At 69.4% G+C, this 56,511-nt stretch carries 50 protein-coding genes, 2 tRNA genes and 1 pseudogene (1 of these 53 only partly in view); 30 read left to right on the top strand and 23 right to left on the bottom strand.

Annotated elements, in window-relative coordinates; genetic code table 11:
- Both ACVFYP_RS23210 and ACVFYP_RS23205 read left to right on the top strand, forming a co-directional pair.
- A protein-coding gene (locus ACVFYP_RS23210) for an ABC transporter ATP-binding protein (RefSeq protein ID WP_499202606.1) crosses the window boundary here: on the top strand, window positions 1-811 show its 3' portion. Its footprint begins 257 nt before the window's first position; only the last 811 of its 1,068 coding nucleotides appear in the window; its start codon lies beyond the left edge, outside the window; its stop codon occupies window positions 809-811.
- Window positions 812-843: 32 nt separating this feature from the next.
- Window positions 844-2,028, top strand: a complete 1,185-nt coding sequence (locus tag ACVFYP_RS23205; RefSeq protein ID WP_499202605.1) for an MFS transporter — start codon at window positions 844-846, stop codon at window positions 2,026-2,028.
- Here ACVFYP_RS23205 and ACVFYP_RS23200 read toward each other — a convergent pair whose 3' ends face one another.
- Genes ACVFYP_RS23200 through ACVFYP_RS23185 form a run of 4 tightly spaced genes read right to left on the bottom strand, consistent with a single transcriptional unit; the run spans window position 2,029 to window position 5,955 of the window.
- A complete protein-coding gene (locus tag ACVFYP_RS23200) occupies window positions 2,029-2,889 on the bottom strand; it encodes an HpcH/HpaI aldolase/citrate lyase family protein (protein WP_499202604.1) in 861 nt (286 codons plus the stop codon).
- Window positions 2,886-4,100, bottom strand: coding sequence for a CaiB/BaiF CoA transferase family protein (locus tag ACVFYP_RS23195; RefSeq protein WP_499202603.1), 1,215 nt, complete (start codon window positions 4,098-4,100; stop codon window positions 2,886-2,888). The genes ACVFYP_RS23200 and ACVFYP_RS23195 overlap by 4 nt, the downstream gene beginning before the upstream one ends.
- Complete coding sequence (locus ACVFYP_RS23190; RefSeq protein WP_499202602.1) at window positions 4,097-4,966, bottom strand: HTD2 family dehydratase; 870 nt, start codon at window positions 4,964-4,966, stop codon at window positions 4,097-4,099. Before ACVFYP_RS23190 ends, ACVFYP_RS23195 begins: the two co-directional genes overlap by 4 nt.
- A 2-nt stretch (window positions 4,967-4,968) precedes the next feature.
- Window positions 4,969-5,955, bottom strand: coding sequence for a Bug family tripartite tricarboxylate transporter substrate binding protein (locus ACVFYP_RS23185; RefSeq protein ID WP_499202601.1), 987 nt, complete (start codon window positions 5,953-5,955; stop codon window positions 4,969-4,971).
- Between the two features lie 88 nt (window positions 5,956-6,043).
- Between ACVFYP_RS23185 and ACVFYP_RS23180 the strand changes: the two genes are divergently transcribed.
- Complete coding sequence (locus ACVFYP_RS23180; protein ID WP_499202600.1) at window positions 6,044-6,820, top strand: IclR family transcriptional regulator; 777 nt, start codon at window positions 6,044-6,046, stop codon at window positions 6,818-6,820.
- Here the strand turns inward: ACVFYP_RS23180 and ACVFYP_RS23175 are convergent.
- Entirely contained in the window at window positions 6,807-7,799 is a 993-nt protein-coding gene (locus ACVFYP_RS23175; protein WP_499202599.1) for a Bug family tripartite tricarboxylate transporter substrate binding protein, read from the bottom strand. The genes ACVFYP_RS23180 and ACVFYP_RS23175 overlap by 14 nt on opposite strands.
- A gap of 149 nt (window positions 7,800-7,948) precedes the next feature.
- Between ACVFYP_RS23175 and ACVFYP_RS23170 the strand changes: the two genes are divergently transcribed.
- Entirely contained in the window at window positions 7,949-9,163 is a 1,215-nt protein-coding gene (locus ACVFYP_RS23170) for an MFS transporter (RefSeq protein WP_499202598.1), read from the top strand.
- Here ACVFYP_RS23170 and ACVFYP_RS23165 read toward each other — a convergent pair.
- Window positions 9,095-10,054: a LysR family transcriptional regulator gene (locus tag ACVFYP_RS23165; RefSeq protein ID WP_499202597.1), complete on the bottom strand. Its 960-nt coding sequence runs from the start codon at window positions 10,052-10,054 to the stop codon at window positions 9,095-9,097. The two genes, ACVFYP_RS23170 and ACVFYP_RS23165, sit on opposite strands and share 69 nt — an antisense overlap.
- A gap of 125 nt (window positions 10,055-10,179) precedes the next feature.
- Between ACVFYP_RS23165 and ACVFYP_RS23160 the strand changes: the two genes are divergently transcribed.
- Window positions 10,180-11,343 (top strand): mandelate racemase/muconate lactonizing enzyme family protein, encoded by a 1,164-nt coding sequence (locus ACVFYP_RS23160; RefSeq protein WP_499202596.1) that lies wholly within the window; start codon window positions 10,180-10,182, stop codon window positions 11,341-11,343.
- Window positions 11,344-11,389: 46 nt separating this feature from the next.
- Here ACVFYP_RS23160 and ACVFYP_RS23155 read toward each other — a convergent pair.
- Together ACVFYP_RS23155 and ACVFYP_RS23150 are read right to left on the bottom strand one after the other, a co-directional pair.
- A tRNA-Arg gene (locus ACVFYP_RS23155) sits at window positions 11,390-11,466 on the bottom strand.
- Window positions 11,467-11,549: 83 nt separating this feature from the next.
- Window positions 11,550-12,638, bottom strand: coding sequence for a DUF2125 domain-containing protein (locus ACVFYP_RS23150; RefSeq protein ID WP_499202595.1), 1,089 nt, complete (start codon window positions 12,636-12,638; stop codon window positions 11,550-11,552).
- A gap of 34 nt (window positions 12,639-12,672) precedes the next feature.
- On the opposite strand from ACVFYP_RS23150, the gene ACVFYP_RS23145 reads away from it, so the two are divergent.
- From ACVFYP_RS23145 to hemN, 3 genes are all read left to right on the top strand, one after another.
- Complete coding sequence (locus ACVFYP_RS23145) at window positions 12,673-13,284, top strand: gamma-glutamylcyclotransferase (protein WP_499202594.1); 612 nt, start codon at window positions 12,673-12,675, stop codon at window positions 13,282-13,284.
- A gap of 517 nt (window positions 13,285-13,801) precedes the next feature.
- A complete protein-coding gene (locus tag ACVFYP_RS23140) occupies window positions 13,802-15,271 on the top strand; it encodes a phospholipase D-like domain-containing protein (protein ID WP_499202593.1) in 1,470 nt (489 codons plus the stop codon).
- 61 nt (window positions 15,272-15,332) lie between these two features.
- Complete coding sequence (gene hemN / locus ACVFYP_RS23135) at window positions 15,333-16,670, top strand: oxygen-independent coproporphyrinogen III oxidase (RefSeq protein WP_499202592.1); 1,338 nt, start codon at window positions 15,333-15,335, stop codon at window positions 16,668-16,670.
- Between the two features lie 166 nt (window positions 16,671-16,836).
- Here hemN and ACVFYP_RS23130 read toward each other — a convergent pair whose 3' ends face one another.
- Window positions 16,837-17,406, bottom strand: coding sequence for a hypothetical protein (locus ACVFYP_RS23130; RefSeq protein ID WP_499202591.1), 570 nt, complete (start codon window positions 17,404-17,406; stop codon window positions 16,837-16,839).
- 308 nt (window positions 17,407-17,714) lie between these two features.
- On the opposite strand from ACVFYP_RS23130, the gene ACVFYP_RS23125 reads away from it, so the two are divergent.
- From ACVFYP_RS23125 to ACVFYP_RS23115, 3 genes and pseudogenes are all read left to right on the top strand, one after another.
- Entirely contained in the window at window positions 17,715-18,479 is a 765-nt protein-coding gene (locus ACVFYP_RS23125) for an SDR family NAD(P)-dependent oxidoreductase (RefSeq protein ID WP_499202590.1), read from the top strand.
- Between the two features lie 10 nt (window positions 18,480-18,489).
- A complete protein-coding gene (locus ACVFYP_RS23120; protein ID WP_499202589.1) occupies window positions 18,490-19,314 on the top strand; it encodes a polysaccharide deacetylase family protein in 825 nt (274 codons plus the stop codon).
- 13 nt (window positions 19,315-19,327) lie between these two features.
- Window positions 19,328-20,602, top strand: a pseudogene (locus ACVFYP_RS23115) (ABC transporter substrate-binding protein); the annotation flags it as partial.
- 371 nt (window positions 20,603-20,973) lie between these two features.
- On the opposite strand, the gene ACVFYP_RS23110 reads toward ACVFYP_RS23115, so the two are convergent.
- The 3 genes from ACVFYP_RS23110 to ACVFYP_RS23100 form a co-directional block, all read right to left on the bottom strand.
- On the bottom strand, window positions 20,974-22,389 hold the full coding sequence (locus tag ACVFYP_RS23110) for an amidohydrolase family protein (protein ID WP_499202588.1): 1,416 nt from the start codon (window positions 22,387-22,389) through the stop codon (window positions 20,974-20,976).
- Window positions 22,390-22,434: 45 nt separating this feature from the next.
- Window positions 22,435-22,767, bottom strand: a complete 333-nt coding sequence (locus tag ACVFYP_RS23105; protein WP_499202587.1) for a hypothetical protein — start codon at window positions 22,765-22,767, stop codon at window positions 22,435-22,437.
- 64 nt (window positions 22,768-22,831) lie between these two features.
- Window positions 22,832-24,403: an ABC transporter substrate-binding protein gene (locus tag ACVFYP_RS23100; RefSeq protein ID WP_499202586.1), complete on the bottom strand. Its 1,572-nt coding sequence runs from the start codon at window positions 24,401-24,403 to the stop codon at window positions 22,832-22,834.
- A 136-nt stretch (window positions 24,404-24,539) separates the two neighbouring features.
- On the opposite strand from ACVFYP_RS23100, the gene ACVFYP_RS23095 reads away from it, so the two are divergent.
- The 3 genes from ACVFYP_RS23095 to ACVFYP_RS23085 all read left to right on the top strand — a co-directional run bounded on the left by ACVFYP_RS23095 (window position 24,540) and on the right by ACVFYP_RS23085 (window position 26,743).
- A complete protein-coding gene (locus ACVFYP_RS23095) occupies window positions 24,540-25,229 on the top strand; it encodes an SIMPL domain-containing protein (protein WP_499202585.1) in 690 nt (229 codons plus the stop codon).
- Window positions 25,230-25,509: 280 nt separating this feature from the next.
- Window positions 25,510-25,821, top strand: a complete 312-nt coding sequence (locus tag ACVFYP_RS23090) for a hypothetical protein (RefSeq protein WP_499202584.1) — start codon at window positions 25,510-25,512, stop codon at window positions 25,819-25,821.
- A 145-nt stretch (window positions 25,822-25,966) separates the two neighbouring features.
- A complete protein-coding gene (locus tag ACVFYP_RS23085; protein ID WP_499202583.1) occupies window positions 25,967-26,743 on the top strand; it encodes a GntR family transcriptional regulator in 777 nt (258 codons plus the stop codon).
- Between the two features lie 266 nt (window positions 26,744-27,009).
- On the opposite strand, the gene ACVFYP_RS23080 is transcribed toward ACVFYP_RS23085, so the two are convergent.
- Together ACVFYP_RS23080 and ACVFYP_RS23075 are read right to left on the bottom strand one after the other, a co-directional pair.
- Window positions 27,010-29,256: an ATP-dependent helicase gene (locus ACVFYP_RS23080; protein WP_499202582.1), complete on the bottom strand. Its 2,247-nt coding sequence runs from the start codon at window positions 29,254-29,256 to the stop codon at window positions 27,010-27,012.
- Window positions 29,253-29,792 (bottom strand): pentapeptide repeat-containing protein, encoded by a 540-nt coding sequence (locus ACVFYP_RS23075; RefSeq protein ID WP_499202581.1) that lies wholly within the window; start codon window positions 29,790-29,792, stop codon window positions 29,253-29,255. Before ACVFYP_RS23075 ends, ACVFYP_RS23080 begins: the two co-directional genes overlap by 4 nt.
- A 61-nt stretch (window positions 29,793-29,853) precedes the next feature.
- On the opposite strand from ACVFYP_RS23075, the gene ACVFYP_RS23070 reads away from it, so the two are divergent.
- Window positions 29,854-30,792 carry a hypothetical protein gene (locus ACVFYP_RS23070; protein ID WP_499202580.1) on the top strand — a complete coding sequence of 313 codons (939 nt, stop codon included), beginning with the start codon at window positions 29,854-29,856 and terminating at the stop codon, window positions 30,790-30,792.
- Window positions 30,793-30,828: 36 nt separating this feature from the next.
- Here ACVFYP_RS23070 and ACVFYP_RS23065 read toward each other — a convergent pair.
- Window positions 30,829-30,903, bottom strand: a tRNA-Gly gene (locus ACVFYP_RS23065).
- A 162-nt stretch (window positions 30,904-31,065) separates the two neighbouring features.
- On the opposite strand from ACVFYP_RS23065, the gene ACVFYP_RS23060 reads away from it, so the two are divergent.
- From ACVFYP_RS23060 to ACVFYP_RS22995, 14 genes are all read left to right on the top strand, one after another.
- Window positions 31,066-32,040, top strand: a complete 975-nt coding sequence (locus tag ACVFYP_RS23060) for a Bug family tripartite tricarboxylate transporter substrate binding protein (protein ID WP_499202579.1) — start codon at window positions 31,066-31,068, stop codon at window positions 32,038-32,040.
- A gap of 2 nt (window positions 32,041-32,042) precedes the next feature.
- Complete coding sequence (locus ACVFYP_RS23055) at window positions 32,043-33,107, top strand: NAD/NADP octopine/nopaline dehydrogenase family protein (protein WP_499202578.1); 1,065 nt, start codon at window positions 32,043-32,045, stop codon at window positions 33,105-33,107.
- A gap of 287 nt (window positions 33,108-33,394) precedes the next feature.
- The gene (metZ, locus tag ACVFYP_RS23050; protein WP_499202577.1) at window positions 33,395-34,762 is read left to right on the top strand and encodes an O-succinylhomoserine sulfhydrylase; all 1,368 of its coding nucleotides are present in this window, start codon (window positions 33,395-33,397) and stop codon (window positions 34,760-34,762) included.
- A 4-nt stretch (window positions 34,763-34,766) separates the two neighbouring features.
- A complete protein-coding gene (locus ACVFYP_RS23045; RefSeq protein ID WP_499202576.1) occupies window positions 34,767-35,375 on the top strand; it encodes a LysE family translocator in 609 nt (202 codons plus the stop codon).
- Window positions 35,376-35,456: 81 nt separating this feature from the next.
- Window positions 35,457-37,025, top strand: coding sequence for an ABC transporter substrate-binding protein (locus ACVFYP_RS23040; protein WP_499202575.1), 1,569 nt, complete (start codon window positions 35,457-35,459; stop codon window positions 37,023-37,025).
- Window positions 37,026-37,030: 5 nt separating this feature from the next.
- Window positions 37,031-38,596: a GMC family oxidoreductase gene (locus ACVFYP_RS23035; RefSeq protein WP_499202574.1), complete on the top strand. Its 1,566-nt coding sequence runs from the start codon at window positions 37,031-37,033 to the stop codon at window positions 38,594-38,596.
- 46 nt (window positions 38,597-38,642) lie between these two features.
- On the top strand, window positions 38,643-39,056 hold the full coding sequence (apaG, locus tag ACVFYP_RS23030) for a Co2+/Mg2+ efflux facilitator ApaG/CorD (protein ID WP_499202573.1): 414 nt from the start codon (window positions 38,643-38,645) through the stop codon (window positions 39,054-39,056).
- The gene (locus ACVFYP_RS23025) at window positions 39,056-39,562 is read left to right on the top strand and encodes a prolyl-tRNA synthetase associated domain-containing protein (RefSeq protein ID WP_499202572.1); all 507 of its coding nucleotides are present in this window, start codon (window positions 39,056-39,058) and stop codon (window positions 39,560-39,562) included. Before apaG ends, ACVFYP_RS23025 begins: the two co-directional genes overlap by 1 nt.
- 82 nt (window positions 39,563-39,644) lie before the next feature.
- Window positions 39,645-40,598, top strand: coding sequence for a tetratricopeptide repeat protein (locus ACVFYP_RS23020; protein ID WP_499202571.1), 954 nt, complete (start codon window positions 39,645-39,647; stop codon window positions 40,596-40,598).
- 78 nt (window positions 40,599-40,676) lie between these two features.
- Complete coding sequence (locus tag ACVFYP_RS23015) at window positions 40,677-41,336, top strand: LON peptidase substrate-binding domain-containing protein (RefSeq protein ID WP_499202570.1); 660 nt, start codon at window positions 40,677-40,679, stop codon at window positions 41,334-41,336.
- 111 nt (window positions 41,337-41,447) lie between these two features.
- Window positions 41,448-41,627: a Trm112 family protein gene (locus ACVFYP_RS23010; RefSeq protein ID WP_457851878.1), complete on the top strand. Its 180-nt coding sequence runs from the start codon at window positions 41,448-41,450 to the stop codon at window positions 41,625-41,627.
- Window positions 41,627-41,992, top strand: a complete 366-nt coding sequence (locus tag ACVFYP_RS23005; protein ID WP_499202569.1) for a gamma-butyrobetaine hydroxylase family protein — start codon at window positions 41,627-41,629, stop codon at window positions 41,990-41,992. The genes ACVFYP_RS23010 and ACVFYP_RS23005 overlap by 1 nt, the downstream gene beginning before the upstream one ends.
- A 131-nt stretch (window positions 41,993-42,123) precedes the next feature.
- The gene (locus ACVFYP_RS23000) at window positions 42,124-43,146 is read left to right on the top strand and encodes an LLM class flavin-dependent oxidoreductase (protein ID WP_499202568.1); all 1,023 of its coding nucleotides are present in this window, start codon (window positions 42,124-42,126) and stop codon (window positions 43,144-43,146) included.
- Window positions 43,147-43,320: 174 nt separating this feature from the next.
- Window positions 43,321-46,122, top strand: a complete 2,802-nt coding sequence (locus ACVFYP_RS22995) for a hybrid sensor histidine kinase/response regulator (protein WP_499202567.1) — start codon at window positions 43,321-43,323, stop codon at window positions 46,120-46,122.
- A 143-nt stretch (window positions 46,123-46,265) separates the two neighbouring features.
- Here the strand turns inward: ACVFYP_RS22995 and folE are convergent, their stop codons facing one another.
- From folE to ACVFYP_RS22960, 7 genes are all read right to left on the bottom strand, one after another.
- The gene (gene folE / locus ACVFYP_RS22990) at window positions 46,266-46,907 is read right to left on the bottom strand and encodes a GTP cyclohydrolase I FolE (protein WP_499202566.1); all 642 of its coding nucleotides are present in this window, start codon (window positions 46,905-46,907) and stop codon (window positions 46,266-46,268) included.
- 190 nt (window positions 46,908-47,097) lie between these two features.
- Window positions 47,098-47,865 (bottom strand): competence/damage-inducible protein A, encoded by a 768-nt coding sequence (locus tag ACVFYP_RS22985; protein WP_499202565.1) that lies wholly within the window; start codon window positions 47,863-47,865, stop codon window positions 47,098-47,100.
- Complete coding sequence (locus ACVFYP_RS22980; protein ID WP_499202564.1) at window positions 47,862-48,281, bottom strand: type II toxin-antitoxin system VapC family toxin; 420 nt, start codon at window positions 48,279-48,281, stop codon at window positions 47,862-47,864. The genes ACVFYP_RS22985 and ACVFYP_RS22980 overlap by 4 nt, the downstream gene beginning before the upstream one ends.
- A complete protein-coding gene (locus ACVFYP_RS22975) occupies window positions 48,278-48,556 on the bottom strand; it encodes a FitA-like ribbon-helix-helix domain-containing protein (RefSeq protein WP_499202563.1) in 279 nt (92 codons plus the stop codon). The genes ACVFYP_RS22980 and ACVFYP_RS22975 overlap by 4 nt, the downstream gene beginning before the upstream one ends.
- Window positions 48,557-48,613: 57 nt before the next feature.
- Window positions 48,614-49,651 carry a bifunctional GNAT family N-acetyltransferase/(deoxy)nucleoside triphosphate pyrophosphohydrolase gene (locus tag ACVFYP_RS22970; RefSeq protein ID WP_499202562.1) on the bottom strand — a complete coding sequence of 346 codons (1,038 nt, stop codon included), beginning with the start codon at window positions 49,649-49,651 and terminating at the stop codon, window positions 48,614-48,616.
- A 7-nt stretch (window positions 49,652-49,658) separates the two neighbouring features.
- Window positions 49,659-50,897 carry a bifunctional glutamate N-acetyltransferase/amino-acid acetyltransferase ArgJ gene (gene argJ, locus ACVFYP_RS22965; protein ID WP_499202561.1) on the bottom strand — a complete coding sequence of 413 codons (1,239 nt, stop codon included), beginning with the start codon at window positions 50,895-50,897 and terminating at the stop codon, window positions 49,659-49,661.
- A 39-nt stretch (window positions 50,898-50,936) separates the two neighbouring features.
- Entirely contained in the window at window positions 50,937-51,848 is a 912-nt protein-coding gene (locus ACVFYP_RS22960) for a peptidylprolyl isomerase (RefSeq protein WP_499202560.1), read from the bottom strand.
- A 267-nt stretch (window positions 51,849-52,115) separates the two neighbouring features.
- Here ACVFYP_RS22960 and secA point away from each other — a divergent pair, with 267 nt between their 5' ends.
- On the top strand, window positions 52,116-54,863 hold the full coding sequence (secA, locus tag ACVFYP_RS22955; protein WP_499202559.1) for a preprotein translocase subunit SecA: 2,748 nt from the start codon (window positions 52,116-52,118) through the stop codon (window positions 54,861-54,863).
- Between the two features lie 88 nt (window positions 54,864-54,951).
- Here secA and ACVFYP_RS22950 read toward each other — a convergent pair whose 3' ends face one another.
- Window positions 54,952-56,148 (bottom strand): M23 family metallopeptidase, encoded by a 1,197-nt coding sequence (locus ACVFYP_RS22950; RefSeq protein WP_499202558.1) that lies wholly within the window; start codon window positions 56,146-56,148, stop codon window positions 54,952-54,954.
- Between the last annotated feature and the right edge of the window lie 363 nt (window positions 56,149-56,511).

The raw sequence follows: 56,511 nt of genomic DNA, 5'->3' as shown, positions 1-56,511 counted from the left end.
GAGCTACGCCATCTGGCCGAACATGACGGTGGCGGAGAATGTGGGCTTCGGCCTGAAGCTGCGGAAACTGCCATCCGAGGAAATCCGCAAGCGCGTGCAGGATATTCTGGAGGTGGTGCAGATGGGCCACCTGGCAGGGCGCTATCCGGCGGAATTGTCGGGTGGCCAGCAGCAGCGTGTGGCCCTGGCGCGCGCCATCGTGGTGAAGCCGGCGGTGCTGCTGCTGGATGAGCCGCTATCGAATCTCGACGCCAACCTCCGTGAGGAGATGCGCTTCGAGATCAGGCGCCTGCATGACGAATTCCGCATCACCACCGTCTACGTCACCCATGATCAGGGGGAGGCGATGGCGACCTCGGACCGGATCGCGGTGATGAATGCCGGGCGGATCGAGCAGGTGGATGCGCCGCATATGCTCTACACCCGTCCGCGTACCCGCTTCGTCGCCGGCTTCATCGGCCGCACCAACCTGCTACCGGCCAAGCTGCGCGATGGCCAGATCGGCTTCGGCGGCATTGCCATGCAGGCGGGGCAGGTGCCGGGGGCGGATACCGCGGCGGGGGGCGACATCCTGGTCTCTGTCCGCCCGCAATCCATCGGGCTGCACCGCGCGCCGCCGATGGGCGGCGGTCCGGTGCTAGAAGGCGTGGTGGCGCAGCGCACCTTCCTGGGCGAGACCTGGGACTATGTGGTGCGTGCCGAGGGCAGCGACCTGCGGCTGCGCGCCACGGCGCCACCCTTGCAGATTCATGATGTCGGCGAGCAGGTCTGGATGGAATTCGATCCGCAGCAGATGGCCATGGTGGTGTAGCGCCCGGCCCGGGGGTCGTTACACTGGCGGGAATGGACACATCCCGCTTCGTCGCCGCCATCGTGGTGGCCCAGGTGCTGGCGCAGATCGGCGCCTTCACCCTGCCGGCGCTGCTGCCGGGCTACATGGCCCGGTGGCAGCTTTCCGCGACCGAGGCGGGCTGGCTCATCGGTGCCTTCTTCGCCGCCTATGTCGCTGCCGTGCCGCTGCTGGTGGCGCTGACGGACAGGTTGCCGGCGCGGCGCATCTACCTGCTCGGCACCGCCTGCACGGCGCTGTCTCATCTCGGTTTCGCCTTGCTGGCGGAAGGCTTCTGGTCGGCCCTGGCCTTGCGGGCGCTGGCCGGCATCGGCTGGGCCGGCTGCTACATGCCGGGGCTGAAGGCGCTGGCGGATCGGCTGGAAGGGGCGGCGCAGTCACGGGCGGTATCCTGGCACGCGGCCGGGGTGGGCATCGCCGGCGCGGCATCGTTCCTCGTCGCGGGGACGCTGGATGCGCTGGCGGGGCCGGAGGCCGCTTTCCTGTTCGGTGGCGTCGCGGCGCTGGCGGCCTTCGGCATCGGCGTGGCCGTTCTGCCGAATGCCCGGCCCGCCCGCCGCCCCGGCGCGTTGCTGGATTTCCGGCCGGTGCTGCGCAATCGCGCGGCCATGGCCTGGATCGCCGGCTACACGGTGCACACCTGGGAACTCGCCGCGCTGCGCGCCTGGGCGGTGACCTTCCTGGCGCTGGTTATCGCCCGGCAAGGCGCGCCGGACTGGCTGCCGGGGCCCAATGTGCTGTTCACGGCGGCCGGTCTGCTCGGCATCGCCGTATCCATCCTCGGCAATGAAACGGCGCAGCGCTTTGGGCGCGGCCGCGTGGTGGCCGCGGCGATGGGCGCGGCGGCGCTGATCTCCCTGCTCACTGGCCTCTCCGCTTTGGTCTCCGCGCCGCTGGCGGTGGCTTGCGTGCTGGCCTGGAACGCCGCGATCTACCTGGACAGCTCGGCGCTGACCGCAGGCACGGTGCAGGCGGCAGCGCTCGGCCTGCGCGGCGCGACGATGGGGCTGCACAGCATGTGCGGCTATGCCGGCGGCTTCCTGGGGCCGCTCGGCGTCGGCCTGGCGCTGGACTGGGTGGGGCCGGAGGCGCCCGGTGCCTGGGCCCTGGCCTTTGGCCATCTGGCCCTGGTCACCCTGGCCGGCTTCGCGCTGCTGCGCTGGCTTTCGCGCGAGTGATTACCGCGCGCGAGCCAGCAGCCGTTTCGCGCGATCCACCACCGGCAGATCGATCATCGCGCCTTCGAAGGCCACCGCGCCCTGGCCGGCGGCCACCGCCGCCTCGAAGGTCGCGATCAGGCAACGGGCACGGTCCACCTCCGCCTCGCTCGGCCCGTAGATCTCGTTGATCACCGGCACCTGCGCGGGGTGGATGCAGGCGGCGCAGCCGAAGCCGAGCGCGCGGGACCGGCGCAGCGCGGTGCGGTAGCCCTCCGGATTGTCGAAGGCCGCGAAGGCGCCCAGCGAGCCCATGGGGATGATCCCCGCCCCCCGCGCCGCGATCAGCGCCATCATCGCCGGCACGTAGAGGCTGTCGGCGGAGGGCACCGCTTCCATCTCCGTCGCCAGATCCTCCCCGCCCACGCCGAGCGCCACCACGCGCCGATCAGCGCGGGCGATGTCGGGCAGGCGGGGCAGGGCCTCGGCCGTCTCGACGATGGCGAGGAAGCGGGTGGGTGCGCGGCCGTGCCGGGCCTCGGCGGCCTCGGCCAGTTCGGCCAGCAGCCGCACATGCTCCGGCCCCATCACCTTGGGCAACATCAGTGCGGTGGCGCCGGCGGCGATGGCGGCCTCGATATCCGGCACCGCCAGTTCCAGCGGCCGGTTGATGCGGACGCAGATGGTGGCGCCCGCCTGGCCCACCTGCGCCGCCACGGCCGCCAGCGCTTCGCGCGCTTCCGCCTTGCGCGCCGGCAGGATCGAATCCTCCAGGTCGAGGATGATGACATCGGCGCCGCGCATATGCGCCTTGGCGACGAAGCGCTCGGCCAGCACGGGCACGAACAGCAGGGAGCGCCAGCGGGCGGGGTGGTCGGTCATGCCGCATCCTCCGGTGTCGTGACGATGCCGGCCGCCACCAGGCGCGTGATCGTGGTGTCGTCGAGGCCAAGCTCGCGCAGCACGGCGCGGGAATCCCCGCCGAGGCGCGGCGCCGGCAGCGGATCCTCCCGCATGCCGCCGCCAAAACGGTTCGGCGTGGCGGTGCGGCGGATGCGGCCCTCGCTCGGGTGATCCTCCGGCGCAAAGAAGCCGGTGGCGGTCAGATGCGGGTCGGTCAGCAGGTCGTCCAGGCTGTTATAGGCCGCCGCCGGCACATCCGCCGCGCCCAGGATCGCCAGCCATTCGGCGGTGGTCCTTTGGGCCATCGCGCCGGCGCGGACCTTCAGATATTCGGCGGCATTGGCCGTGCGCGCGGCGGCGGAGAGAAACCGTGGATCGGCCTTCAGCTCCGGCCGGCCGATGGCGTCGAAGAATGCGAAGGCCTGGGCATTGGTGTTCGGACCCACCGTGATGTAGCCGTCCTTCGTGGCCACGGGCCGGTAATCGGGGCTCAGCAGCCGTGCATCGCCCAGCGGCCCCACCGGCGGGTCGAAGGTGCCAGCGCCGAGATGCTCGCTCATGACGAAGGAGGCCATGTTCTCGAACATCGGCACTTCCACCGCCTCCCCCACCCCGCTGCGTTCGCGGCGGTACAGGGCGAAGCCGATGCATTGCGCGGCGATCAGCCCGGTGATGTGGTCCGTCATCACCATCGGCACGAAGCGCGGCTCGCCATTGGCGCGGTGGAAGGTGCCGGCGACGCCGGACAGGCTCTGGATGATCGGGTCGTAGGCCGGGCGGTTGAAATAGGGGCCGCCACGGCCGAAGGCGAGGATGGAGCAATGGATCAAACGCGGGTTCTCGGCCCGCAGCGCCTCCCACCCCAGCCCTGCGCGGTCTAGCGCGTTGGGGCGGATATTGCTGACGAAGACATCTGCGGTGCGGATCAGCGCCAGCAACGCCGCCTGGCCTTCGGGATGCTTGATATCCAGCGCCAGGGACCGCTTGTTGCGGTTGAACTGCATGAACTTGCCGGACATGCCGGCATGGCGGCTGCCCTGCGCCATGGTGCGCAGCAGGTCGCCGCCGCCCGGCGCCTCAACCTTGATGACCTCCGCCCCCTGGTCGGCCAGTGTGCGGGAGCAGATGGGGCCGACCACGACGGAGGTCAGGTCGACCACGCGGATGCCGGAAAGCGGACCGCCGCTCATGCGCCGAAATCCAGTTCCATCTCCGCCGCCAGCGTGCCGTCCGGCGCCGCGGCCCAGGCCGCCATCTTGCCATTTACCGGCGCCGCGCCGGCTAATGTCACGGTCTGCCCGACAAACAGCGGCCGCCGCAGCCGCGCGGTATAGCCGCGCAGTGGGCCGGGGGCGCGCTTCAGCGCGGCATCGACGATCAGATGCATGGTCAGCCCGCCATTCTGCACCGTGGCGGGATAGCCCTCCGCCTCACGGGCGTAATCCGCGTCGTAATGGATGCGGTGGCTGTTCCAGGTGACGGCGGAGTAGCGGAAGACCAGCACGGGATCGAGCAGCATGGCATCCGACCAGGCCGCGCCCTCCGGCGCCGGCACCGGCGGCGTCACCGTGCTTTTGGCGCCGGGCGGCACCGCTTCCCGATAGACCGCGTCGAACTCGTCCACCGCCAGGGTCTGGCCGCGTGCCTCGATGGTCTGGCGCATGGTCAGCACGACGATCTGGCCGGTGCGCGCCTGTTTCGGTTCGATCGCCGCCACCTCGATGATCTTGCGCGCCGCGTCGCCCACTTGCAGCGCGCCGTGGATGCGGGTGCGGCGACCGGCGCCCATGCGGCGGGGCAGGGGAATGGGTGGCAGGAAGGCACCCTTGCGGGGGTGGCCATCCGGCCCGATCTCGCTCTGCCGCGCGACATCGGCGAAGAACATGCCGAACCAATGCGGCGGCAATTCGCTGCCCTGGCGGAAGCTGTCCGGGTCCAGGTCCAGCATGCCGGCGATGCGCCGCACGGCGGGCAGGGCGATCTCCTCCTCCACCACGCGGGACCGGCCGATCCAGGACCGCAGCTCGGGCATCGCCCGTGTGACGTCGTCGCTCATGCTCACTGGGCCGAGAGGTTCAGGCGGCGGATCATCGGCACCCAGAGATTGGACTGGGCCACCGCCAGATCCTCCGCCTGTTCGGGTGTGTTGGCAGGGGCCGGGTCGGCGCCCACCCGCGCGAAGGCCTCGCGCAGCTCCGGTGTCGCCAGCGCCGCGTTCAGCGACCGGTTCAGCCGCAGCACCACCTCGGGCGGCGTTTGCGCATGGGCCATCAGGCCGAACAGGTTCAGCGCCTCATAGCCCTGCACGACCTCCCCGATCGCGGGCACGTCGGGCCAGTTGGGGGAGCGTTGCGGGCTGGTGACGCCGAGGGCGCGGACCCTGGCATCGTCCTTCACCGGCTCGGCCTCCGGTAGCCCCAGCAGGCGTGCCTGCACGCGGCCGGCCAGCAGATCCGTCATGCCCTGTGTGCTCTGCCGGTAGGGCACGTGGATCATCTCCAGCCCCGCCTTCTCGCAGAGCAGCTCCACCGAGAGATGCGTCGTCGCGCCGATGCCGGAGGAGGCGTAATTCAGCTTGCCCGGATTGGCGCGGGCATAGGCGATGAACTCGGCCAGGTTGGTGGCCGGCACGCCGGAATGGATCAGCAGGATGTTCGGCGTGGTGGCATAGAGGCCGATGGTCACCAGGTCCCGCGCATGGGCAAAGGGCATGGTGGGGCGCAGCGCCTCGTTGATCGCCTGGGTGTTCCGCGTGCCGACCAGGATCGTGTAGCCATCGGCCGGCGACCGCACCACGGCCTCCGCCGCCACCACGCCGGCCGCGCCCGGGCGGTTGTCCGGCGTCACCGGCTGGCCGAGGTTGCGGCTCATCGCATCGGCGACGAGGCGTGCCACCACATCGGTCTGCCCGCCGCCGCCATAGGGGATCATCATGCGGATCGGCCGGTCCGGCCAGGCGGCGAGGGCCGGGCCCGGGGCGACAAAGGGCGCGGCGAGCAGGCCCGTGGTGGCGGCCAGCAGGGCGCGGCGGTGCAGCTTCGGCATCCGATTTCCTCCGGTGTGTTTTGCCGCAGTCTAGACTCCCGTGGCCCTGCGTGGTGCATCGCATATGTGATGTTCGCGGGAGGTGGACGTGCCACGCCAGGGCTTCGTGAAATCCGCGCAGCGGACGCTGGAGGTGCTGGAGCTGTTCGCCGGCACCCATCGCGCGGCCACGGTGGCGGAGGTGGCGCGCGACCTCGGCTATCCGCAATCCAGCACCTCCATCCTGCTCGCTGACCTGGCGCGGCTCGGCTACCTGGAACAGGATTCGGACAGTCGCGCCTATCGCCCCACCTTGCGGGTGATGCTGCTGGGCGGCTGGATGCAGGACCGGCTGCTGGGGGAGGGCAGCCTGCTGCGGCGGATGGAGCGGCTGCGCGCGCGGCATGAGGTGACGGTGCTGATCGGCATGCAGGCCGGCGCCCGCGTGCGCTACATCCTGACCCTGCGCCGCCCCGCCGCCGGCCAGAACATGCGCGCCGGCATGACGCGCGCCATCGGCCGTGCCGCGGTGGGCAAGGCGCTGCTGATGCTGAAGCCGGAGGCCGAGGCCCAACGCATCCTGCGCCGCGCCAATGCGGAGGAGCAGGACCCCGACCGCCGTGTCGATGTGGCAGCCGTGATGGCGGACCTTCGCGCGGCGCGGCAATGCGGCTGGCTGGAAAGCGGCGGTGCCGTGGTGCCCGGCCAGAACGTGCTGGCCATGCCGTTGCCGCCGCTGGCGGACCACCCACCGCTGGCCATCGGCCTGGGCACCACTGCGGCGGAGGTGGAGCGGCGGCGCGACGGCCTGGTGCTGGCCCTGCAGGAGGTTTGCGCGGCGCTGCGGCGGGAAGCCCTGCGCCGCGCCGGACCTATTGCGCGGTGATATTCGCCGCCTGTGCGGCGATGCGGGACCGTTCAAGGTCCTGCGCGATATAGGTCGCGAAGCCTTCCGGCGTGGCCAGGGCGCCGGCCGCGGTCTCGCCGCCCATGCCAGTCATCCGTTCCTGGAAATCGGGCAGGCGCACGATCTCCGCCATCGCGGCGCCGAGCCGATTCATCGCCTCGGCCGGCGTGCCGGCGGTCGCCAGCAGACCGACATAGGAACCGGCGGTGAAATTCGCCACGCCCTGCTCCGCCATGGTCGGCACATCCGGCAGCGCGGCCAGCCGCGCGGTGGAGGCGACGGCGACGATGCGTGCCTGGCCGGCGCGGTGCAGCGGCAGGGCGGTGGAGAATTCCGTGAAGAGCAGCGGGATATTGCCGGCGAGGAAATCCGGCACCGCGGCCCCGCCGCCGCGATAGGGCACATGCAGCAGTCTGGCGCCGCTGGCGGCGATGAAGGCTTCCAGCGACAGATGCGTGGCGCTGGCCACGCCAGCGGTGCCCACCCCCAACGCATCCGGCTGCGCGCGCGAAGCGGCAACCACATCGGCCACGCCGCGATAGGGCGAGGACGGCTGCACGACGAGGCAATGCGGCACCTGCATCGCCATGCCGACCGGCGCGAAATCCTTGGCCGCGTCATAGGGCAGCCGCGCCTGCACGACTGGATTGACGCTCAGCGGGCCGTTGGAGCCGACCAGTAGCGTGTAGCCATCGGCTTGGGCGCGTGCCACCGCCTGGGCGCCGACGCTGCCACCCGCGCCCGGGCGGTTCTCCACCACCACCGGCTGGCCGAGCCGGGCTTGCAGCAGCGGCTGCATGAGTCGGGCGATGGTGTCCGCATTGCCGCCGGCGGCGAAGGGCACGATGACGCGGATCGGCCGATCGGGCCAGGCGGCGAAAGCGGGGAAGGCGCCCAGCGTGGGCAGGCCAGCGGCGACGGCCAGCAGGCTGCGGCGGCCGAACAGGCGGCTTGTCATGACATTTCCTCGGAATTCGTTGTCCGCATCATGCGATCGGGCGTCAGGCGCTTCAAGTCGCCCCGGTGACGGCAAAACATTTCGGATTCAGGCGAACCGCGGCGGTTCGGCGCCGTTGCAAGGCAGCTCGCACAGGATTCCTCCCCTCAATGAACCAGTCCCTGGTCGCGCTTGGCGCGCTGAACTTCTTCATGGCCGATGTACGGGACGGCCTCGGCCCCTTCCTCGGCATCTTCCTTTTGCAGAATGGCTGGGGCCCGGCCGCTATCGGGCTGGTCGCCAGCGTCGCCGGGCTGGTGGCGATGGTGGCGACAACGCCGCTCGGCCTGCTGGCCGATGCGGCGCGGGCGCGCCGGCTGCTGCTGGCCCTGGCCGCCTCCGTCATCACCTTGGCCTGCGCCGCCAACTGGCTGGCGCCGTCCTTTGGCGTCACCGCCGGGGCGCAGGTGCTGACGGCGGTGGCCGGGGCCGCGATCACGCCGCTGATCGCCGCCATCACTCTGGGTCTGGTGGGGCAGGCCGGCTATGCGCGCCAGCTCGGCCGCAATGCCGCTTTCCGCCATACCGGCACGGCAGCCTCCGCGCTGCTGGCCGGGCTGCTGGGCTATCGCTACGGGATTGGCGCGGTGTTCCTGCTGATGGGGTTGATGGCCTTCGGCGCGATCCTGGCCGTCGCCACCATTCGCGGCCGCGACATCGACCATGACGCCGCGCGCGGCGCCGTGGCCGGGGAGGCCCCTCCCAAGGGCCTGCTGGCGGTGCTGCGCGGCTCCCCGCCGCTGCTGGTGCTGGGGGCCACGGTGCTGCTGTTTCACCTGGCCAATGCGGCGATGCTGCCGCTGCTGGGCCAGGCGATGGTGGCGCGTGGCACGGCCGGCGATGGCGCCGCCTATACCGCCGCGACGGTGGTGATCGCCCAGGGCACCATGATCGTCATGGCGCTGTTCGCCGCCTGGCTGGCGCAGCGACGCGGCTACTGGATCGTCTTCGTCATCGCTTTGGCGGCGCTGCCGCTGCGCGGGCTGATCGCCGGGCTGGTCACCGACCCTGCTGTGCTGGTGCCGGTGCAGATCCTGGATGGCGTCGGCGCCGGCATGATGGGCGTTGCCGTGCCGGGGCTGGTGGCGCGGCTGCTGGACGGCACGGGCCGCGCCAATGCCGGTCTGGCCGCGGTGCTGACGGCGCAGGCCATCGGCGCCTCGCTGAGCAACGGCCTGGGCGGTTATGTGGCGCAGCATATGGGCTTCGGCTTCGCCTTCCTGGCGCTGGGCGCCATCGCCACGGCCGCGCTGGTGCTATGGCTGGTCGCCGGGGTCTGGCTGCGCGGCACGGCGGCGGGCCAGCGCCCGGCTTTGGCCCAATGAAACCCCGGCGGCGGCACGCAGGCTGTTGACCAGCAGGCTTGCCGGGCGCGAAAGCCCCCGCTTGCGGGTGCTGATGACGAATTGCCGCTGCGCCCAGGTGTCGCTCAGCGGAATCACCGTCAGACCCAGCGCCTGTCGCACCGCCCGCGCTTCCTCCCCCGGCACGATGGCCAAGGCGAGGCCAGCGGCGACGATGCGATAGGCTGCATCCACGGTGGAGACCTGGATGCGGTGGCGGATCGGCCTGCCGGCCGCGGCCGCCGCGCCGCGCTGCATCTGCTGCATGATGCTGCGGGCCAGGATGTCCACCTGCTCATGCTCCAGCGTTTCGGCGAAGGACACGGTTTTGCGTCCCGCCAGCGGATGGCCGTGGGGCACGACGCAGGCCAGGTGGTCGCGGTGGTAGGGGTGGCTTTGCAGGTCGCGCAGCCCCACCGCATCCCAGCAGATGCCGATATCCGCGCGTCCTTCCTCCACGCCGCGGATCACCTCCCAGATCTCGCGCTCCTCCAGGCTGACGCGCACGTCGCGATACGCCTTAGCGAAGTGCGCGATATCGACGGGCAGGAACTGCGCCACCGCCGATTTGCTGCCGAAGACCCGGACCTGGCCCTGCACGCCCTGGGCGAAGGCGCCGAGCTCCGACCGGATGCGGTCGAGCATCTGCAGGGATTCCCGGGCGTAGCGCCACAGCGCCTCCCCCGCCGCGGTCACCGTCACGCCGCGCCGCCCGCGGTCCAGCAGCCGGACGCCGGCCTCCTCCTCCATCTGCGCGATGCGCTTGCTGACGGCGGAGGGCACGATGGCCTCGCGCTGCGCGGCGGCGGCGATGTTGCCCTCCTCACAGACGGCGACGAAGAGGCGGAGCGAGACCGGGTCGAAATGGCGCATGCGGGGGGCCTACGGGCGGTGGATAAGCCATCTCTAGATGGAACGGCTTGCGAGAAAAATGGCCATTCCAGAGATGTCTGCCGCCGGGCCTATCACCTCCCTAACCCCGCCATGCAGGAGTGCCCATGCGCATCGTCGAAATCCGCGAACGGACCGCTCCGATCGCCTCGCCCATCGCCAATGCCTTCATCGACTTCTCGAAGATGACGCTGAGCCTGGTGGCGGTGGTGACGGATGTCATCCGGGATGGCCGGCCGGTGATCGGCTACGGCTTCAATTCCAACGGCCGCTACGGCCAGGGCGGGCTGATTCGCGAACGCTTCGCGCCACGGGTGCTGGCCGCCGATCCGGACAGCCTTCTCGATGCGGCGGGCACCAATATCGACCCGCACAAGGTCTGGGCGGCGATGTTCACCAACGAAAAGCCGGGCGGGCATGGCGAACGCTCCGTCGCCATGGGCACCATCGACATGGCGGTCTGGGACGCGGTCGCCAAGATCGCCGGCAAGCCGCTGTTCCGCCTGCTGGCGGAGCGTGCCGGGGTGCAGGCCGATCCGACGGTCTTCGTCTATGCCGCGGGCGGCTACTACTACCCCGGCAAGGGCTTGCAGGGCCTGGCGGATGAGATGCGCAGCTACCTCGACCGCGGCTACACCGTGGTGAAGATGAAGATCGGCGGCGCGCCGCTGGACCAGGACCTGACCCGCATCGAGACCGTGCTGCGCCTGCTGCCCGCCGGCTGCCGGCTGGCGGTGGATGCGAATGGGCGCTTCGACCTGGAGACCGCCATCGCCTATGCCAAGGCGCTGCGCGCCTATGACCTGTTCTGGTACGAGGAAGCCGGCGATCCGCTGGACTACGAGTTGCAGGCCCGGCTGGCCGAGCATTATCCCGGCCCGATGGCGACGGGCGAGAACCTGTTCTCCATGCAGGATGCGCGCAACCTGATCCGCTATGGCGGTATGCGGCCCGATCGCGACTGGCTGCAATTCGACTGCGCGCTGAGCTACGGCCTGGTGGAGTATCTGCGCACGCTGGAGATGCTGAAGGCCCATGGCTGGTCCTGGCGCCGCTGCATCCCGCATGGCGGCCATCAGATGTCGCTGAACATCGCGGCGGGGCTGGGACTGGGGGGCAATGAATCCTACCCCGACCTGTTCCAACCCTATGGCGGCTTCCCCGATGGCGTGCGGGTTGAAGCTGGGCACATCACCATGCCGGAGCTGCCGGGAATCGGCTTCGAGGGTAAGTCCGACCTGATCCGGGAAATGCGGAGCCTGGCGGCCTGAGCCACGGAGGGGCGAGGCCGCGAGAATATGTAAGTCTTTGAAAAAGTGGTGTCCCCGACGGGATTCGAACCCATGGCCCCCAGATTAGGAATCTGGTGCTCTATCCGGCTGAGCTACGGAGACGCCGGGGACCGATTACCACAAGCCCCGCCCGCCCCGCGAGAGGGTTGGAAAGCCCTGGCCGCTGATATCCGCATGACCAGGACCTATGGCCCTGCCTGGACGCTCGGCCAGTCCAGCGGGGCGAAGCGCATCACCGGGATTCGCGCGACCGCCAAGGTGCGGTCCTCGACCGTCACGGGCACCTCGATTTCCGTCGCGCCGCCGGCGGTGGGCCGGGACATCAGCGGCAGCATGATGCGCGCGGTGCCGGCGGCGCGGCGGCCGACCAGCCCGGCATCGGACAGCGCCTGCAAGGCCTCCCCCGCCCCGGTCAGGCGCAGGGAGCCGGCGCCGGTCGGCTGCAACCCCTCATCCAGCGCCAGCGTCGCCGCGGCATGCAGCTCGGCCGGACCCCAGCGCACCGACAGGCTGCGCAACTCCAGCGCACCGCCGCCATCGCGCCAGGCCGCCGCCCGCTGCGCCGGCACGCGGCCGCCGGGAACCGGCCCGCTGAGCGCGGCATCGGCGGCGAAGCTCTCCATGCGGCGGCCGAAGGGGCCGGGGGCATTGGGCGGCATGGGCAGGTCCACGCCCTCCGCCACCAGCGAGAATTCCAGCGCCGGCTCGCCCTCCGTCGCTGTGGAGGAACTGGCGAGGGCGAGGTTGGCGCGTGCCACCTCCATCGGGCCGGTGGGGGTGGAAAGCCGCAGCCGCTCGGCCAGCAGCAGGGCCTCCCGCGGCGGGGTGTCGCGTTCCAGGGGCACCAGGGCCACAAGCTCATCCGCCGCGAAGCGCCATTCGCCGCCGGCAATGCGCAGGCGTTGCGCCCCCGGCATCTCCACCCGCAGGCGGTGCAGCCAGGGCAGGGTCACCCGCAGCACCACCCGCTCCGCCTCCAGCACCAGGCCGCCGGGCAGGGTGGCGGTGCCGCCCTCCAGCCGTACGGCGCCCAAAGTGAGCGTGGCGGAGAAAGGCCAGCCGCCGCGTTGCGGGGCGGCGTGGTCCACCCGCCAGCCCTGGGCGCGGCGGATCTGCACCCAGGTGGCCAGCCCGTCCTGCAACTGGCTGGCCATGATCCGCCAGAGAACGGCGTGGCCGGCGCCGAGGGCGAGCAGCACCAGCACCAGGCCGATGGCAAGGCGCGGGCCGAGCGGGCGGCGGCGCGGTGGGGCGGCCGGGGGCTTCATGTCCATGATGGGGAGGGCTATAGCGCGAAGCGAACTCCCCGTGCAGGCACCCCCTCCCATTCCCCAGACCGATCCCCTTCCGCCGCCGCTGCATGACGGCGCGCTGTGGGTCTTCGGCTATGGCTCGTTGATCTGGCGGCCAGGCTTTGACCATGCGGGCAGCCACCCCGCGCTGCTGCCGGGCTTTCATCGCCGCTTCTGCCTGTGGTCGCACCACTATCGGGGCACGCCGGAGGCACCGGGCCTGGTGCTGGGGCTGGACCGAGGCGGCGCCTGCCGCGGCGTGGCGTTTCGCGTGCCCGGCGCTGCTGCGGCGGAGGTGCTGCGCTATCTGGATGAGCGGGAACTGCCGGATGGGGCGGAGGTGGTCTATCACCGCCGGGTGCTGCCGGTGCGGTTGTTGGACCAGCCGGGCCGGCCCGTGGTGCCGGCGGTGACCTATGTGGCCAATCGTGATTGCCGGCTTTACGTGCGCGGCCTGCCGGAAGCCGCCGCGGCGCGCGCGATCGGCCAAGGCATCGGGCGGATGGGCGCCAACCGGGACTATCTGCTGAACACCCTGCACCATCTGGCGGCGATGGGGGTGCGGGATCGTGGCCTGGCGCGCATCGCGGCCCTGCTGCCCGCCCTGCCCGATACGACTTCGGATTGAGCGGTGCTGCCGCCATTTCGGTCACTTTGCGCGGCGCTACACCATTTAATCCACCGATCCGCTGCCGGTTCCCGCCGCGTTACATAGCGCCTCGCCTGGCAACCAAGCCAAGTCTGGGCGTCAAATGGCGAAGTCGGAAAAGGCATATTTTTCAATTACTTATCGGAATGCGATCGGAAGCTCATTGACGTTCTTTCAATGACTTGGAACAGGAAAGGGACAGGCCGTGGCAGCAGTGGCGCGGAGAGTCCTGCCATCGGGCACTGTCAACCCACAGATTTATCCACAGGGGGTCGGCTCCGCCTTCCCAGACTCTGGAGGCGGGCCGGAAGGCATTCCTTAACGTAACCGACACGGGAACCTTCACCCCTCCGCTGCGCTGCAACGCGACGAGGTGGCATCGATTGATTGTCGCCGCCACCGTTCCAAACCACCGCCCGCAACCCAGCGGCGCATCGCGGCAGGGGAGTCGATGCAGGCCGAGCCAACATCCCGTCCATCGCCCAGCTCCGATGGCGTGACCAGCCTATTGCAGCCCGGCGTGAACTGCTGGCGCATCGAACGCGCCCATCGCGCGACCGTCATCGTCGACGCGGCCGACTATTTCCGCGCTGCCCGGGCGGCCATGTTACGAGCCGAGCACCGCATCATGCTGATCGGCTGGGATTTCGACGCCCGGATCGAGCTGATCCCGGGCGGGGATTCGACGGATGCCCCGAGCCGGCTCGGCGATTTCATCCTCTGGCTGGTCAAGCGCCGGCCAGGGCTGGAGATCTTCCTGCTGCACTGGGACCTCGGCGCGCTGAAGGCGCTGTTTCGCGGCTCCACCATCCTCACCTTGCTGCGTTGGAAGGCGCATCCGCGCATCACAGCGCGGCTGGACAGCCGGCACCCGCCCGCCGCCTCCCATCACCAGAAGATCGCGGTGATCGACGACGCGCTGGCCTTCTGCGGCGGCATCGACATGACGGCGGAGCGCTGGGATACGCCGGACCACGCGGATACGGAACCGCGCCGCAGCTCGCCCGGCGGCACCCCCTACAAGCCCTGGCACGACGCCACCACGGCGCTGGACGGCCCGGCGGCGGCGGCATTGGGGGAACTGGCGCGGGACCGTTGGCATCAGGCGCGCGGCAAACGTCTGGCGCCCGTCCAGGCCGGGGCCAATGCCTGGCCGGAGGATCTGCCGGTGCAACTGCGCGAGATCGATGTCGGCATCGCCCGAAGCCGGCCGGAGATGCCCGACTGTCCGGCCGTGCATGAGATCGAACGGCTGTACCTGGACCTGATCGGCAGCGCCCGGCGTATGATCTATGCCGAGAGCCAGTACTTCGCCTCCCGCCGCATCGCCGAGGCCATCGCCCGACGGCTGGAGGAGAAGGACGGGCCGGAGATCGTCCTGGTGAACCCGGATTCGGCCCAGGGATGGCTGGAGCCCATCGCCATGGATTCGGCCCGCGCCAGGCTGCGGGAGGCACTGCGCCGCATCGACACCCGTGGCCGCTTCCGCATCTACCATCCGGTGACGGAGGGCGGTCAGCCGATCTATGTGCACGCCAAGATCCTGATCATCGACGACCAGGTGCTGCGCGTCGGCTCCTCCAACTTCAACAACCGCTCGATGCGGTTGGACACGGAATGCGACGTGGTGATCGATGCCGCGCTGCCCGCCAATGCGACGCTGCGCCCCGCCATCGCGGCCATGCGCGACCGGCTGCTGGCCGAACATCTGGGTTGCACGCCGGAGAAGGTGGCAGCAACGCTGGCGCGTACCGGGTCGCTGATCGGCACCATCGAGGCGCTGCGCCGCCCGGGCCGCACCCTGGTGGCCTATGAGACGCCGGACCTCAGCGCCGTGGAGGCCTGGCTGGCGGATCATGAGGTGCTGGACCCGGAAGGGCCGGAGGAGATGTTCGAGGCGGTCGCCAAGCGCGGCCTCTTCCGCCGCTTCAGCCGCCTGCGCCGGCACCGCCCGCCGCCGGTCTGAACGGCGGGCTTGCGGCAGATCAAGGCGGCGCCGAGTCCGGCCCGCCCATAGTGCCGTCGCGATGCAGATCCAGACCCACCCGCTCGACACCACGCGGCTCGCTTTGGCGGAACGCGCCGTGCCTCGCTACACCTCCTACCCCACCGCGCCGCATTTCCATGCGGGCATCGGTGCGGCGCAGCAGCAGGCTTGGCTCGGCGCGCTGGCGCCGGAGGCGACGCTGTCGCTGTACCTGCATGTGCCCTACTGCGCCGCCATGTGCGCCTATTGCGGCTGCCACACCAAGGTCACGCGGCAGCAGGCGCCAATCGACGCCTATATCGCGACCTTGCTGGCGGAGATCCACCTGGTTGCCGCCGCCACGCCGGCGCGGCGCGTCACACATCTGCATTGGGGCGGCGGCACGCCGAGCATGCTGGGCGTGGCCGGACTGAAGCGGGTGATGGCGGCCATTGCCTGGCATTTCGACCTGTCCGGCGTCATCGAACATGCCATCGAGCTCGATCCGCGCAGCCTGACGCGGGAACTGGCGCAGGCGCTGGCACGGATCGGCGTGACGCGCGCCAGCCTGGGCGTGCAGGACTTCAACGCCGATGTGCAGCGCGCCATCGGCCGCGTGCAGCCCTTCGAACTGGTCCAGGCCGGTGTGGGCTTCCTGCGGGACGCCGGCATCGCGGCGATCAACTTCGACCTGATCCACGGCCTGCCCTTGCAGGGCGCCGAAGGGCTGGCACGCAGCATCGTGCTGGCGGATGAATTGCGGCCGGACCGCATCGCGCTGTTCGGCTATGCCCATGTGCCCTGGATGAAGAAACACCAGCGCCTGATTGACGAATCCGCGCTGCCCGGCGTGGCCGAAAGGCTGGAACAGGCGCAGCTGGCCCGGCGGATGTTCGTGGAACGCGGCTATGTCCCGATCGGCCTGGACCACTTCACCCGGCCGGAGGACCCCATGGCGCGGGCGGCGCAGGCGGGGACCCTTCGGCGGAATTTCCAGGGCTACACCACGGATGTGGCGGATGCGCTGATCGGCCTTGGCGCATCGTCCATCGGCCGCCTGTCGCAGGGCTTCGCGCAGAATGAGACGGAGATCGGCGCCTGGCGCCGCCGCATCGAATCCGGCCATCTCGCCACCGCGCGCGGCCTGGCGGTGACGGCGGAGGATGTGGCGCGGGGCACGGTGATCGAGCGTCTGATGTGCGATTTCACCGTGACGCCGCCCGCCGATCTGTTGGCGGATGCCATGCCGGCGCTGCTGCCTTTGCAACAGGCCGGTATCCTGGTGGTGCGGGATGGCGCGGTGACGATGACCGCGGAAGGCGCGCCCTTTCTGCGCCTCGCCGCCGCCGCCTTCGATGCCTATCTCGGCCAGGCGGGGCGGCACTCCAAGGCTGTGTAGATATAAGAGACCGTTTGAAAACACTGGCGGGTCGGCTTCGCGGCGCTTTTGCGCCACTGCAGCGTTACGGAACTTGCCGATGCAATTGGCATCGGCGGCGTTCCGTGCCTTGCGGTGACGCAAAATCACCTGCGAATCCTCAGCCGCCAGCATTCTCAAACGGTCTCTAAGCCGGGAAGCTGCGCTCCAACTGCTCCAGCATCTTCGCCTCCGCCGGGGAGATGCGGCTGCCGAGGCCGAGGAAGCCGCCGGCCGCCTCCGCCACGCGCCGCGCCCGGCCGATCAGCGTGCCCTTCAGCAACTGGCGGGACTGCGCATCCATGCCTGGGGCACTGGCGTGGATATAGGCGGTCCAGACGTCCAGCAGGTCGGGCGGTGGTGGCGCGGACAGCCATTGGGTGAACGATTCATGCGCGGCACTGCCCGAGCTCACGCCGGATTCCGCCGCCGCATGCAGCAGCGCCTTGCGCTCCGCCTCATCCAGCGTGCCATCGGCCCAGCCGACCAGCACCAGCGGCACCAGCGACAGCGCCGCCAGTGTGTCGGCCTTCACCCCCGCCTCCACCAGCCTGTCGAGCAAAGCCGGTTCGGTAATGCCGGAGGCCGCGGCCAGCTTCTCGCGCTCGGATTGCGCGGCGCTCGCCGCGCGATGACGTTCACGCCAGGCCGCCGTCTCCCGCGCGAAAAAGGCTTCCTCCAGCGCGCGGCGCCGGTCGTCGAGAAATTCCTGGCTCATTCTGTCCTCCTGAGTTGGGTTCACCGTCACAACGCCCGGAGCGCGCCCGCGATCAATCCCGCCGCGGCACATCCCCCAGCTCGATGGCGCCAAGGCCGATCATAGACGCCAAGGCCCTGCCTGCGGAGGGCTTTGGGCGGCCTGCGGCCCTGTCATGCAACTTTCGCAACGAGCCTCGCGGGCTTCCCGGCCGTGGGGCTGCCCCGAACAGCACGGCCATTCGCGCCTGTGGACCACCTGTCCACAAGCCCTTGACCGCGTGCCGGCATGGTCGGATCGTGATGGCTGGCTGGCTGCGGAACCATGACATGCCGGATGCTTCACTTCGCTTCGCCGGACGCATCGGCCTGGTCACCGGGGCCGCCTCCGGCGTCGGCCGTGGCGCCGCGCTGGCGTTGGCAGCGGAGGGTGCGAAGCTGGTGCTGTTCGACCGCGACGCGGCCGGGCTGGATGCGGTGGCTGCGCAATGTCCCGGTGCCGTCGCTGTGGCGGGCGATGTCTCCCAGGCCGCGGATATGGAACGTGCCGCCGCCGCGCTGGATGCGCTGGGCCCGCCGACTTTGCTGGTCACCGCCGCCGGCCTGCTCGGCCCGACGAAGCCGCTGCCGGAGGTGGAGGAGGCGGAGTGGGATCGGCTTTTCGCGGTGAACGTCAAAGGCACCTGGCTGGCGCTGAAGGCGCTGCTGCCGCGCATGGCGAAGGCCGGCGGCGGCGCGGTGGTGACGGTGGCGAGTGGCGCGGGCCTCGTCGGCAATGCGGTCTTCCCCGCCTATTCCGCCAGCAAGGGCGCGGTGGTGCTGATGACGCGCAGCGTCGCCGCCAGCCACGCCGCACAGGGCATCCGCGCCAATACCGTCTGCCCCGGCCAGATCGAGACGCCGATGCTGCGCAGCGTCTTCGAACAACTCGGCGAGGGCGCGGCGAGCGTGGAGGCGATGTTCCGCGCCCGCAATCCTTCCGGCCGCTTCGGCGAGACTCATGAGGTGACGGCCGCGGTGCTGTTCCTGCTGAGCGACGCGGCCAGCTACATCAATGGCGTCGCGCTGCCGATCGATGGCGGCAGGCTCGCATGAGGACCAAGGCATGGATATGAGCGTGAAATGGCCGAACGGCGCGCGCTGCGCCGTGGCGCTGACCTTCGACTTCGACGCGGAAACCCTTTGGCTGTCCCGCGATCCCTCCAATGCGCGCCGCCCCGGCACGCTGAGCCAGGGCGTCTACGGCGCCAAGGTCGGCGTGCCCAAGATCCTGGAAACGCTGGCGGATGCGGGCCTCAAGGCCACCTTCTTCATCCCCGGCTGGACGGTGGAGAACCACGCCGACCGCGCCGAGATGATCCTGAAGGCCGGGCATGAGATCGGCCATCACAGCTATTCCCACGCCTGGCCTGACCCCGATGCGCCCGAGAAGGACATCGAGGAAATGGAGAAGGGCCTCGAAAGCCTGAAGCGCGTACTTGGCGTGGTGCCGAAGGGCTACCGGTCGCCTGCCGGCGAGACGACGGATGAGCTGGTGCGGCAGCTCGACAAGCACGGCTTCCTCTATGACAGCTCGATGATGGGGGATGTGAATCCCTATCGCCTGCCGCATCCCGATGGCGGGCGGCAGCTGGTGGAGCTGCCCTATCACTGGAGCCTGGATGACGCGCCCTTCGTGCTGTTCAGCGTGAAGACGCCGCGCCCGATCATGACCAACAGCCATATCCGCGAGGTCTGGCAGGAAGAGTTCAAGGAAATCCACCGCTGGGGTGGTTTCTACAATCTGGTGATGCACCCGCAGCTTTCGGGTCGCCCCAGCCGCATCGCCTTGCTGCGGGAGATGATCGCCTTCATCCGCGGCTTCGACGGCGTGTGGTTCGCGACCTGTACCGAGATCGCCGAAGCCTGGGCGGCCCAGGAACAGCGCTGAGGAGAGACCGATCATGCAGATCACCCGACGACAGGCGCTTGCGGGCGCTGGCATCACCATCCTCTCCGCCGGCGCGACATCGCGTGCGCAGGCACAAGCCGCGCCGTTCCGCTTCATCGTCAATGTCGGGCTGCAGAACCTGGACCCCATCTCCAGCCCCAGCTTCGTCACCCGCAATTTCGCCTATCTTGTCTTCGACACGCTGGTCTCGATGGACAGCAAGGGCGACTACAAGCCGCAGATGCTCCAGGGCTGGGAGCTGAGCGCCGACAAGCTGACCTGGAATTTCGCGCTGCGTTCGGGCCTCGCTTTCCATGACGGCAGCCCGGTGACGGCGGAGGATTGCGTCGCCTCGCTGAAGCGTTGGGGTGGCCGCGATTCCATCGGCCGCCGCCTGATGGCCTCCACCGAGAGCCTGACCGCAACGGATGCGCGCCACTTCACGCTGAAACTCGCAAAACCCTTCGGTGGCGTGCTGGAGGCACTCGGAAAGCCTTCCGTGCATGTGCCCTTCATCATGCCGGCGCGCATCGCCAATGGCACGCCGCCGACGCAGCAGGTGCCGGAGATCATGGGCTCCGGCCCCTTCGTCTTCCAGCGCGCTGGCTGGATTCCGGGCGAGCGTGCCAGCTTCATCCGCAACGCCCGCTACGTGCCGCGCGACGAGGCGGCGGACGGGTTGGCCGGTGGCAAGATCGCGAAGTTGGAACGCGTCGAGATGGCGACGATGTCCGACCCCGGCCTGCGCGTCGCCGCCTTGCAGACCGGGGAGGTGGACTATCTGGAATATGCTCCGGTCGATTACCTGCCGCGGCTGCGCACCAACCGTTCGGTGAAGCTGGCGGAGGTCGGCGGCCAGGCGACGCTGATGTACTGCGCCAGCCTGAACCACTACCTGCCACCCTTCGACAATGTGCTGCTGCGCCGCGCCGTGCAGCAGGCGCTGGACCGGACGGAAGTGCTGGCCGGCGCGGGCTTTGGCGCCGGGCTTGGCCAGCCGGATTGCGCCAGCCTGTTCATGTGCGGCGCGCCCTATTCCAGCACCAATGGCAGCGAGTTGGTGGCGGAGCCAAGTCTGGATCGCGCCAAGGCGCTGTTGCAGCAGGCAGGCTACAACAATGAACGGGTGGTGCTGCTGCATCCGGCGGACAGCCCGCTGCTGAATCCCTTCGGCCTGGTGATGATCGACCGGCTGAAGCGCGCCGGCTTCAATGTGGATGTGCAGTCCAGCGACTGGGCTTCCATCGCGCAGCGCTGGGTGCAGCGCCAGCCGCTGGACCAGGGCGGCTGGAACATCGTGCCGGTGGTCTATACCGGCTTCGACCTGGCCAACCCGCTGTCCAATATGGGCGTCGGCTTCAACTGCACGGACAACCAGCCCTGGGGCTACTGCGTTGCCGATATGTCGCCGGTGCTCCAGCAATTCGAGGCGGAGAGCGATCCGGCGAAGCGCCGGGAACTGGCCGGGGCAGTTGCAGCGCATTGCCTTCGAGAATGCGACCTTCCCAATCGCCGGCCAGTTCCGCAGCCCCGCGGTGTGGCGCAGCGAGCTGCGCGGCGTGATCGACTTCGGCTTCCCGGTGATCTGGAACATCGAAAAGCCGGCACGCTGACGAAGAAGGGGCTTCGGGACCCTTCGTCCCGAAGCCCCTTGGCGGTTCAGCGCCGGACCAGGCCCCAGCCCGGCTCTTCCACCGCCATGTGGCGCAGCTTGGCGCGGTCGAGCATCGCATCCGTCTCCCGCCACGCGGCGGTCGCGATCTCCGTGCCGTCGAGATGCGGGCAGTCGCGATCGCGCATCAGCACCTGGCCGTCCACCACCACATCCAGCACATCCTGCCCATTGGCGAAGTAGACCACGCGCGCCACCGGCATGTTCGCCGGCACCATATGCGGCGCGGAGAGGTCGACGGTGATGACATCGGCTCGCTTGCCCTCCTCCAGGCTGCCGATCTGGTCGCCCAGGCCGAGCCCGCGCGCCGCGTCGATCGTCACCATCTCCAGCGCCTTGCCGGGCGGGATCATGGTCTCGTCGCGGAAATGGCGCTGGTGGTAGCGGATGCACTGGAACATGTGGCGGAACATGTCGCCCGAGCGGTCCGGCGCGGTGGCGTCGGAGCCGATCATCACCGTCACGCCCGCCTCCATCATCTTTGGCGCGGGGCAATAGCCACGGACGGCGGCGATGGCGGAGGGGTTGTGAACCACACTGGTGCCGGTGCGCACCAGCGTGTCGATATCCGCATCCGTCAGCTCCGTGCAGTGGCTGAGCCAGGCATCGGGGCCGAGAAGGCCGAACATGCGATCCGCCAGCTCGATGCTGCCGCCGCGATGACCATCCTGGTGGAAGGGCGCGCCGCGCGAACGCCCGGCCTCGCGTACCAGATGGCCCTGGCGTTCGATTTCCTTCACCTTCGCCGGATCGTGCTTCGCGTCCCGGTAGACCGGCATCAGCGTGGCCACCTTCACGCGGCCCTTATTGTGCCACTTCTCCACACCGGCGGTGATGACGTCGAGCTGCTGTTCGAAGCTGACGGGGCGCTCCACGCCATCCGGCCCGACATAGGGGCGCGGGAAGGGCGGGCGGGTCGGGCCGAGCACCAGCAGGCTGCGGATGCCGACTTCTTCCGTGGCCTCGGCATGGGCATCGGTGAAGGCGGTGTCGTCCACCCGGCCGATGCTGTCGCCGCCGCCCAGCAGCGAGACGCCCGTGGTGACGCCGAAGCGCAGCCGCTCATAGGCCGCGAGCTTCGCCTCCGCCCGCCAGAAGCTGGGCGGGGAGGCGAGGGTGTAGATCACCCGGCAGGCCTCCATCCAGGCGGCGCTGTTGTTGTTGCCGAGCGTCTTCACCAGGCCATGGCCGGCATGGGCATGACCATCGATCAGCCCGGGCAGCACGGCGCGGCCACGCGCCTCGATCACCTGCTTGGCATGGGGATGCGCAGCTTCCACGGCCTCGGTCGGGCCGACGGCCTGGATGCGGCCATCCTTGATGGCGACGGCGCCATCCGGCAGCACGCGGCGCTGGGCGTCCATGGTGATGACGACGCCGCCGCGGATGAGAAGATCGGTCATGGGAGTTCCTGGTCAGTCATTGCGTTACGAAACACAGCGCCGGCGTCAAGCGGCCGGTGCCGGCGGATAGAGGGGGCGCGCCTGCCGCCACAGCGCGCGCGGCATGCGATGGGCGTTCTTCTTCAGCCACCGGCGACGCGCAACCGTGATCCACAGCCAGGGGATCGGGGCGAGCCAGGGCGGATCAGCATTGAGCCAGTCGATTGGACGAAGCTCGAATAAAATGGTGTTGCCGGTCAGGTTGGTGCTGCCATGGATCGCCCAGACGCCCCTCCACGGCCAGCCTTCCTTGAACAGCCACCAACCCGATGCCTTCGGGTGGCGGCGAAAGGCCTGCACGGCGGCCGGCAGCAGGATCCATTGCGCCAAGGTATTCACTGGATCGCGTTGCCTCCCTCCACGCTCCCGGCCGCGGTGCCTTCGCTGCGTGGCTCAAGCAGCTTCAATCCACCTTCACCAGCCACAGCCGCAGCCGGTTGTCCGGCGCCTGGCGTAGGTCGATCCCCCGCCGGGACGCCCAGGCGATGGGCTGCTGGAACAGCGGGATATGCGCGATCTCGGATCGCTCGATCTGCAAGGCCTGGCGGATCAGCGCGCGGCGGCTGGTCTCGTCGGGCGCCTCCGCCGCCTGCGCCACCAGCGCGTCGAATTCCGCATTCGACCAGCGGCCGTAATTCAGACCGCCGGTCGTGCGGCTATTGGTGCGCAGCACCTCGTTCAGCGTGGAATAGGCATCCGCCAGCGGCAGACCGGCATGGCCCAGCATGTACATGGAGAAATCGCGCGTCGCGGTGCGGCGGGACCAGATATTGGTGGGCTCGCTCTGCAATTGCAGCCGGATGCCGACCCGCGACAGCATGGCGGCCACGGCCTGGCAGGTGCGCTCGTCATTCACGTAGCGATCATTCGGGCAGACGATGCCCACCGAGAAGCCGTTCGGGAAGCCGGCCTCCGCCAGCAGGCGCCGCGATGCCTCCGGATCATAGGGCAGGCGCTCGTTCAAATCGGCAGGCGCGCCGGTCAGGAAGGGGCTCACCATCATGCCGGCGATCCAGGCCTTCTCCCGCATCACGGTCCGCCGCAGGGCGTTCACGTCGATGGCACGGTAGATCGCCTCCCGCACCCGGCGATCCCGGAAGGGGTTCCGGCCGCGCACGTCGGAATAGAGCAGCTCATCCCGCTCATAATCGAAGCCGAGATAGATGGTGCGCAGCTCCGGCCCCTCGATCACCTGGACCCGCTGGTCTTGCAACAGGCGTGGAATATCCTGCAGCGGCACTTCCACATTCGCGTCGATGGCGCCCGATAGCAGGCTGGCCGTGCGCGTCGCGGCGCTGCGGATCGGCTGGAAGGTCACGCGCGTCAGGTTATGGACCGGCCGATCCCACCAGCCGGCATGCGGCTCCAGCACCGTGCGCTCATCCGGGCGGCGTTCCACGATGCGGAAGGGACCCGTGCCGTTGGCCGTGCGGGTCGCGCCCGATTCCGTCTGGGCGGAGAGGTTGGCCGCATTCTCGGCATTGTTCGCCCGCGACCAGCCCTCATCCATCATGAAGAACTGGGTGATGGAGGCGAGCAGGATCGGGAAGGGCCGATGCGTCTCGATCTCGATCGTATGGCTGTCGAGCTTCCGGACCTCCTTGATCGCACCCAGCAACCCGCGCGCCAGGGACCCCGGCCCGTTCACCCGCGCCCAGGTGAACAGCACGTCGTCCGCGTCAAAGCTCTCCCCATTATGGAAGACCACGCCGCGCCGCAGGTTGAAGCGCCAGACGGTGGGGCTGGTGCGTTCCCAGCTTTCCGCCAAAGCGGGCTCGATCTCGATGCGATCGTTGTGCCGCACCAGCGCCTCATAGACATTGCCCATGAAGGTGTTGGTGAAGGTGTTGTTGGAAGAGTGCGGATCTAGCGTCAGCACATCCGCATTATAAGCCCAGGTGAAAGGCTTCGCGGCGACGGGCGCAGCCATGGCGAGGCCGCCGGCAAGCAGGGCGGCGAGGGCAAGCGGGCGCATGGCGGGGGCTCTCCGGGAGGGGTCGCGACGGCCAGCCTCCTTCCGCATCGCGAAGGCGTCAATCGCATTCCGCGCCTAGGCCGCTGTCCTGCCACAGAAAATCACCATCTTTCCGGTTCACCGAGGGATAATCCGTATGCTGCATCCGATCCGCGCTTTGGCCATCTCCACCCTGCTGCTGGCGCCCCCCGCTTTGGCGCAGCCCGCCGGCCTGTCGGAAACCACTCTGCACATCGCCGAGACGGCCGAAGTTACCCGCGCGCCGAATGAGGTGGTGGCCGTGCTGCGCGCCGAATCGCGCGCCGGCACCGCGGCGGCGGCCCAGGATGCGGTGAACCGCGCCATCGCGGCCGCCGTCGCCCGCGCCCAAGGCGGCAACGGCGTGCAGGTCTCGACCGGCGGCTACTGGACCGCCCGGGTGGAGGAAGCCCGGGCCTGGCAGGCCAGCCAGACCCTGACCCTGCGCGGCGCCGCCACCCCCGCCTTGCTGGAACTGGTCGGCGCGCTGCAGGGCCAGGGGCTGGCCCTGGCCTCCCTCGACTGGACCCTGACGCGGGAGGCGGCCCGCACCGCGCGAGAGGAAGCCTCCCGCCTCGCCCTCGAATCGCTGCAACGCCGCGCCGGCGCCATCGCCACCCAGCTGGGCCTGCAACTGGTCGGGTTGCGGGAAGTGCGGATCGATGTGCCGGATCGCGGCCCGCGTCCGATGATGGCCATGGCCGCCCGCGGCGCCAGCCTGTCCTCCGCCGCCCCACCCGTCGCCGTCGCCGAGGATACGGTGGTGACCGCGACGGTGGAGGCCGTGGCCGTGCTGCGCCCGCGCTGAGCGACACCTTCACGATCTTGCGGCGCGCCCCAGCTCCAGAGGCGTTTTTTTGCGCGCTGAAGGGGGATGGTATGCGAAACTGGCGCGCCGCCCGCCCAAAAACGCATTGCGGCCCTGCCGATTGCGTGGCTGCGCAGCGGCTGCTTATGCGCTAGACCCACGAGATGGTGGCAACTCCATGACGGAAACTATTCAAATGGGTGTCGTAATCGGGGAGGTCGCACGCAAGCTGGGCTACCGCCCTGGCATGGCTTGTGCTGTTCTTGGAAACCCCCCGGGGATGACCTTTGGCCTGCCGAACGGGGCGACCGCCGCGGCCGACCTCATCCTCGCTTTCGCGGCGGATAAGGTGGCGCTCCGCGCCATCGCGCCCCGCGCGCTCAACCTCTACGGCATCGGCGCCCGGCTCTGGTTCGCCTATCCGAAGAAGACCGGCCCGGTCCGCTCCGACCTCGACCGCGACCACGGCTGGGACCCCCTGACCACCGAGGGCCTGCTGCCCGTCACCCAGGTCGCCCTGGACGACACCTGGTCCGCCCTGCGCTTCCGCTTCCGCGAGGAAATCCCCAAGGTCATGCGCGCCGGGGCCTGAACATTGCCGAAGCCGTCCGCTGCCCCGCGGCTGACGGCTCCGCCAATGCGTCAGCCACCCCTCCGCGTCACGGCATTTCCCTCCGGCATGAGGCTGCGGTAACCTGCGACCTCAGCGCCCAACCCGGCGCCCGACCGGATCCCGCATGACCCAAAGCCGCAGCCCGGCCATCCCGATCCCCGCCGCAGCACGCCCCGCGGCCCCCGACCTCAACCGCAGCGCCGTCGCCCGCTATCTGCAACTCGCCACCCTGTTCCGCCGCCGCGTCGAACAAGGCATCTGGCTGCCCGGCACCCAGATCCCCACCGTGGACGACCTGGCCGCCGAATACGGCGTCGCCCGCGCCACCATCCGCCAAGCCCTCGACCAACTGGCCGATGAAGGCCTGATCGAACGCTTCCGCGCCAAAGGCACCTTCGTCAGCACCACCCCACCCCAGCGCCTGTGGTGCGACGTGGAAACCGACTGGAACGGCCTGCTCCGCTCCCGCGAAGGCGCCCGAATCGAAATCCTCTCCGACACCCCGGGACAAGATCCGCAATCCCTACCCGCCAGCGACGGCCTTCCCGCCCCCCTCTACCGCCACCTCCGCCGCCGCCACTGGCGCGACAACCAACCCTTCCTCCTCGCCGACGTCTGGCTGGACGAACGCCTCTCCCCCCAAGTCACCGCCGAAGACCTGACCACCAAAACCGCCCTGCGCCTGGTCGCCAGCATCCCCGGCGTGCGCATCGCCCAAGCCCGCCAAACCCTGACCATCGGCGCCGCGGACGTGGAAACCGCCGCCCACCTCCACATCCCCCTCAACGCCCCCATCGCCCACGTTCACCGCCTGGCCATCGACCCCGACGGCACCCTCCTCCTCATCGCCAACGGCACCTACCGCGGCGACATGGTGCGCATCGACGTCAAGCTGCGGTAAGGCCGGGGGGAAGGTCGGCGCTGGTTGTTTGCAGGGGGCGCTGCCCCCTGCACCCCCGCCAAAGGGACAGTGGTCCCTTTGGAAACCCATTTAAGGGGTAGGCGAGAGGAGGGGCACGGCGGGCGCGTCGGGCCAAGCGGTCGTTTCGTGCCCCTCCTCTCGCCTACCCCTAAGTCGAGGGTTCGAAGGGGCCACTGCCCCTTCGCGGGAGGGTGCAGGGAGGGCGGAGCCCTCCTTGCAATCACCAGCACGACCTTCCCCGCGGCCTAAACCTCGCTTGCCTTCGACACGAACCGGTCGAGGACGCGTTTGGGGCCGCTGTGGTCGAAGGTGATGTCCAGGCGGTCTTCGTCGATATCGGTGATGGTGCCGTAGCCGAATTTTTGATGGAAGACGCGTTCGCCTTTGGTCAGGGCGCTGTCGCGGGCGGGGCGTTCGCGTTGGTCCCAGGGGTTCACTTCGGTCAGGCGGGGGCGGCGGGCGAGCAAGCCTTGGCTGCCGAGGAAGACGCTGGGGGTGTCGGCCATGCGCTGGGCGCGGATGGTGGACTGGCCTTCGCGGGTGATGGCCTCTTCCGGTAGCTCGTCCAGGAAGCGGGAGGGGATGGAGGAGGTCCAGTTGCCGTAGATGCGGCGGTTGGCGGCGTGGCTGATGATGGCGGTGCGGCGGGCGCGGGTGATGCCCACGTAAGCGAGGCGCCGTTCTTCCTCGAGCGCTTTGTCGCCGCCTTCGTCGAGCGAGCGTTGGGAGGGGAACAGCCCTTCTTCCCAGCCGGGCAGGAAGACCGTGTCGAATTCCAGGCCCTTGGCGGCGTGCAGGGTCATGAGTTGCACGCGCTCGGCTTCGGCGTTCTCGTCGGTTTCCATCACCAGGGCGACGTGGTCGAGGAAGCCGGCGAGGCTGGCGTAGTCGCCCATCGCGCGCAGCAGTTCCTTGAGGTTGTCGAGCCGGCCGGGGGCTTCGGGGCTGCGGTCGGCCTTCCACATGTCGGTGTAGCCGGATTCGTCCAGCAGGGTGGCGGCGGCGACGACGTGGCCCTCGGTTTCGTTCACCTGGCGCCAGCGGGCGAAGCCCTGCATGAGTTGGCGCAGCGCGGTGCGGGGCTTGGGCTTGAGGCTGTCGGATTCGGTGATGCGTTCGGCGGCGCGGGCGAGGGGGATTTGTTCGGCCCGGGCGAGCTGTTGCAGAGCACGCATGCCGCTGTCGCCCAAGCCGCGTTTCGGCGTGTTGACGATGCGTTCGAAGGCGAGGTCGTCGGCGGGCTGGTTGAGCACGCGGAGATAGGCCATGGCGTCTCGGATTTCCGCGCGCTCATAGAATTTCAGGCCTCCGACCACGCGGTAGGGCAGGCCGAGGGTGATGAGGCGTTCCTCGAAACTGCGGGTCTGGAAGCCGGCGCGGACGAGGATGGCGAATTCGGAGAGGGGGTGGCCCTTGCGCTGGGCCTGTTCGATCCGCTCGCCCACCATGCGGGCTTCTTCCTCGCTGTCCCACAGCGACACGACGCGGACATTCTCCCCTTCCGCGTCCTTGCGGCCGGGGCGCAGCGTCTTGCCCAGGCGGCCTGCATTGCGGGCGATCAGCCCTGCGGCAGCGGCGAGGATCGGCTTGGTGGAGCGGTAGTTGGATTCCAGCCGGACGATGCGGGCGCCCGGGAAGTCCTTTTCGAACCGCAGGATGTTTTCGATCTCGGCGCCGCGCCAGGAATAGATCGACTGGTCGTCATCGCCGACGCAGCAGATGTTGCGCTGGTTGGGGTCCTCGTTCTGGGCGAGCAGGCGCAGCCAGAGGTATTGGACCAGGTTGGTGTCCTGGTATTCGTCGACCAGGATGTAGCGAAAGCTGCGGTGATATTCGGCCAGGATGTCGGCGCGGGTGCGCAGGATTTCCGTGACATGCAGCAGCAGGTCGCCGAAATCGGCGGCGTTCAGCTCGATCAGCCGGCGCTGATAGGCTTCGTAGAGCGATCGGGCGCGGTTGTTGGCGTAGTCCGAATCCTCGGCCGGTGTGACGCGGGCCGGGGTCAGGCCGCGGTCCTTCCAGCGCTGGATCACCCCCATCAGCCCCTGGGCCGGCCAGCGCTTGGTATCGATGCCGCCGGCGGCTTCCATGATCTGCTTCAGCAGACGCATCTGGTCGTCGGTGTCGAGGATGGTGAAGTTGGACTTCAGCCCGACGATTTCCGCATGCCGCCGTAGCATGCGGGCGCAGAGCGCGTGGAAGGTGCCGAGCCAGAGGCCATCCGCCGGCTGGCCGAGGATGGTGGCGACGCGTTCCCGCATCTCCTTCGCCGCCTTGTTGGTGAAGGTGACGGCCAGCACCTGCCAGGGGCGGGCGCGGCCGGTCATCAGCAGATGGGCGAAGCGGGTGGTCAGCACGCTGGTCTTGCCAGTGCCGGCGCCGGCCAGCACCAGCAGCGGCCCGTCCAGGGTTTCCACCGCCAGGCGCTGTTCCGGGTTCAGCCGCGCCAGGTAGTCCGGCTGGGTCGCCGGCAGGCTCCCAGGGGAGCTCATTGACAGGAGCCCACGGAGCCGGCGGCGCAGACCCGCCTGCCATCGGTCCAGGTCGCGCCGTCCAGGATCACCCCGGTGAAATCGGTGCCGCCGAGCATGGCGCCGGTCAGGTCGGCCTCCGTCAGATCGGCGCGGTACAGCCGGGCGCGGCGCAGATCGGCGCGGATCAGCTTGGCGCCGCGCAGTGTGGCGCGGGTGAAATCCGCCTCCCGCAGCGTTGCCCCGGTCAGGTCGGCGCGGTTCAGGTCGGAGGAGACGAACCGCACATAGGACCCCTCCACCCCGGCCAGATTGGCGCCGGCAAGCTGTACCCGCTGCAGCGAGGCGTCGCGCAGCTGCATGCCGGCGAGGTTGGCACTGGTGAGGTCCCGCCCGTCCAGGTTGCAACGCCGCCAATCCACCCCCACCCCCGGCGGGTCGGTGCAGGCGGCCTGGGCCGGCGCGGCGCCGAGCCCGGCGAACAGCGCCAGAAGGGCTGGAAACAGAATGGCAAACCGGGTGTGATGACGGGGGCGCACCTCGGCGATATAGAACACAGGTCGAACAACTCCAACCTTTCGCGTCCGCTTCGTCTTCTCCCCTGGCATTTGGGTTCCCTTGCTCCGTTTTCTCGAATGGTCTGCCCGCAACGGCGGTGCGCTGCTGGGATTTGGGGTCTTCATCGGCGTGTTGCTGCCGCCCTTGGCCGCCGCGACACGGGATGTGGTGACGCCAGTCGTCGCTTGCCTGATGACATTGGTGTTGTTGCGGGTCGATTTCGGTCAGGTGCTCGGTTATCTGCGCCGGCCACTGCTGGTGGCGGCGCTGCTGGGCTGGGTGCTGCTGGCCTGCCCGCTGCTGGTCTTCGCCATCGTCCGGGTCCTGGGATTCGAGGGGCCGCTGAGCGCCGCGGTGGTCATCATGGCCACTGGCTGCGCCGCCACATCCTCCCCGGCTTTTGCGCGCATGGTGGGGCTGGATGGCGAGATTTCACTGGTTGTCGCGGTGATCTCCACCCTTCTGGTGCCCTTCACCGCGCCGCCGCTGGCGCTCGGCCTGCTGGGGATCGACCTGGCGATTTCCCTGACCGGGCTGATGGCGCGGCTGGCGCTGGTGGTGGGGCTGCCGCTGCTGGTGTCCCTGGTGATTCGCCGGCTGGTGGGGCCGGCGCGGCTGGCCCGCTACGGCCGCGGCGTGGACGGGGCCGTGGTGCTGCTGGTGGTGTTCTACGGTTTTGGCGTGATGGATGGCGTGCAGGCCATGCTGCTGGCCGAGCCGCTTTGGGTGCTGGGCGGAATCGCCCTGGCCTTCGCCGGCAATTTCGGACTGAACATCGCCACCGCCTTGGCCTTCATGAAGGTGGCGGGGGCGCGGGTGGCGCTTTCCGGCGGGCTGCTTTCGGGCAATCGGAACATGGCGCTGTATCTGGCGGTGCTGCCGGCGGCGACCGATGCGCGAATCCTGATGTTCTTCGCGCTGTGCCAGTTTCCGCTGTTCCTGTCCCCCGTCCTGCTGCGACCGGTCTATGACCGGCTGAGGCTGCGGCTGCTGGATTGAGGGGGCGTCTCGGGCCTGGCGAGGCCCTGCGGATGATGGAGCGGGCGGGGGGAATCGAACCCCCGACATTCAGCTTGGGAAGCTGACGTTCTACCTCTGAACTACGCCCGCACTACAGCCCTTCATATCCGGCGAGCGATCCGCGAGCAAGCGCGGTGCGAAGGCGCCCGCGCTGGGTAGCGCCGGGCGGCGGACCGCGCGATATCTGACGGCACCGAAAGCCGGAGACCCTTCCTGGGCCCGCCTTTCGGCCCGAAGCCAGGACGCTACGCCATGCATCTCGACCGCCGCCTGCTCCTCACCGGCCTTGCCGCCGCGGCCGCAGGCCTTCCCGGGCGCGCCCGCGCCGCCGTGCCATCCGGCACCATCCGGCTGGTGGTGCCCTGGGCGCCGGGCGGGTCCACCGATGTCATCGGGCGGCAATTCGCCAATGTCTGGCAGTCGAAGCTGGCGCGCACGGTGGTGGTGGAGAATCGCTCCGGCGCCAGCGGCACCATCGGCCATGCCTATGTCGCCGGCACCGCGCCGGATGGCCGCACCGTGCTGATGGCGACCAACAGCACCTATGCCATCGCGCCCTCGCTCTACAACAACATCCCCTATGTGCATGACGATGCCTTCGCGCCCGTCACGCTGATGGCGCGCAGCCCGCTGGTGCTCTGCGTCAATGCCCGGGTGCCGGCACGCAGCGTGGCGGAGCTGGTGGCCCTGGCCAAGGCGCGGCCGACCGAGCTCAACATGGGCATCGGCGGCACCGGCGCGACCAGCCACCTCGCCAGCGAATTGTTCATGGCGCATTCGGAAACGCGCTTCACCCTGGTGAGCTACCGCGGCAGCGGCCAGACGGTGCAGGCGGTCGGCAGTGGCGAGATCGACATCGCCTTCCTCTCGGCCACCACGGTCCGCCCGCTGGTTGAGGCCGGGCTCGCGCGGGTGCTCGGCACCACCGGCACCGGCCGTTCGCCCACCTTCCCCGATGTGGCGCCCATCGCCGAGACCGGGCTGCCGCAGTTCGAGGCCACCACGGCCTATGCCCTGTTCGTGCCGAAGGCGACCCCGGCGGAGGTGATCGCCAGCCTGCACGCCGCCGCGGCCGAAAGCCTCGCCGACCTCCAGTTGCGGGAGAAGCTGGCGGCGGAGGATTTCGAGGTTGTGGCCGGCGGGCCGCAGCAACTGGCCGAGCATGTGCGGGATGAGACGGCGAAATGGTCGAGCATCATCCGCAGCCGCGACATCCGGGTGAACTGAGCATGCGCCTCGCCATCATCGGCGCCGGCCCGATCGGCGGCCTTTCCGCTGCCCTGGCCGCGCAACGCGGGCACGAGGTCGCCCTTTGGTCACCACGCGGCGCGCCACGCCACGGCCTGATCGAAGGAGACCGGCTGACCCTCCGCTGCACCGGCGCTCTGGAGGCCGAACTGCCCGCGCAGCTGCTGCCGGATATCACGGCGCTGTCGGCCTGGCCCAACCTGCTGCTGGCGGTCCCTGGCGATGCCTATCCCAGCCTGCTGCCAGCGCTGCTGGAGGTTCTGCGGCCGGGTCAGGTGCTGATCTGCAGCGGCGCGCTGTCCCTCGCCCCGCTCTGGCTGGCGGAGCAGGCGGCGGCGCGCGGCGTCAGCCTTCAGGTCGCGGCCTGGGGCACCACCCTCGGCACCGCCCGCATTTTGGCCGATCGCCGCATCCAGGTCGGTACGGTGCGCGGCGCCTTCGAAATGGCGGCGCTGCCCGCGGCCGCCTTGCCGGAGCTGGTGGACCTCTGCGCCGAGCTGTTCGGCGCCCAGGTCACGCCGGCGGACTCGCTGCTGGTGCCGCTGCTGTCCAACATCAACCCGGTGGCCCATGCCGGGCAGGTGATCCCGAACATGTCGCGCATCGAGCGCGGCGAGGCCTGGCAGCTGTTCGAGAACTTTCGGCAGGCCGGCGCGCGCATCGCCGAAGCCATCGACGGGGAGCGGATCGCCATCGCCCGCGCTTTCGGCATCGAGGTCCGTAGCCTGGCCCGGCACTATCATCTTTCCTATCACGTGCCGGAGGGCCCGGTGGCCGAGATCGCCGCGGCGATCGAGGCGGCAGGCCGTGGGCCGCGCGGGCCGGCCAGCTTCGACCACCGCTATCTGGACGAGGACATGCCCTATGGCCTGGCGGTGTATGAGGTGCTCGGCCGCATCGCCGGCGTGCCGACGCCGCAGCTTTCCGCCGCGCTCAGCCTGCTCGCCTGCGCCACGGGCAAGCCGTTGCGCGGCAGCAACCGGCTGATCGACTGGCTGGGGCTGGAGGCGATGCGGCCGGCCGAGCTGGTGGCCCGCTGCCGCTGAGGCCCACGCGATGAAGCGGGCGGCGCGGCGCACAGCATCCTTGACCGCCGCCCGCCTCGCTCGTAAGCCATGCGTCAGGCGCCCCGCGCGCCCCTCGCGATTTGTCCGGCCTGATTGCGGCGAGGTCCCGGTGTACCGGGCGGTGGTTCCGGGTCCAGCACGGCCCCAGAACTTCCGAAAACAAACGCGCTAAAGGGTCGCGGGGTCCGCCTTATGCGGTCCTGTTGCCCCGGAAGGGGGCCGGACGTCCTGTGGTCGCAGCCCAGCTGCAGCTTTTAGGTGTCCCGATGGCCAGAACCCTGCCCGACCGCCCCCTCCGCCCCGCCACGCTGCTGGTCCGCGGTGGGCAGATGCGGTCCAACCATGATGAGACGTCGGAGGCGCTCTACCTCACCTCCGGCTTCGTCTACGAAAGCGCGGGCCAGGCCGAGGACACCTTCCTCGGCACCACCCAGCACTACCAGTACTCCCGCTTCGGCAATCCCACGGTCACCATGCTGGAAGACCGCATCGCGGCGCTGGAGGGTGCGGAGGCCTGCCGCCTGACCGCGACCGGCATGGCCGCCGTGCATGCCGCCATGCTCAGCCATCTGAAGGCCGGCGACCGCGTCGTCGCCTCCCGCGCCTTGTTCGGCTCCTGCCACTGGATCGTCTCCACCCTGCTGCCGCGCTACGGCATCGTGTCCGAGTTCGTGGACGGCGGGGATCTGGAGCAGTGGAAGGCGGCGCTGTCCAAGCCGGCGGCGCTGGTGCTGCTGGAGACGCCGTCGAACCCGATGCTCGACATTCTGGACCTCGCCGCGGTCTGCGACCTGGCGCATCAGGCCGGGGCGATCGTGGTGGCCGACAATGTCTTCGCCACGCCCCTGCTGCAGAAGCCGATGGATTTCGGCGCGGATGTCGTCGTCTATTCGCTGACCAAGCACATGGACGGCCAGGGCCGCGTGCTGGGCGGCGCCGTGCTCGGCAAGAAGAAGTGGGTGGATGAGGTGTTGCAGCCCTTCATCCGCAACACCGGTCCCTCCATCAGCCCGTTCAACGCCTGGGTGATCCTGAAGGGGCTGGAGACGCTGCATCTGCGCCTGCCCGCCATGTGCCATTCCGCCGCCGCCATCGCCGATTTCCTGGCGGAGCGGGTGGAGGTGTCGCGCGTGCTGTATCCGTTCCGCGTCGACCATCCGCAGCAGGCTTTGGCTAAGGCGCAGATGACGGCCGGCGGCAGCCTGGTGACCTTCGACATCAAGGGCGGCAAGGAAGCGGCCTTCCGCTTCCTGGATGCGCTGAAGCTGGTCGATGTCTCCAACAACCTGGGCGATTCCAAATCCCTGGTGACGCATCCGGCGACGACGACGCATATGCGCGTGGGCGCGGAGGAACGCGCGCGGCTGGGCATCACCGATGGCACCATCCGCCTGTCGGTGGGGCTGGAGGATGTGGCCGATCTGATCGTCGACCTGTCGGAGGCGCTGGATGCCGTCTCACCGCCGCCGAAGCCGACGAAGCGCGCCAAGGTGGTGATCGACCCGCCGGCACCGGCGGCCGAGCCCGCCCCGGCCCCGGCAGCGAAGAAGCCGACCAAGGCGAAGCCGGCCGCCGACGCCACGCTGTTCGAACTGGCGAGCGACCTGCCGGAAGCGTCCCGCCGCAAGGAGTAGTCCCGTGGACCTCGCCGTCTGGCTCGCCTTCTGCGCGGCGGCCGTTGCCATGCTCATCATCCCGGGGCCGACCATCCTGCTGGTGATCGGCCAAAGCCTCGGCGGCGGCGCGCGCAATGCGCTGCCGCTGGTGGCGGGGGTGGCGCTGGGTGACCTGACGGCGATGACCCTGTCGCTGGCCGGGCTGGGGGCGATCCTGGCGACCTCCGCCACGCTGTTCACAGCGCTGAAATGGGCGGGGGCGGCCTATCTGATCTGGCTGGGCGTGAAGATGTGGCGCGCGCCGGTGGAGGCGACGGCGGCACCACCGCTGGCGGGTGGCAAGGCGCTGCGCCAGGCCTGGCTGGTCACGGCGCTGAACCCGAAGGGCATCGTTTTCTTCGTGGCCTTCGTGCCGCAGTTCATCGACCCGGCACGATCCTTCGTGACACAGGCGGCGCTGCTGACCGCCACCTTCGTCACGCTGGCGGCGGCCAACGCCGCGATCTATGCGGCGCTGGCCGGGCGGCTTTCCGGCGCGGTGCGCCGGCCCGGGCTGCGCCGGGCGCTGAACCGCGGCGGCGGCGCCGTGCTGATGGGGGCGGGCCTCGCGGTGGCGCTGCGGCGGGGCTGATCTGCTGCGCTGCAACAGATAGGTTTACACTGCGGAAACCCTGTTCCTAAACTCGCGGCATCCCTGATCCGAGGTGCCGCGATGCCGCTCCAGCTTCCCCGTTGGCTCCGCCTGCTGCCGCTATTGGCCCTGCCTCTGCTGCCGGCGGCGGCACCCCGCGCGCAAACGCTGACGGCGGTGCTGGAAGCCGAGATCGTCACCCTCGATCCGCATTTCACCCCCGCCTACATCACCCGCACTTTTGGCTACATGGTCTTCGACACGCTGTTTGCGGCGGACAGCCAGGGGCGCATCCGGCCGCAGATGGTGCAGGACTGGACCCGCTCCGAGGACGGGCTCACCTGGTCCTTCACGCTGCGCGATGGCCTGCTCTGGCATGATGGCGCGCCCGTCACCGCCGCCGATGCCGTCGCCTCGCTGCGCCGCTGGGGCACGCGGAGTGCGCTCGGCAGCCGGCTGATGGCAGCCACGGCCTCGCTGGAAGCGAATGACGCGAAGCGCTTTACCCTCGTGCTGAAGGAGCCCTTCGGCCTGGTGCTGGATGCGCTGGGCACCACCTCCTCCCCCGTGCCCTTCATGCTGCCGGAACGCCTGGCCCGCACCCCGGGCACGGAGCGGATCGCGGAAATCATCGGCTCCGGCCCCTTCACCTATACCCGCGCTGACCACCGCACCGGCGACCGCATGCTGCTGCGCCGCAATGCCCGCTACGTGCCGCGCGCGGAGCCCGCCGATCATCTGGCCGGCGGCAAGCAGGTGCGGATCGAGGCGCTGGACATCCGCGTGATTCCGGATGGCCAGACCGCCGTCGCCGCCATGCGCGCCGGCGAGATCGACTTCATCCAATACGCCCCTTTCGACATGCTGGCGCTGCTGGAGCGTGATCGCGGCATCCGGGTGCAGAGCTTTTCGGGTCTCGACCAGTTCACCGGGCACTACCGCACCAATGCGGCCTCCGGCCCCTTCGCCGATCCGGCCATTCGCCGGGTGCTGCTGCATCTGGTCGATCAGGCGGAGGTGATGGCGGGCTTTGGCCTGTCCGACCGCTACGCCCGGACCTGCAACGCCTTCTTCATCTGCGGCTCGCCCTATGAGTCCGATGTGGGGACGGAGCCGATGCGCCGCCCCTCCATCGAGGCCGCGCGCGCCGCGCTCGCCCAGACGCGCTATGCGGGCGAGCCGGTTGTCGTCCTCGTCGCCAACGACCTCGAAGCGGCAAAAATCTCGTCGGAAATCCTGGCGGATCGGCTGCGCCGCGCGGGCTTCACCGTGGACATGCAGGTGATGGACTGGGCCTCCGTCCTCGCCCGCCGCACCCGGCGCGATGGCTGGAGCGTGTTCGGCGTCCATGCGCTGGGCGTCGATCTGCACAACCCGCTGACCAACTCCGTCATCGGCTTCAACTGCACCAATGCGACCACCGGCGGCTTCCATTGCGAACAGCGTCTGACGCCGCTGTTTGCCGCCTTCGCCGCAGCGCCGACGCTGGAGGCGCGGCAGGCGATCGTGGCCCAGATGCAGGCGATCATCTACGAGCAGGGCATGGCCGTGCCCTGGGGCCAGTTCGCCCAGCCGGCCGCCTCTCGCACGCAGCTGGAAAACCTGATTCCCTCCGCCATCCCCCTGTTCTGGAATGTCGGGAAGCGATAGCACTCATGTACGATGTCATCGTGGTCGGTGCCGGTTCCGCCGGCGCGCCGCTGGCGGCGCGGCTGTCGGAAGACGGGCACCGCAAGGTCCTGCTTCTGGAAGCCGGGCGCGACTGGCGCGCGGCGGAGGCGCCGGCGGCGCTGCGCAGCGCCAATATCATCCCCTTCATGCACGACCCGGCGCATCAGGCCGCATGGCAATGGCCGGGCCTGATGACTCGGCGGACCAAGGCGCAGCAGCCGAAGTTCTACTGGCGCGGCAAGGCCATGGGCGGGTCCTCCACGGTCAATGCGCAGATCGCCATCCGCGGCGTGCCGGCGGCCTTTGACGCCTGGGCGGAATCCGGCTGCGAGGGCTGGTCGGCCGCCGATGTGCTGCCGATCTTCGATGCCATCGAGGATGATGCGGATACCGGCACCGCGCCCGGCATCCGCCAGGGCGGCCCGCTGCCCGTTTTTCGGATGCCGGTGGAAAACTGGGGCGCCGTCGATCTCGGCCTGCGCGACGCGGCGCTCGCCGGCGGCTATCGCTGGAAGCCCGACCTCAACGCGCCGGAGGGGGAGGGCATTTCCTGCAACCCCATCAACCTCCGCAATGGCCTGCGCGTCACCACCAATGATGGCTATCTGGAGCCGGCGCGCGGTCGCGCGAACCTGACCATCCGGGGCGAGGCGCTGGTCGATCGCGTCGTGGTCGAGAACGGCCGCGCCACTGGTGTGCGCGTGCGCTTCGGTGGCGGCGAATGGGAGGAGATTGCGGGGCGGGAGGTGGTGCTCTGCGCGGGCGCCATCCACAGCCCCGCCATCCTCATGCGGTCCGGCATCGGCCCGGCGGCGGCGCTGTCAGGCCTCGGCATCGCGGTGGTGCGTGACCTGCCCTGGGTCGGCCAGAACCTGATGGACCACCCCATCCTGCGCGCCACCCTGGCGCTGAAGCCGGAACATCGCGCCCAGGGCGCCGATGCGCGTCACACCAATTGCTGCCTGACCTATAGCAGCGGCATGGGCGGCGAACGCGACATGATCATGATCGCCTACAACCATCGCGGCCTGACCACCGATGGCGGCCCGGCGGAGGGTGGCGCTGTGGGCCTCGCGCTCTACGACGCTTGGTCGCGCGGCACGCTGACCCTGACCTCCGCCGATCCGGAGGCGCAGCCGGTGGTGGAGGAGAACATGCTGGACGATCCGCGCGACCGCACGCGGCTGCGCGACGGCGTGCGGCGCCTGGCCCGCCTGACCGCGCTGGCGCCGCTGCGCGACCTGGCGCAGCAGATCACCTTCGGCGAGACGGGCCTCGGCATGGATCAGGCCGCGGCGCTGCCGGATGACGAGCTGGACGCGATCATGCTGGCGGAGGCCAGCGACATCCAGCACGCCGCCGGCACCTGCCGCATGACGGCGCATGAGGAACCGCGCGGCGTGGTCGACCCCGATCTGTGTGTGCGCGGTGTCTCCGGCCTGCGCGTGGCGGACGCCTCCATCATGCCAAGCGACTGCCGCGCCAATCTGCACTTCACCTGCGTGATGATCGGGGAAGCCCTGGCGCGACGCATGCGCGCCGCAGGTTGACGCCCGCCCCGCCGGGGCGAGAATGGCCGGCCAGGGGAGACCGAAGATGGCCCAGGCCGATGCGTTCAGCGAGATCACCCGTGGCGTCCGCGTGACGGTGCGCAGCTTCTATCTGGAAGACCAGTCGGAACCGGAGCGCGGCCATTTCGTCTGGGCCTATCGCATCGCCATCGCTAATGAGGGGGCGGAGACGGTGCAGTTGTTGAAGCGAAGCTGGCGCATCACCGATGCCCAGGGCCGCGTGCAGCAGGTGCATGGCGAAGGCGTGGTTGGGGAGCAGCCCGTGCTCGCGCCGGGCGAGCAGTTCGAATACACCTCCGGCACCCCGCTGCCGACGCCGTCCGGCTTCATGGCCGGCGCCTACCACATGGTGGTGACGAAGACTGGCGAGCCATTCGACGTCGCCGTCCCCACTTTCAGCCTGGACAGCCCGCACCAGCCGGCCAGCCGGCTGCATTGATGGAGACGCCGGAGGGGCTTTTGGCGCGGCTGTCCGCGCTGGGGATCGAGGCCCATACCGTCAGCCATGCGCCGGTCTTCACCGTGGCCGAAAGCAAGGCGCTGCGGCCCAGCCTGCCCGGCGGCCATGTCAAAAACCTGTTCCTGCGGCCCGAAAAGGCCGCCGGCCCCTTCCTGCTGGCGGTGCTGGAGGAGGATCGGCAGGTGAAGGTCAATGCCCTGATCCGCGCCCTCGGCCAGCCGCGCAGCGTCTTCGCGGAGGCCGAGGCCTTGTGGGCCACGCTGGGCGTGGAACCTGGCTCCGTCACGCCCCTTGGCCTGGTCAATGCCGCCCCCGGCACGGTGCGGATCGCGATCGACCGACTGCTGGTGGAAGGGTTTGAGTGGATCCATGTCCATCCCCTGACCAACCGCATGACCACGGCCATCCGCCCGGCCGATCTGCTGCGTTTCCTGCGCCATCTGGGTCATGCGCCGGAGGTGGTGGACCCCCCGAATCCGGTCTGACCCGCCCCGGAAACGCCCGGACCCGCTTGCTTCGGAACGCGCATGGCGCATCTATGCGCCCAAGCGAGAGGAATTTGCCGCCATGGATCTCATCTTCGACCCCAGCCGCCAGCCCGCCCCAGGCGGCGCCAGCCCCGCCGGCACGCCTGATCCGGTGAAGGATGGCGACCAGCGCACCTTCATGGCCGATGTCATCGAGGCCAGCCGCGAAACGCCGGTCCTGGTCGATTTCTGGGCCACCTGGTGCGGCCCCTGCAAGACGCTGACTCCGACGCTGGAGAAGGTGGTGCGCGCCGCCGGTGGCCGCGTGAAGCTGGTGAAGATCGACATCGACAAGAACCGCCAGCTGGTCCAGCAGCTCGCCCAGATGGGCCTGCCGCTGCAATCGGTGCCGACGGTCGTCGGCTTCGTGCAAGGCCAGATCGCCGACCTGTTCCAGGGCGCTCTGCCGGAAGGCGAGGTGAAGAAGTTCATCGAGGCCTTGCTGAAGGCGGCCGGCGGGCAATTGCCCGGCGCTGACCTGCTGGCCGAGGCCAAGGCCCTGGTGGAAGCCGGCGACCACGCCGGCGCGGTGGAGCTCTTCGCCGCCCTGGCCCAGGCTGAGCCGGAGAACCCTGAGGCCATGGCCGGCCTCGCCCGCTGCCTGATGGCGCTGGGCGAGGAGGAACAGGCGCAGGAGGTGCTGGACCAGGTGCCGGAGAAGATCGCCGGCCATGCCGAGATCGCCTCCGTCCGTTCGCAGCTTCAGCTCGCCCGGGAAGGCCGCGAGGCGCGGGAGAAGCTGGGCGAGTTCGAGCGCCGGCTGGAAGCCGACCCGGACGACCACGCGGCCCGGATCGACCTGGCCGTGGCGCTGAACGCCATGGACAAGCGGGGGGAGGCGGTGGACGCGCTGATGGTCGCCATCAAGCGCGACCGCGCCTGGAACGAGGAGGCGGCGCGCAAGCAGTTGCTGAAGTTCTTCGAGGCCTGGGGATTCGACGACCCCGCCACCCTTGCGGGACGCCGGAAGCTCTCCACCCTTCTGTTCCGATAAGCCGACCCGGCCGGGGGCGCGAACCGCACGGGATGACAGTGGCCGGCGGCGATGGCGCCGCCGGCTGAAACGGAGCCCATGCCCGCTTTCCAGACCCCCCTCGAGGCTCTGCCGCCGGAGATCCCGATCTTCCCCCTCTCCGGCGCATTGCTGCTGCCGGGCGGCCGCCTGCCGCTGAACATTTTTGAACCGCGCTTCCTGGCGATGACGGAGGATGCGCTGGCGGCGGGGCGGTTCCTCGCCATGGTGCAGCCCGACCCGGCGCTGCCGCGCACCGAGATCGGCAGCCAGATCTACCGCGTCGGCTGCCTCGGCCGCATCTCCTCCTTCGCCGAGACGGAGGATGGGCGCTACCTCATCACGCTGACCGGCGTGATCCGCTGCCGCATTGAGGAGGAGGTGGGGCTGCGCCGGGGCTATCGCCGCGCCCGCGCCGATTACAGCCCCTATGCCGCCGACCTGGCGCTGGACGCGCCGGCCCCGCAGGTGGACCGCGCCAGCATGCTCACCGCGCTGCGCCCCTATTTCAAGGCGCGCGGCATCGAGGCGAATTGGGAGGCGGTGGAGTCCACGCCGGACGCCCTGCTGGTGACCACGCTGTGCATGCTCTGCCCCTTCGAGGTGCGGGAGAAGCAGGCGCTGCTGGAAGCACCGACAGTGACCGACCGCGCCGCCATGCTGGTCGCCCTGCTCCAGATGGGCGGCCACGCCATGGCGTCCGAGGGCCGCCCCAGCTAAACCGGACCAGCTTGGCCCTCTCCCCCCAACGGGGGAGAGGGTTGGGTGACGGGGGCCTTGCCCCCTCGCATTCCTGTTGGGGAGACATTGGCGATGACGGCATCCGAGCCGATGGCCGGGGCGGTGGACCCCCGGCTTCTGGAAATCCTGGTCTGCCCGGTGAGCAAGGGCCCGCTGCGCTATGACCGCGAGGCCGGCGAACTGGTCAGTGAAAAGGCGGGCCTCGCCTATCCGGTGCGCGACGGCATCCCCATCATGCTGCCGGACGAGGCGCGCAAACTGCCGGCATAATGCCGAAGCTGACCGAAATCCGCCTGAGCAAGGCGGACCAGCTCCTGCACCTGGCCTGGGACGATGGCGTCAGCTTCGCCCTGCCCGCCGAATATCTGCGCGTCGAAAGCCCCTCGGCTGAGGTGCAGGGTCATGGGCCGGGGCAGCGGGTGACGGTGCCGGGGCGGCGCCACGTGGGCATCATGCGGATCGAGCCGGTGGGCCATTACGCCGTGCGGCTGATCTTCGACGACATGCACGACAGCGGCATCTACAGCTGGGATTTTTTTCGCACGCTGGGCGAGCAGTATGCGGAACGCTGGGCGGCCTATGAGGCGGCGCTGGCGGCAAAGGGGTTGAGCCGGGACCCGCCGCGGCGGCGTTGATCCGTCATGACCATCATCGCCCCGGGTGATTGGGCGCGCGCGGGCTGAGGCCCCACACTCCGCTCCGATCAACGACCCTGGCGAGCGCCCCTTCTTGTACGGGCGGCCCCGCCCCATCGGACACGACCCCCATGAAAAAGATCGGCTTCCTTTCCTTCGGCCATTGGACGCCCGCGCCCCAGTCGGGCACCCGATCCGCCGGCGATGCCCTGCTCCAGTCCATCGACCTCGCTGTGGCGGCGGAGGAGCTGGGCGCGGATGGCGCCTATATCCGCGTCCATCACTTCGCCCGCCAACTGGCCTCGCCCTTCCCGCTTCTCGCCGCCATGGGCGCTAAGACCAGCCGTATCGAGCTCGGCACCGCCGTCATCGACATGCGCTACGAGAACCCGCTCTACATGGCGGAGGATGCCGGCGCCGCCGATCTCATCAGCGGCGGCCGCCTTCAGCTCGGCCTCAGCCGTGGCTCGCCGGAGCAGGTGATCGATGGCTGGCGCCACTTCGGCTATGCGCCGGCGGAGGGCGAGACCGATGCCGATATGGGCCGCCGCCATGCGGAGGTCTTCCTGCAGGTGCTGCGCGGCAAGGGATTCGCGCAGCCGCACCCTCGCCCGATGTTTCCCAACCCGCCCGGCCTGCTGCGGCTGGAGCCGCATTCGGAAGGGCTGCGGGAGCGCATCTGGTGGGGCTCCGGCTCCAATGCCACGGCGGTCTGGGCGGCGCAGCAGGGCATGAACCTGCAAAGCTCCACCCTCAAGGACGATGAGACGGGCGAACCCTTCCACATCCAGCAGGCCAAGCAGATCCGCGCCTATCGCGCCGCCTGGGCGGAGGCCGGCCATAACCGTACGCCCCGCGTCTCGGTCAGCCGCAGCATCTTTCCGCTGCTGGATGACCGCGACCGCGGCTATTTCGGGCGCGGCGGCAAGGAGGAGGATCAGATCGGCTTCATCGACGAGAACACCCGCGCCGTCTTCGGCCGCGGCTATGCGGCGGAGCCGGAGGCGCTGGTGGCGCAGCTTCGCGCCGATGAGGCGATCGCGGAGGCGGATACGCTGCTGCTGACCATCCCGAACCAGCTCGGTGTCGACTACTGCGCCCATGTCATCGAGGGCATCCTGAAGCAGGTCGCCCCGGCGCTGGGCTGGCGCTGACGCCACGGTCGCCCCGGCTCAACACGGAAATGTCATGACGGTGGCGGGGCGGCAACAATGTCCCGCATGGGAAGGTGTTGGTATCTCCTCTCCCTCATGCCGACCCCGCCCCGCCCTGGAGCCGACCCGCCTCCCCAGGGCATGGGGGCCGTCGATGCTGAAGACGTCGTGGCGGTGAGCCGCGCGGAAGATGTCGTGGCGGGAAGCCACGCCGAGGACATCGTGGCGGAACGCTACCGGCTGGCGCAGCGCGCCACCCGCGATGCGATCTGGGACTGGGACCTTCGCAGCAATTCGGTCGCCTGGAACGAGGCGCTCCACACCGCCTATGGCTGGCCGCCCTCGCTGGTGGAGCCGAACGGGGATTGGTGGCTCGCCCGCATTCACCCGGACGATCGCCGGCAGGTGGAGGCCAGCATCCATGCCGTGATCGACGGCACCGGCACGGATTGGAGCGGCGAGTACCGCTTCGAACGGGCCGATGGCAGCTTCGCCGAGGTCTTCGACCGCGGCTTCGTCATCCGCGACGCGGAGGGCCGGCCGCTGCGCATGGTCGGCGCGCTGTTCGACCTCAGTGAGCGTCGCCGCGCCGATGCGGCGCTGCGCGATCGCGACGAAAGGCTGCGGCTGGCTACGGCCGCCGCGCGGATCGGCACCTTCGACTACCAGATCGACAGCGGCGTGCTGACCTGGGACGACCGCTGCCGCGAGCTGTTCGGCCTGCCGCCGGGCGCCCCTGTCAGCTATGAGGGCAGCTTCCTCGCCGGCCTGCACCCGGATGACCGGGACGACGCGGCGGCGGCCGTGGCGCGCGCGCTGGACCCGGCGGGAACGGGCCGCTTCAGCACCGAATACCGGACCATCGGCCTGACCGACGGCATCGAGCGCTGGGTTGCCGCGCGCGGCGAGGCGCATTTCGAGGCCGGCCAGGCCGTGCGCCTGGTCGGCACCGTTCTCGACATCTCCGACCGCCGGCGCGCCGAGGTGGCGCTGCAGGAGAATGAGGAACGCTACCGCACCCTGTTCAACAAGATGGACGAGGGCTTCTGCATCATCGAGTTCTTCGACGGCCCGCATGGGCCGTTGAGCGACTATGTGCATATCGAGGCCAACCCCGCCTATGCCCGCCATGCCGGCATCGCCGATGTCACCGGCCAGAAGCTGCGGGAGATGGTGCCAGAGGAGGCCGATGGCTGGGTCGCGCTGTATGGCGGCGTGCTGCGCACCGGCACGCCGATCCGCTTCGAGCGCGAGCTGGTCGCCACGGGACGGCATCTGGAGCTGTCCGCCTTCCGCATCGAGCCGCCGGAGCGCCGCCAGGTCGCGGTGCTGTTCCAAGACATCACCGCCCGGAAGCGCACCGAGGTGCAACTGCACCAGGCGAAGGAGATGCTGGAGGTCCGCATCGCCCAGGCGCTGGCGGAACGGCGGCTGCTGGCCGATATCGTCGAGGGTGCCAATGCCTTCGTGCAGGTGGCCGACAGGCAGTTCCGCTGGCTGGCCATCAATGGCGCGGCGGCGGCGGAGTTCGAGCGGCTGTTCGGCCTTCGGCCCAGCGTCGGCGCCTCCATGCTCGATCTGCTGGCGGACCGGCCGGAGGTGTGCGCGGCCGTGCGGGCCGCCTGGTCGCGCGCCCTGGCCGGCGAGGAATTCGTCGAGATCGCGCCCTTCAGCACCGTGCAGGGCGACCGCCGCTTCTACGAAATGCGCTTCAGCCCGCTGCGCGACGCGGAGGGCCGGCAGCTCGGCGCCTATCAGTTCGCCTATGATGTGACGGATCGGCTGGAGGAGCAGGAACGCCTGCGCACGGCGGAGGAGGCGCTGCGGCAAAGCCAGAAGATGGAAGCCGTGGGCCAGCTGACCGGCGGCCTGGCGCATGACTTCAACAACCTGCTCACCGGCATCATCGGGTCCTTGCAGATGATGCAGGCACGCATCGCCCAGGGCCGCACCGCAGAGGTGGACAAGTACATCAACGCCGCCCAGGGCGCCGCCAAGCGCGCCGCGTCGCTGACGCAGCGGCTGCTCGCCTTCTCACGCCGCCAGACCCTCGATCCCAAGCCGACCGCGGTCAACCGCCTGATCGCGGGGATGGAGGATCTGATCCGCCGCACGGTGGGTCCGGCCGTGGAGGTGGAAGTGGTGGGGGCCGGCGGGCTCTGGACCGTGCTGGTCGATCCGCCGCAGTTGGAAAACGCGCTGCTGAACCTCTGCATCAATGCGCGTGATGCCATGCCGGGGGGCGGGCGGCTGACGATCGAGACGGCGAATCGCTGGATGGACGATCGCGCGGCGCGGGAGCGCGACCTGCCGCCGGGGCAGTACATCTCGCTCTGCGTCTCCGATACCGGGGCGGGCATGACGCCGGAGATCATCGCCCGCGCCTTCGACCCCTTTTTCACCACCAAGCCCATCGGCCAGGGCACGGGCCTGGGGCTCAGCATGATCTACGGCTTCGTTCGCCAGTCGGGCGGCCAGGCGCGGATCTATTCGGAACCCGGGCAGGGGGCGATGGTCTGCCTCTATCTGCCGCGGCATCGCGGGGCAGCCGTTGTGGCTGAGGCCGCCGCTGATCCGCGCCCCGTCCCGCCGGCGGAAGGCGGCGCCGGCGAGGTGGTGCTGGTGGTGGATGATGAACCGACGATCCGCATGCTGCTGACGGAAGTGCTGGCGGAGCTGGGCTACGACGCGCTGGAAGCCGCTGATGCGGCCTCGGCGCTTGCTTTGCTCGATGGCGGGGCGCGGGTCGACCTGCTGGTTACCGATGTCGGCCTGCCCGGCGGCATGAACGGCCGCCAGCTGGCCGATGCGGCGCGTGTCGACCGGCCGGAGCTGAAGGTGCTGTTCATCACCGGCTATGCGGAGAACGCGGTGATCAGCCACGGCCACCTGGACGCCGGCATGCACGTCATGACCAAGCCCTTCTCGGTCGAGGCCATCGCCGACCGCATCCTGGCGTTGCTGACCGGGCGGTGACTTTCCAGGCCCTCAAGCGCCGGGCGGCCCCGCCGGGGCCTTGGCTCGCCGCATAAGCGGCGGGCCGCGCGTGCGGCCTCGGCCGGTTTCACCGGCCGCAGCTCGGCCTTTTCGGGCGCTGGTGACGCCGCGGAAGGCGGTGCCTATGCCTCCGCGCCGCTCCGCGGGCTGCCGATCATCGCCAAAAATTCCCGGCGGGTGGAGGCGTCATCGCGGAAGGCGCCAAGCATGCGGCTGGTGACCATGGACACGCCCGGCTTGTGGATGCCGCGCGTGGTCATGCACTGGTGCTGCGCCTCGATCACCACGGCCACGCCCTTGGGCCGCAGCACCTGCTCGATGGTATTGGCCACCTGGGCGGTCAGCTTTTCCTGGATCTGCAGGCGCTTGGCATAGGCTTCCAGCACCCGGGCGAGCTTGGAGATGCCGACGACGCGGCCATCCGGGATATAGGCGATATGCGCGCGACCGATGATCGGCACCAGGTGGTGCTCGCAATGGCTCTCCAGCCGGATGTCGCGCAGCACCACCATCTCGTCATAGCCATCCGTCTCCTCGAAGGAGCGGGCGAGCAGATCGACCGGGTCGATCTCATAGCCGCCGAAGAATTCGCCATAGGCGCGGGCGACGCGGGCGGGGGTGTCCACCAGGCCCTCACGGGTGGGGTCATCCCCGGCCCAGAGCAGCAGGGTGCGGACGGCGGCCTCCGCCTCCTCGCGCGTCGGGCGAATGGGGGTGGCGGGTGGCAGGGCGCCCAGGCTGCGGGCAGGGGTCTGGATGTTCACGGGTAAGGTCCTATCGGCATCTCGACGCGTCGAAGGCAGAGGTCCTGCCGTCGCATCATCGCGCCCTGTGGAAGGCAGAGGCTGGAAAGCAGAGGCTCGGAAAATCAGATGGGGGTGGTCGGACATCCCGCAATGGTGAGTCGGGAACCGGATCGATGGCAAACCACGCGGGGCATTTTAGGCCTTTGATTCAGGCCGGCGGTTCGCCCTGCACCGGCTGGCTGCCCATGGCGCGCAGCAGCGCCGTGATGGCCCGCGCCGCCTCCTCCACCGCATCGGCATCGCTGCCCTTGGCCACCAAAGCGACGCCGCCGCCGCCCATGCGGTAATAGGGATAGCTGCCGATATCGAGGTCGGGCCAGCGCCCCTGGATCGCCGCCAGCCCCTCCGCGATCCGCCCCTCCATCACCCCATCCGCATGCACGGCGCGGGAGGCGATGGGCGGGCCGCCGGCCAGCGTCGGGGCCAGCGATTCGAACATCGCCTGCATGATGCGCGGCACCCCGGCCAGCACATGGACATTGCCGATGGTGAAGCCGGGGGCGATGGAGATGGCGTTGTCGATCAGCGTGGCGCCACGCGGCATGGTGGCCATGCGCTGCCGGGCGGCGTTGAAGTCGCCGGGCTTGTAATGGCGTTCCAGCCGCGCCCAGGCCTCCGGCTGCGGCTCCCACGGCACGCCGAAGGCGCCGGCGACACATTCGCTGGTGATGTCGTCATGCGTCGGGCCGATGCCGCCGGTGGTGAAGACGTGGTCGTATTTTTGCCGGACCTCGTTCAGCGTGGCGATGATCGTCGCCCGCACATCCGGGATGATGCGAACCTCGCGCAGCGGAATCCCGATCTCACCCAGGCGGGTGGCCAGAAAATTGATATTGGCGTCCTTGGTGCGGCCGGAGAGCACCTCATTGCCGATGACCAGCAGGGCGGCGGTGGGGTTGGGCGTGGCGGCGGTCATCGGGTGGGGTCCGGATACCAGAGGGGGATGGCGAGGCTTGTGGCCAGCGCGGCCATGCGCCCGTCGAAGGTGGCGAGTTCCGCCTGCTCCCGTTGCGCCAGGGCAAGGTACAGGCAGTCATAGATCGGGTGGGATAGCCGCTCGGCGATGATGCAGGCTGATACAGCCAGGATGTCCATGTCGAACAGCGTCAGCATGCCGCTACGCCGCAACTCGGCCAATACGGCCTGGGCGTGGCCCTGGGGCACGGTCTTGCGCCGTGCCTTGGTCAACAGGGCATTGCCGATCTCGGCGAGCAGCAGGCTTGGAGCCAGCAGGTCGGCCCCGCTGCTCTGCACCTCTTCCGCCCTGTCGCTGGCGGCCTCGGCGGCGAACCAGGCCACGGCGACCGAAGCGTCGACGACGATGCGCGTCACGAACCGGCAGGGCTCGCGTCGTCATCCGCCCATCGCGCCGCGAGTGCATCACGCGCCCTGCGGATTTCGGCGGTGCTGTCCCAGTCGGGATCTGGCGTCGTCTGTGCACGAAGGGCACGGCTTCGCGCGATCCAGGCCTCCCGATCGGAGGCGTTGGAGGCCTCGGTCAGCGTCTCCCGGGCCAGATGCTCCAGGGAGGTTCCGCGCTCCAGCGCCTTGCCCTTGAGCCGTTCGATCACCGCTTCATCCAGATTTCGGATCAGGATCTGACCCATCTCAGCCCGCGCCTTTCGATGCTATCATCGGATGATATCATCAGGCTGTTCGCGCTGCTACAGGAAATCCCGCAGCAGCGCGACCAGCGGCTTGTCCGCCGGCGGCATGGGATAGTCGCCGAGCTTGTTCGGCCGCACCCAGGACAGCGCCTGGCCCTCCAACGGCTGCATCCGGCCTTCCCAGCGGCGGCAGAGATAGAGCGGCATCAGCAGGTGGCGCTCGCCCAGGGGGTGGCTGGCGAAGGTGAAGGGGGCGAGGCAGCTCGCGGCCACGTCGATTCCGAGTTCTTCTTTCAGCTCCCGGATCAGAGCCACCTCCGGGGTTTCCCCGGCCTGGACCTTGCCGCCGGGGAATTCCCAGAGGCCGGCCATGGGCTTGCCCTCCGGCCGGCGGGCCAGCAGCACGCGGCCGTCCGGATCGATCAGGGCGCAGGCGGCGACCAGCAGAATGTTGGTGCCCTGCGGAGGTTCGGCCTTCTTCTCCGCCGTGGCGGCGGGCAGGTCGGCGCGGGTCAGTTCGAACAGCTTCACCGGCATGGTGCCGCCGCGGGCCACGAAATCCCGCACCCCCTCGCCGGTCTCGCGGAAGCCGATACGGCGCAGCACGGCCTGGCTGCGGCTGTTCTCGATCAGGGCCGAGGCGACCAGTCTGTCGAGGTCCAGATGCGCCAGCGCCCAGCTCGCCAGCCGTAGCGCCGCTTCCGGCCCCACGCCATGGCCCCAGAAGCGCCGGCCGATCCAATAGCCGAGTTCCGCCTGGCGCTTGGCCGCATCCCGGGTCAGGCCGATGCAGCCGACCAGCACCTCCCGCTCCTCCGGTTCCCCGGCATGTTCCACGCCGGTGATGGCGAGGTGCCAGGCGCTGCCCGCTTCCATCTGCGCGCGGGTGGAGGCGATCCATTCATCCGCCAGGGCGCGGGGATAGGGGAAGGGCACGCGGGCCAGCGTCTTGGCCACTTCCCAGTCATTCACCAGCCGGTGCAGCTCCGCCGCATCCTCCGGCCGCAGGGGGCGAAGCGTCAGGCGTTCGCTTTGCAGCGGGCGGAAGGGGGGCGGCGCCAGGGGGTCCGACGCCAGAGCAAGGGTCGTCGGCATGGGGGATTCAGGACCGGTAGGCGCCGTTGATATCGATATAGCCATGCGTCAGGTCGCAGGTCCAAGCCGTCGCCTTGCCGCGGCCGAGCGCCAGGTCCACTTCGATCCGCACGTCGCGCCCTTTCATATGGGCGATGACCGGCGTCTCGTCGTAACCCGCCACCACGGCGCCTTCGCGCGCCATCCAGGTGCCGCCGATGGCGACGGAAAGCAGGTCGCGATCCGCTGGCTCCCCGGCCTTGCCGACCGCCATGACGATGCGGCCCCAATTGGCGTCCTCGCCGGCGATAGCGGTCTTCACCAGGGGGGAATTGGCGATGGACATGGCGATGCGGTGCGCGGACTTGGCGCTGACCGCGCCGGTCACGTCGATCTGGATCAGCTTCTGGGCGCCTTCGCCGTCGCGCGCGACCATCAGGGCGAGGTCCATCAGCACCTCATGCACCGCGCGGGCGAAATCCTTCAGCATCTTGCCGCCTTCGGCGGGCACGCGGGGGTGCTTGGCGGCACCGGTGGCGAAGAGCAGCACAGTGTCGCTGGTGGAGGTATCGCTGTCGACCGTGACGCAGTTGAAGGATTTCTGGGTGCCCTTGGCCAGGATCGCCTGGAGCGCCGCGGCCGGCACTTTCGCGTCGGTGGCCAGGAAGCACAGCATGGTCGCCATATCCGGCGCGATCATGCCGCTGCCCTTGGCAATGCCGCTGACCGTCACCGTGGTGTCGCCGATCTGCGCCGTGCGGGTGGCGCCCTTGGGGAAGGTGTCGGTGGTCATGATGGCGCTGGCGGCGCCGGCCCAGCCGTCCACATCCAGCTTGCCGAAGAGCGGCGGCAGGGCCGCGACCAGCTTTTCGGTCGGCAGCTTCTCGCCGATCACGCCGGTGGAGGCCAGAAAGACCTCCGTCGGCTTGCAACCCGCCAGTCCGGCCATGGCCTTGGCCGTCTGGGCGCAGGTCTCGCGGCCCGCCTTGCCCGTGAAGACGTTGGAATTGCCGGCGGTGACGACCAAAGCGCGGGCCTTGCCGCCCTTCAGCGCGGCGCGGCACCAGTCGATCGGGGCGCCCGGGCATTTGTTCTTCGTGAAGACCCCCGCCACGGTGGTGCCGGCGGGGAAGACCATCATGGTCACATCCTCCCGCGCCTTGTAGCGGATCTCCGCCCGGCCGGAGCCGAGGCGCAGCCCCGCGACCGGCGGCATCGCCGGCAGCGGCAAGGCGAGGGGAGAGACGGGGAGATCCTTGCCGGCCATGGTCGCGGTCTTTTCAGGCTGTGGAATGGGGAAGGGCGTTCAGCGCCGCGGTTGCGGGCCGGGGCCGGGCGGCGGGGCGGCGCCATCCAGCAGGGAAGGCGCGGCCGGCGCGGGCAAAGCGCTGCCATCCATAGCGAAACGCTCGATCCGGGCGGCACCACGGATGCGCTCCACCTCCGCCGTCACGGCTTCCTCGAAGGCGCGCTGGCGCAGGGCTTCCTGGGCTTCCTCGAAGGGCGGCGGCGGCACGGCGCGGCGCTCCTCCACCTTGATGACATGCCAGCCGAACTGGGTGCGCACCGGGCTTTCGGAGATCTGGCCGGGCTGCATGCCGAAGGCGGCGGCGGCGAATTCGGGGATCATGTCGCCGCGCTTGAAGAAGCCCAGATCGCCGCCTTCGCGGGACCCCGGGCCGGTGGAGCGGCGGCGGGCGACCTCGGCGAAGTCGGCATTGGGGCGGCGTGCCTCGGCCAGCGCGGTACGGGCCTCGGCCTCGGTGGGCACCAGGATGTGGCGGGCGCGCACCTCCTCCTCCGCCGGGCGGCCGGCGACGTCGCGCTGGTAGCGGGCGCGGAGAGATTCCTCGGTCATCTGCGGGGCCACGGCGCGGGTGATGAGGGCCTGTTGCAGCGCCTCCTCCTCCGCCCGGCGCAGGCGGGACTGGACCTCGGGGTCATTCGCCAGGCCCTGGGCGCGGGCGGCGGCGGTGATGGCCTTCTGGGTGATGAGCTGGTCCAGCAGCAGCGGCAGCAGCATGGGCTGCGGCATGGAGCGCAGCTCCGCCGGCAGGCGCTCCATCTCCGATTGCAACTCGGACAGGCGGATTTCGGCGCCATCTACACGGGCCACCACGGGGTCCGCGGCGGCAGCGGGCGCCTGGGCCAGGGCCGGGGCCGCCACCAGGGCTGTGGAAAGCAGCAGGGCGGCGAGGAAGGGAGCCGTGCGGCGCATCGCGGGAATTCTCGTCATGTTCGCCGGAAGATGGCCGATGCGGGGGGGCGCCACAAGGCGGGGGCCGGCATGGCCGCGGGCATAAATAGAGAGTGGCTTGCCCCGCATCGGCGGATGCCGGGCTTGCGTTGACGTGGCAGGGCCGCGCGCCTATCTCTCCGGCGCCGCGCTTTGCCCGGGCCGGGCCTTTGCGCCCCCGACCGCCGGGCGTGATCGCATCGGCGCTGCCGCTGGTCGCAAGCTGCGGGTCGGAGACAACTGCCAGACATGTTTCAACGCCTCGTCCGCGCCGTATTCGGCAACACCAACGACCGGGCGCTGAAGCGCTTTCAGGGCCGGGTACCCGCGATCAACGCGCTGGAGCCAACGCTGGCCTCCCTGTCCGACGAGGCGCTGCGGGGAAAAACCGCGGAATTCCGCGCCCAGCTGGCCGCCGGGCGGACGCTGGACGACATCCTGCCCGAAGCCTTTGCCACGGTGCGGGAGGGTGCGAAGCGCGCCCTCGGCATGCGGCATTTCGACGTGCAGATGATCGGCGGCATGGTGCTGCATGATGGCCGCATCGCCGAAATGAAGACCGGCGAGGGCAAGACCCTGGTCGCCACCCTTCCGGTCTATCTGAACGCACTGCCCGGCAAGGGCGTCCATGTCGTCACCGTGAACGACTACCTGGCCAGCCGCGACGCGGAATGGATGGGTAAGCTCTACGGCTTCCTCGGCCTGACCACCGGCACCATCGTGCATGGCAAGTCGGATGATGAACGCCGCGACGCCTATCACTGCGATATCACCTACGGCACCAACAACGAATTCGGCTTCGACTATCTGCGCGACAACATGAAGTACCGGCTGGAGGAGATGGTCCAGCGCGACTTCGCCTATGCCATTGTCGACGAGGTGGACAGTATCCTGGTGGATGAGGCGCGCACGCCGCTGATCATCTCCGGCCCCTCGGATGACAGCAGCGACCTGTATCAGCGCGTCAATGCCGTGATGGTGGAGCTGGTGAAGGACACCTCGCTCTACGAAAAGGACGAGAAATTCAAGACCGTCCATATGATCGAGGCGGGGACGGAAGCGCTGGAAGTGGCGCTGACTGAGGCCGGGCTGCTGACCGAGGGCGCGCTGTATGACAGCGCCAATGTGACCCTGGTGCACCACGCCAACCAGTCCCTGCGCGCGCATGTGCTGTTCACCAAGGATGTCGACTACATTGTCCGGCAGGACAAGGTCATCATCATCGATGAATTCACCGGCCGCATGATGGAAGGCCGCCGCTATTCGGAAGGCCTGCACCAGGCGCTGGAAGCCAAGGAAGGTGTGACGGTTCAGCCGGAGAACCAGACGCTCGCCTCCATCACCTTCCAGAACTATTTTCGCCTGTACCCCAAGCTGGCGGGCATGACGGGCACGGCCTCCACCGAGGCCGACGAATTCGCCGAGATCTATAAGCTGGAGGTGGTGGAAATCCCCACCAACGTGCCGGTGGCCCGCATCGATTCCGATGACGAGGTCTATAAATCCGCGCGCGAAAAATATGAGGCGGTGGCCGTCCTGATCGCCGAGGCGCGGGAGCGTGGCCAGCCGACGCTGGTCGGTACCACCAGCATCGAGAAGTCGGAGCTGATCTCCGAACTGCTGAAGAAGAAGGGCGTGCCGCACCAGGTGCTGAATGCCCGCTTCCACGAACAGGAAGCCGGCATCGTGGCGCAGGCGGGTCGCCCCGGCTCCGTCACCATCGCCACCAACATGGCCGGCCGCGGCACGGACATTCAGCTCGGCGGCAATGCCGACATGCTGGCCCGCGCCGAGATCGGCAACAGCGACAGCCCCGAGTATGAGGCCGCACTCGCCCGCCACAAGGCGGAGGTGGAGGCGATCCGCCCCGCCGTGAAGGCCGCCGGCGGGTTGCTGGTGATCGGCACGGAGCGGCATGAGAGCCGCCGCATCGACAACCAGCTGCGCGGCCGGTCGGGCCGCCAGGGCGACCCGGGCGCCAGCCGCTTCTTCCTGAGCCTGGAAGACGACCTGATGCGCATCTTCGGGTCAGACCGAATGGGCGGGATGCTCCAGAAGCTGGGGCTGAAGGAGGGTGAAGCCATTGTTCACCCCTGGATCAACAAGGCCCTGGAGAAGGCGCAGAAGAAGGTCGAAGCCCGCAACTTCGACACCCGCAAGAACCTTCTGAAATACGACGACGTCATGAACAACCAGCGCAAGGAGGTCTATGCCCAGCGCAAGGCCTTCATGATGGCGCCGGATGTGGCGGAGACGGTCGCCGAAATGCGGCGGGAGACGATCGGCAAGCTGGTCGATACCGCCATCCCCGAGAATGCCTATCCCGAACAATGGGATGTCGCCGGGTTGCAGGAGCGGGTGTTGAACACCCTGGGCCTGGACCTGCCGGTGGCGGACTGGGCGCGGGAGGAGGGCATCGACGAGACCCAGCTGCGCGAACGCCTGATCAAGGCGGCCGATGAAAGCTACGCCGCCCGCGTGGCCAATGTCGGCACCGACCTGATGCGGATGGTCGAGAAGTCCCTGCTGCTGCAGATCTTCGACGCGGTGTGGAAGGAGCACCTCCTGGCGCTCGACCATCTGCGCCAGGGCATCGGCCTGCGCGCCTATGGCCAGCGTGACCCGCTGAACGAATACAAGTCCGAGGCCTTCAACCTGTTCAACAGCATGCTGGAGGATCTGCGGGAGCGGACGACCAGCGTGCTGATGCGCATCGACATCCGCCCCGACGCGCCCCCGCCGATGCCCGAACCGGTGCAGGTGATGGATATGCGCCATCCGGACCCGAATGGCGCCATGGGTGGCATGGCGGAGCTGGAATATGCGGACGCGCCCGCCGCCGGCTACGGCACCGCCACGCAGGCGGCGCGCCAGCCGATGCAGGCCCAGGCCGTGGACCCGAACGACCCCGCCACCTGGGCCGCGACGCCGCGCAATGCGCCCTGCCCCTGCGGCTCGGGCAAGAAATACAAGCATTGCCACGGGCGGGCGCTGTAACGCCCTTCTCCGTCGTGTCGTCGTGCCCGTGACGTGACTGACGGGCTGGCGGCAGACCGGAAGGCCTGCCGCCTGGTCGGTGCGCTGACTATTCCGCGGCCAGCGCGACCTCGGTGATGTCATCCCTGATGCTGGCGAGCTGGCGGTTCAGTTCCAGCCGGTTGCGCTCGAAGGCGGCCAGCGCCTGGCCTCGCAGCGGTGCGCCGCCGGGCAGGGCGACGGTGGCCGGGTTCTGCGGCACGCCGGCCATGCGGATCTCATAATGCAGATGCGGCCCGGTCGACATCCCGGTTGAGCCGACGCGGCCAATCACCGCACCCTGCCGCACCCGCGCCCCCGCGCGCAGGCCCGGGGTGAAGCGCGACATATGCGCATAGACCGTCTCCACCCCATTCGGGTGGCGCAGCCGCACCGTGCGGCCATAGCCACGCTCCGCCTTGGCCGAAAGGACCGTGCCGTCGGCGGCGGCATAGATCGGCGTGCCTGTCGGTGCGCCGAAATCGAGCCCGGCATGCCGGCGGCTATAGCCGAGCACCGGATGGCGACGCATCCCGAAGCCGGAGGTGATCCGCGCGCCATCCAGCGGCGTGCGCAGGAAGCCGCCGCGCAGGGGGCGGCCATCGGCGCGATACCAGTCGACTTCGCCATCCGGCCCGGCATGGCGCCAGACCTCCATCACCCGGCCCGACAGGCTGAGGGCGGCATAATGGAGCTGCCCATGGCCGAGCAGGTCGCCATCGGGGCCGCGCAGCCTTTCGAAGGCCACCGAGATCCGGTCACCGGGCTGCAGGTCACGCTGGAAATCCACCTCATGGGACAAGGCCCGGATCAATGTATGGGTGAGGGGGCCTGGCAGGCCGGCGCGGGTCAGGCTGGCGAAGACGCCATTGGTGATGGTGGTCTCCACCCGGGCCAGGTGGCGCAGGCGGGGCGTCACCACTTCCTCCAGCACCCAATCGGTGCCGCGCCGGTTCAGCGTCAGGGTATGGCCGGGCTGGGGGGCGATCTCGAGCCCGATCAGCGCATTCTCATCATTCATGCGCAACCCGACCTCCTGGCCCACGGCCAGGCGGCGGGGTTCGAAGACGGGGGTCAGGACGGCGATGGCGGCATGGGCCTCGGCCGGATCGACCCCGGCATCCCCGAGCAGACCACCCAGCGTATCGCCGGGCCGAACAGTGACGATCTGCTGCGCCTCATCGGGGGGGTCCGCCGCCTGGGCCGGCGCGAAACGGGCGCCGAGACCAATACAAAGGCAGAGGGTGAGGCGCAGTGGGGAAATCATGCGGATGTCATGTCCGAAGTGGTGGCGGCCGGGAACTTCTTGGGATGGGGCCGTGAAGTCAACCGCGAACCCGCCGCCGCAATGTAACGTGCGCAGCAATGTCAAGGCGTTGCGGGTTATGGCAGCTATGTGACGCTATGCATGACCCCGTGTTGACTCCCCCCGTCCTGGCCCGTAAAAGCCCCCTACCGACGACGAGCCACACGGCTTCGAGACGGGGCGCTGAAAAGCGGGGTTGAAAGTAGCGGAGCTATCCGCTAGATACTCTCCCCCGCCGCTAAGGCGACGATCTTCTCCACGCAGCGATGCGATGGTGCCGGTGGTCAGGGTTCTGGCCTCGGATGAGATCATTGTTCTTTTAAG

The organism is Roseomonas sp. F4 (assembly GCF_053891155.1).
This window is presented reverse-complemented; position numbering and strand designations above follow the sequence as displayed.

Coding starts and splice junctions, on each gene's coding strand:
- metZ (WP_499202577.1), top strand. CDS start 33,395: ATGGCCAGAACCCTGCCCGACCGCCCCCTCCGCCCCGCCACGCTGCTG.
- ACVFYP_RS23200 (WP_499202604.1), bottom strand. CDS start 2,889: ATGACCGACCACCCCGCCCGCTGGCGCTCCCTGCTGTTCGTGCCCGTG.
- ACVFYP_RS22970 (WP_499202562.1), bottom strand. CDS start 49,651: ATGCCGACGACCCTTGCTCTGGCGTCGGACCCCCTGGCGCCGCCCCCC.
- ACVFYP_RS23175 (WP_499202599.1), bottom strand. CDS start 7,799: ATGACAAGCCGCCTGTTCGGCCGCCGCAGCCTGCTGGCCGTCGCCGCT.
- ACVFYP_RS23150 (WP_499202595.1), bottom strand. CDS start 12,638: ATGGACATGAAGCCCCCGGCCGCCCCACCGCGCCGCCGCCCGCTCGGC.
- ACVFYP_RS23120 (WP_499202589.1), top strand. CDS start 18,490: ATGGATATGAGCGTGAAATGGCCGAACGGCGCGCGCTGCGCCGTGGCG.
- ACVFYP_RS23040 (WP_499202575.1), top strand. CDS start 35,457: ATGCCGCTCCAGCTTCCCCGTTGGCTCCGCCTGCTGCCGCTATTGGCC.
- ACVFYP_RS22985 (WP_499202565.1), bottom strand. CDS start 47,865: ATGACCGCCGCCACGCCCAACCCCACCGCCGCCCTGCTGGTCATCGGC.
- ACVFYP_RS23165 (WP_499202597.1), bottom strand. CDS start 10,054: ATGCGCCATTTCGACCCGGTCTCGCTCCGCCTCTTCGTCGCCGTCTGT.
- apaG (WP_499202573.1), top strand. CDS start 38,643: ATGGCCCAGGCCGATGCGTTCAGCGAGATCACCCGTGGCGTCCGCGTG.
- secA (WP_499202559.1), top strand. CDS start 52,116: ATGTTTCAACGCCTCGTCCGCGCCGTATTCGGCAACACCAACGACCGG.
- ACVFYP_RS23100 (WP_499202586.1), bottom strand. CDS start 24,403: ATGCGCCCGCTTGCCCTCGCCGCCCTGCTTGCCGGCGGCCTCGCCATG.
- ACVFYP_RS22950 (WP_499202558.1), bottom strand. CDS start 56,148: ATGATTTCCCCACTGCGCCTCACCCTCTGCCTTTGTATTGGTCTCGGC.
- ACVFYP_RS23085 (WP_499202583.1), top strand. CDS start 25,967: ATGACCCAAAGCCGCAGCCCGGCCATCCCGATCCCCGCCGCAGCACGC.
- ACVFYP_RS23010 (WP_457851878.1), top strand. CDS start 41,448: ATGGCCGGGGCGGTGGACCCCCGGCTTCTGGAAATCCTGGTCTGCCCG.
- ACVFYP_RS23190 (WP_499202602.1), bottom strand. CDS start 4,966: ATGAGCGACGACGTCACACGGGCGATGCCCGAGCTGCGGTCCTGGATC.
- ACVFYP_RS23035 (WP_499202574.1), top strand. CDS start 37,031: ATGTACGATGTCATCGTGGTCGGTGCCGGTTCCGCCGGCGCGCCGCTG.
- ACVFYP_RS23130 (WP_499202591.1), bottom strand. CDS start 17,406: ATGAGCCAGGAATTTCTCGACGACCGGCGCCGCGCGCTGGAGGAAGCC.
- ACVFYP_RS23000 (WP_499202568.1), top strand. CDS start 42,124: ATGAAAAAGATCGGCTTCCTTTCCTTCGGCCATTGGACGCCCGCGCCC.
- ACVFYP_RS23080 (WP_499202582.1), bottom strand. CDS start 29,256: ATGAGCTCCCCTGGGAGCCTGCCGGCGACCCAGCCGGACTACCTGGCG.
- hemN (WP_499202592.1), top strand. CDS start 15,333: ATGCAGATCCAGACCCACCCGCTCGACACCACGCGGCTCGCTTTGGCG.
- ACVFYP_RS23185 (WP_499202601.1), bottom strand. CDS start 5,955: ATGCCGAAGCTGCACCGCCGCGCCCTGCTGGCCGCCACCACGGGCCTG.
- ACVFYP_RS23015 (WP_499202570.1), top strand. CDS start 40,677: ATGCCCGCTTTCCAGACCCCCCTCGAGGCTCTGCCGCCGGAGATCCCG.
- ACVFYP_RS23170 (WP_499202598.1), top strand. CDS start 7,949: ATGAACCAGTCCCTGGTCGCGCTTGGCGCGCTGAACTTCTTCATGGCC.
- ACVFYP_RS22960 (WP_499202560.1), bottom strand. CDS start 51,848: ATGCGCCGCACGGCTCCCTTCCTCGCCGCCCTGCTGCTTTCCACAGCC.
- ACVFYP_RS23125 (WP_499202590.1), top strand. CDS start 17,715: ATGCCGGATGCTTCACTTCGCTTCGCCGGACGCATCGGCCTGGTCACC.
- ACVFYP_RS23195 (WP_499202603.1), bottom strand. CDS start 4,100: ATGAGCGGCGGTCCGCTTTCCGGCATCCGCGTGGTCGACCTGACCTCC.
- ACVFYP_RS23005 (WP_499202569.1), top strand. CDS start 41,627: ATGCCGAAGCTGACCGAAATCCGCCTGAGCAAGGCGGACCAGCTCCTG.
- ACVFYP_RS23205 (WP_499202605.1), top strand. CDS start 844: ATGGACACATCCCGCTTCGTCGCCGCCATCGTGGTGGCCCAGGTGCTG.
- argJ (WP_499202561.1), bottom strand. CDS start 50,897: ATGGCCGGCAAGGATCTCCCCGTCTCTCCCCTCGCCTTGCCGCTGCCG.
- ACVFYP_RS23060 (WP_499202579.1), top strand. CDS start 31,066: ATGCATCTCGACCGCCGCCTGCTCCTCACCGGCCTTGCCGCCGCGGCC.
- ACVFYP_RS23095 (WP_499202585.1), top strand. CDS start 24,540: ATGCTGCATCCGATCCGCGCTTTGGCCATCTCCACCCTGCTGCTGGCG.
- ACVFYP_RS23160 (WP_499202596.1), top strand. CDS start 10,180: ATGCGCATCGTCGAAATCCGCGAACGGACCGCTCCGATCGCCTCGCCC.
- ACVFYP_RS23020 (WP_499202571.1), top strand. CDS start 39,645: ATGGATCTCATCTTCGACCCCAGCCGCCAGCCCGCCCCAGGCGGCGCC.
- ACVFYP_RS23055 (WP_499202578.1), top strand. CDS start 32,043: ATGCGCCTCGCCATCATCGGCGCCGGCCCGATCGGCGGCCTTTCCGCT.
- ACVFYP_RS23110 (WP_499202588.1), bottom strand. CDS start 22,389: ATGACCGATCTTCTCATCCGCGGCGGCGTCGTCATCACCATGGACGCC.
- ACVFYP_RS23090 (WP_499202584.1), top strand. CDS start 25,510: ATGACCTTTGGCCTGCCGAACGGGGCGACCGCCGCGGCCGACCTCATC.
- ACVFYP_RS23025 (WP_499202572.1), top strand. CDS start 39,056: ATGGAGACGCCGGAGGGGCTTTTGGCGCGGCTGTCCGCGCTGGGGATC.
- ACVFYP_RS22975 (WP_499202563.1), bottom strand. CDS start 48,556: ATGGGTCAGATCCTGATCCGAAATCTGGATGAAGCGGTGATCGAACGG.